Here is a 57,671-nt window from a genome sequence, read left to right as displayed (position 1 = left end):
AGCAAGCGCGGCATCTACCCCGGCAGCGTCGACGTCGAGGGGCACGCGATTCCCGCCTGGCGCGGCGTTCCCGTGCTGCCGTGCAACAAGATCCCGGTCAGCGAGACCGGCATCAGCAAGATCATGGTCATGCGCACCGCCGAGAAGCAGGGCGTCGTCGGCCTGCACCGCACCGGAATTCCCGACGAATATCAGCCCAGCCTCTCCGTCCGCTTCATGGGAATCAACGAAAAGGCACTCATCTCCTATCTCGTCAGCGCCTACTATTCCGTGGCCGTGCTCGTGCCCGACGCCCTGGGAATTCTCGAGGACGTCGAGATCGGCCACTGAGAAGCCGGGGGGACCGGGCGGCATTTCCGGCGCGCGCCGCGGAGCCGCCCGCGCCGCCTCCACCCCTGAAACCTCGCACGCACCGCCCGACGGAAGGCGCGTTTCCCCATGACATCCCCCCTCACGCCGACGGCGCCGGAACGGCCGGAGCAGCCCAGCAGCCTCGGCACCGCCGCCGCCCGGCGGCTGGCGACCACCACCAAGACACCGCCCCAGATGCAGGGCGTCTCCTCGCGCTGGCTGCTCAGGGTGCTGCCCTGGACCCCGGTGACGGCCGGCACCTTCCGCGTCAACCGCCGCCTCACGCACACGCTCGGCGACGGCCGGGTGGAGTTCCTCGTCTCCGGCTCGGAGGTCCGGGTCATCCCCGCCGAGCTGACCGAGCTGCCCGCCCTGCGCGGCTACGAGGACGCCGAGGCCCTCGAGGCGCTCGCCGCCGCCTGCGTGCAGCGCGAGTACCGCCCCGGCGACGTCCTGGCCGAGGCGGGCACGCCCGTCGCCGAGGTGCTGCTCATCGCCCACGGCAAGGCCGAGAAGCGCGGCCCGGGGGCGTACGACGCCGAGGCCCGCCTCGGCACGCTCGCCGACGGCGACTACGCCGGGGACCAGGCGCTGACCGGGCCGCCCGGCGACTGGCCCTACACCCTGCGCGCCGTGACCCGCTGCACCGCGCTGGCGCTGCCGCTCGCCGAGGTGGAGGCCGTCGCCGAACGCGCCCCCGGGCTGCGGGCGTACCTGGACGACGTGGCCTCCCGCCCCGCACCCGCGAGCAACCGCAGGGGCGAGGCGGAGATCGCGCTCGCCTCCGGGCACACGGGCGAGCCGGTGCTGCCGGGCACCTTCGTCGACTACGACCCCGGCCCGCGCGAGTACGAGCTGAGCGTGGCGCAGACGGTGCTGCGCGTCCACACGCGGGTGGCGGACCTGTACAACGAGCCGATGAACCAGGTGGAGGAGCAACTCCGGCTGACCATCGAGGCGTTGCGCGAACGCCAGGAGCACGAGCTGGTGAACAACCCCGAGTTCGGCCTGCTGCACAACGCCGACCCCCGCCAGCGCATCCACACCCGCGGCGGCCCGCCCACCCCCGACGACCTGGACGAGCTCATCTCCCGGCGCCGCAAGACCCAGTTCCTGCTGGCGCACCCGCGCGCCATCGCCGCGATCGGCCGCGAGTGCAGCAGGCGCGGCCTCTATCCCCACGAGACCGAGCTGGAGGGCGCCCGGCTGCGCTCCTGGCGCGGCATCCCGCTGCTGCCCTGCGACAAGATCCCCGTGACCCGCACCAGCACCAGCAGCGTCATCGCCCTGCGCACCGGGATGGAGAACGAGGGCGTCGTCGGCCTCCACCAGCCCGGCATCCCCGAGGAGATCGAGCCCAGCCTGAACGTCCGCTTCATGGGCGTCAGCGAGCAGGCCGTGATCTCCTACCTCGTCAGCCTCTACTTCTCCGCCGCCGTGCTCGTCCCCGACGCACTGGGCGTCCTGGAGGACGTGGAGGTCTGACGTGCCGGTCCGGCGCGCCCGCCCCGACGGGCCGGGCGCGCCCGCGCGCTAGCGGCCGGGACCCTGCTCCGCCCAGTACCCCTGGTTCGGGTACGGGTGCTGCTGCTGGGCGGGGTAGGGGTTCTGGTACCCGGCGGGCGCCGGGCGCGGCGCCGCGGGCCGGGGCGCCGGGGGCCGCATCTGCTGCGGCGCGGGCGCCTGCGGGGCCTGCGGCCCGGGATACGGCCGGGGCCCGCCCTGCTGCGGCAGGTACGCCGGACCCTGCGGCATGGGCGCCCCGGTCGGAGCCTGGGCGGGCACGGCCGCGGTGGGCACCGGGGCGGGGGCGGGCCGCGTCTGGCGGGCCGGGGTCGCCTGGTAGCCGGGATAGCCGCCCGGCTGCGGATGCGGGGCGCCGGCCGAGGGGCCGGAGGGCAGCGCCGGAAGGGCGGGCAGAGCCGGCTGGGCGGGGGCGGGGGCGTACCCGCCCATCGGCTCATAGGCGGACGGCACCCGGATGGGAGCGATCTGCGGGGTTCCCCGCTCGGCCACCAGACTGTCGTAGATGGGCGTGTCGGGGAAGGACGGCGAGGAGTGGTAGGCACCGCCGTAGGGGCGCGGGGAGGTCATGCCCCATAAGTTAAGCCCACCATGTGCTGGTTGGGGAGACCGATTAGAGGGTCATTTCGCGTGGTTGAGCTGACGGGAGCTGCTCAATACGAAGGAATTCCGGAAAAAACGCCGATGAGCCCCCACAAGATGGCGTATCCGGGGCGGCTTCGGAGGGCCCGGGGGGAGGGTGGCATAGTTGAGGTGCCTGCCACTGAACAGGCGGAGTGACGACGGCCGCCCGACGGGGAGGATCCCTTCCATGCCCACGATGCTCAAAGGTTCGAACGTCCCGGTGACGGCACGGTCGGTCCGTGTCGAGATCGGCTGGCAGACGGCCGCGGGCACACCCGATGTCGACGCCTCGGCGCTGCTGCTGGTCGCGAGCGGCAAGGTCCGCTCCGACGACGACTTCGTCTTCTACAACCAGCCCCGGCACACCTCGGGCGCGGTGCGGCACGAGGGCAAGCAGCCGATGGGGGCCGCCGTCACCGACCGCCTCGCCGTCGACCTGGCCGCCGTCGAGCCCGGCATCGACAAGGTGGTCCTCGCGGCCTCGGCCGACGGCGGGACCTTCGGGCAGGTGCCCGGGCTCCACGTCCGGCTGCTGGACGCCGACAGCGGCGCCGAGGTGGCCCGCTTCGACAGCGGCGACGCCACCAGCGAGACGGCGTTCGTGCTGGGGGAGCTGTACCGCAGGCAGGGCGCCTGGAAGTTCCGCGCCGTCGGCCAGGGGTACGACTCGGGCCTGGCGGGGCTGGCCACCGACTTCGGCATCAGCGTCGACGACGCGCCGCCTCCGGCGCCCCCGGCCCCCGCCGCGCCCGCACCCGCCCCGATGCCCACCGCGGCCCCGGCACCGCCGCCCGCCCCCGCACCGGCCCCGGCTCCCGCGCCGATGCCCGCCGCGCCTCCGCCGCCGGCCCCGGCCCCGGCCCCGTCCGGTGGCCCGGTGCGGCTGAGCAAGATCACGCTCACCAAGAGCGCCCCGTCGGTCTCCCTGTCCAAGCAGGGCGGCACCTCCGGCCGGCTGCGGGTCAACCTCAACTGGCAGCAGCGCGCCCCCCAGCAGCAGAAGCTCGGCTGGAAGGAGAAGATCGCCAAGGCGGTCTCCGGCGGCCTCGACCTCGACCTGTGCGCGCTCTTCGAGCTGACCGACGGCCGCAAGGGCGTCGTCCAGGCGCTGGGCAACGCCTTCGGATCGCTGCACCAGCCCCCGTACATCCACCTCGACGGCGACGACCGCACCGGCGCCGTGGCCACCGGCGAGAACCTCACCATCAACCTCGACCACGCGCGGGAGCTGCGCCGTGTGGTGATCTTCGTGACCATCTACTCGGGCGCCAGCAGCTTCAAGGACATCACCAACGCCATGGTGACGCTCACCCCCGAGCGTGGCGCCCCGATCGAGTTCTCGCTCGACGAGTGCACGGTCGCCTCCCCCGTCTGCGCCCTGGTGCTGCTCACCAACGACGGCAGCGGCGACCTGGTCGTCAACCGCGAGGCCCGGTACCTGGTCCCCGACCGGGGCGTCAGCCCGCAGCGCACCGTCGACTACGCCTACGGCTGGGGCATGCAGTGGACGCCCGGCCGCAAGTAGGCCGCGTGCGGGGCCCCCGCGCGCCCGGCCGGTACGCTGCTGCCCCGTGAAGATCGCGCTCATCGACTCGGGGATCGGCCTGCTGGCCGCGGCCGCCGCGGTCCGGCGGCTGCGGCCCGACGCCTCCCTGGTGCTCTCGGGCGACCCCGACGGCATGCCCTACGGGCCGCGCACCCCCCAGGACATCACCGAGCGGGTGCTCGCCTGCGCCCGCGCGGCCGCCGCCGAGCGGCCCGACGCCCTGATCGTCGCCTGCAACACCGCCTCGACGCACGCCCTGCCGGCGCTGCGGGCCGAACTGGAGCCCGCGGTGCCGGTGATCGGCACCGTCCCCGCGATCAAGTCGGCCGCCGCCGCGGGCGCCCCGCTCGCCGTCTGGGCCACCGCCGCGACCACCGGAAGCCCGTACCAGCAGGGCCTGATCCGCCAGTTCGCCGACGGCGTACCGGCGACCGCGGTGCCCTGCCACGGCCTGGCCGAGGCCGTCGAACGCGCCGACGAGGAGGCCATCAGCGCCGCGGTGAAGGCGGCGGCGGAGCTGACCCCGCCCGGCGTCCGGTCCGTCGTCCTGGGCTGCACCCACTACGAGCTGGTCGCCTCCCGCATCCGCGACCAGCTCGCCTCGGCGGGCGGCGCGCCCGTCACCCTCCACGGCTCGGCCCACGCCGTCGCCGCCCAGGCGCTGCGCCGCGCCGGTGCCGCGCCCGATCCCGGCGCCCCCGCCTCCGGCACCCTGCGCGTCTACGCCAGCGGCCGCCCGGCCGCCCTGCCCGAGGCCGCCCGCGCCTACGCCGAGGCGCTGCTGCTGCCCGCCGACCTGGTCTCGTAGTCTCGGCGCCATGACGACACCCGGCTTCATCCGCGAGCTGCGCGAGAACATCGGCCACCAGCTGCTCTTCCTCCCCGGCGTCAGCGCCGTCGTGCTGGACGACGAGGACCGCGTCCTGCTCGCGCGCCGGGCCGACGACGGCCGCTGGTCGATCATCGGCGGTATCCCCGAGCCCGGCGAGCAGCCCGCCGAGGCCGCCGTCCGCGAGGTCCACGAGGAGACCGCCGTGCGCTGCGTCCCCGACCGGGTGCTGCTGGTCCAGACGCTGCAGCCGGTGCGTTACCCCAACGGCGACCAGTGCCAGTACATGGACACCTGCCTGCGCTGCCGCGCCGTCGGCGGCGAGGCCCGGGTCAACGACGACGAGTCCGTGGAGGTGGGCTGGTTCGCGCTGGACGACCTGCCGCCGCTGCGCGAGTTCGCGCTGACCCGGATCAAGCTCGCCACCACCGACGCCCCCACCTGGTTCGAGCCGGCCTGATCGCCGTCGGGCCCGGCGGACCCGGCGGGCCGGCGTCGGGGCGTCACACCTTGCGGTAGGTGTACGCCTCGCTGGCCGCCGCCGCGACCGCCTTCAGGTCCGCGCCCGCCGAGGCGGTGACCAGCGCGGCCACCGCCCCCTCCACGAACGGGGCGTCCACCAGCCGCGTCCCCGGCGGCAGCTCCTCGTCCTCGGCGAGCATCGCCTGCACGGTCAGCACCGCGCTGCCCAGGTCGGCCAGCACGGCGACCCCGGCGCCCCGGTCGGCGCGCCGCGCCGCCCGGGCGATCAGCTCCGAGCTGGTGCCCAGCCCTCCGTCGGGGGTGCCGCCCGCCGGCTCCACCGGCGCCAGCTCGCCGCCGCCCGCCAGCCCGCGCGCCAGGCTCGCCACGGACTCGGCCACCTCCCGGCTGTGCGAGACCAGCACCACGCCCACCGGGCCGCGCCCTGTCTCAGCCATCCCCGGCCACCTCCCCGGCCTCGTACCCGGCGGCCCGCGCCAGCGCCGCGATCAGCAGCGCCGAGGAGGCCGCCCCGGGGTCCTCGTGCCCGACGCTGCGCTCGCCCAGATAGCTGGCCCGCCCCTTGCGGGCCCGCATCGGCACGGTCGCCGCCGCCCCCTTGGCCGCCGCCTGCCGGGCCGCGTCCCACCCGGGCAGCTCCTCGACCGCGGGCAGCAGCGCGTCCAGCATCGTCTTGTCGCCCGCCGCCGCGCCGCCCAGCCGCGCCACCGCCGCCACCCCCGCGCGCAGCGCCTCGGCGAACTCCCCGGCCGGGACCCGCTCGGCGTCGCCCAGGGCCTTCCCGGAGTTCCGCAGCAGCGTGCCGTACAGCGGCCCCGCGGCTCCGCCGACCGTGGAGACCAGCGTCCGCCCGGCCAGCACCAGCACCGCGCCCGGCGTCGCGGGCGCGTCGCGCTCCAGCGCCGGCAGCACGGCCGCGAAGCCGCGCCGCATGTTGCTGCCGTGGTCGGCGTCGCCGATGGCGGAGTCGAGCGCGGTCAGCCGCTCGGCCTCCCGGTCGATCGCCGCCGCCGCCTCGCCCAGCCAGCCCCGGACGAACGCCGCGTCCAGCGGCTCCGCGTCCTCCGCCATCACGCGCTCCTCTCGCCCCGTCGGCCTCAGCGGCCCCAGCGCAGCCCCGGCGTGCTCACCGGCGCGTCCCACAGCCGCAGCATCTCCTCGTCCACCTGGCACAGCGTCACCGAGGCGCCCGCCATGTCGAGCGAGGTCACGTAGTTGCCGACGAGGGTGCGCGCCACCGCCACGCGCCGCTCGGCCAGCACGCGCTGCACCTCGGCGTTGAAGCCGTACAGCTCCAGCAGCGGCGTGCCGCCCATGCCGTTGACCAGCACCAGCAGCGGCAGCTCGGGCTGTAGGTCCTCCAGCAGCGCGTCCACCGCGACGTCGGCGATCTCGCCGGAGGTCATCATGCCGCGCCGCTCCCGGCCGGGCTCCCCGTGGATGCCGATGCCCAGCTCCAGCTCGCCCGCCGGCAGGTCGAAGGTGGGGCTGCCCTTGGCCGGGGTGGTGACGGAGCTGAGCGCCACGCCGAAGCTGCGCGAGCTGTCCGACGCCCGCTGCGCGACGGCGGTCACCTGCTCCAGCGAGGCCCCCTCCTCGGCGGCGGCGCCGGCCAGCTTCTCCACGAACAGCGTGCCGCCGGTGCCCCGGCGCCCCGCCGTGTAGAGGCTGTCGGTGACGGCCACGTCGTCCTGCACCAGCACCTTGGCGACACGCACGCCCTCGTCCTCGGCCAGCTCCGCGGCCATGTCGAAGTTCAGCACGTCCCCGGTGTAGTTCTTCACGATGAACAGCACGCCCTGCCCGCTGTCCACGGCCGCTGCGGCCCGCACCATCTGGTCGGGGACGGGGGAGGTGAACACCTCGCCGGGGCAGGCGGCGTCGAGCATCCCGGGCCCGACGAAGCCGCCGTGCAGCGGCTCGTGCCCGGAGCCGCCTCCGGAGACGAGCCCCACCTTCTCCGCGACGGGCGCGTCCCGGCGCACGATCACCCTGTTGTCGACATCGACGACCAGCTCGGGGTGGGCCAGCGCCACGCCGCGCAGGGCGTCCGCCACCACGCGCTCCGGTACGTTGATCAGCATCTTCACAGGGCTGTCCTCCTCCATCTAGCATCCACCGGGCCGACCGGTCCTTCGCCAGGTCAGACCGGCGATGGCGGTCAGTCGATCTTGGCGGTCCATAGCGCCCCGAAGCGTGGGCCAACAGTTGCGGCTCGGCGAGCCTCCTCAGGTCAACAGCGTACGGCCTCTGATCCGGCATACACCCTGCGTGTCGCGGACGGCGCGGGGGCGACGGCAGGGAGCAGCCTCCCCGCCCCAACATCACCTACGCGGGAGCGGCGGCAGCCTCCGGTTCGGGCGGGCAACCCCTGCGTCCGTCCGAGTGGTGCCTCGCGTTCATCCGGACAGCACGAGGGCCAGTGCGGACCGGGGCGGGAGGGTCAGGTCGCGGATGACGGCCGATCCACTGACGGCGGACACCTCGAGCCGTGCGGGAACCGGGGGTACGCCGTGAGCGGCTCGGGCGTCGGCCGTGTGGACCGCGGCCGACACCGTTCGGTCGGGAGTGGCCAGGTGCACGAACCGGACCTCCACCTGCTGTGCCGCTGGTGATCCGTTGATGAGGATCGCCCCAGGAGTGCCGCTCGCGTTGACGAAACCGGCGGCGTTCGCGAGGCCGTCGTGGCTGGCCGCGCAGACGGCGAACGGTCCGGCGCCCAGTCCCGCGTCCACGCTGAGCAGGCGGAACGCGCGGGTCTGGGGCCAGAGGGTCGCGTGGGAGCCGTGCCAGTCGTAGATGGCTTGTCTGATGACGGCTCCGCCGGCGTTCTGGTCGGGGTGGAGGGGCACGTTGCCCGGCAGGGCCGACATGAACGCGGCGCCGGCGATGGAGGGGTCGCGGGCCAGCCGGAGGAGGGTGTCGGTGACGAACGGCACCGCGGCTTCTCCCATCACCTCGGGGGCCGAGGTGTCCGCGGCGTAGTTGTGGTTCCATTCGTTGACGTAGACGGGCAGCGCCGGGCGTCCGGCGTCGCTCAGCAGGCGTCGCAGTCCGGCCAGCCGGAGCTGTCCCACGGGATCGGCGCCGTAGCTGTGGATGGAGACGAACTGGAGGTCCGTGGGTGACAGCCCGCGGTCGCGCAGAATTGTTCCGATCGCGCCGAAGTCGCCGCCGTGCCGGTCCTCTCCCGGGCCGCCGACGAGCACGCCGGGATCGGCCTCCCGGACGGCGCGGACGGTCTGCGCGTACATCTGGGCCGCCGCGGCCGCCTGTGACGGGAACGGACTGCCGGTGATGTCGATCATGACGTCGGTCATCGGCTCGTTGAGGATGTCGATGGAGTCGATCTTCGCGGCGCAGCGCCGTACCACCGTGGTGACGATGTGCCGCCAGACGTCCCAGTCGACGGGGATGCCGTTCACCGCGCCGGTGTGGGTGAGCCATCCGGGGACCTGAAGAAGGTTGAGCTGGGTGGTGATCCCGTGTGCCTTCGCGTGGTCGAGCCAGGAGAGTGCTCCCCAGTCCCAGGTGCCGGCGTCCCGCACACCCCCGGTGCCGTCGCGGTACTCCTGCAGGGTGAGTGCGGGAAACGGGGTGTCGAAGAGCCGATTGAGGTGCAGCGTGCCGCGCTGAAAGGTCACGCCCGATGCGGCGAGTTGCGGGTAGACCGCCGCCTGGTGGTCGCGGGAGGGCTCGTTGGACAGGCCGAAGAGCAGCGGGGAGGCGGCCGGGTTGAGGACCGCCGCCATGTCCACCGTGACGAGCGCCGGGGCCGCGTCGGGACGCGGCGTGGCGCGCCGGTGGGAGGTCATGGCAGCTCCAGGGAGTGGTCGTCGTGTGGTGGCGGACCGAGGTGTGCCGGGTCGGGGGTGACGCCGGTGAGGGTGAGGGTGTCCGAGAGGAGACAGGCGTCCCGGTGCGTCCCGCTGTCCCCGTCGGCCGGGGTGAGACGGGGATCGTCCTGGGAGCACCGCGGCTGGGCGTAGGGGCAGCGGGTGTGGAAGCGGCATCCAGGGGGCGGGGAGGCAGGATCGGGCAGGTGGTCGGGGACACGGACCCGGTCGGCGTGGCTGTGCCGGGGGTCGGGGTCGGGCACGGCCGAGAGCAGCGCCTCGGTGTACGGGTGCCGGGGGTTGCGGTAGATCTCGTCGACGGTGGCCTGCTCGATGATCCTGCCGAGATACATGACGGCGACGCGGTCGCACAGATGCTCGACGACGGAGAGGTCGTGGGAGATGAACAGGTACGTCAGTCCGAACTCGTCCTGCAGGTCACGGAGCAGGTTGAGGATCTGGGAACGGACGGACAGGTCGAGTGCGGAGACCGCCTCGTCGGCGATGACGAGGCGAGGCCGGGTGATGAGCGCGCGGGCGATGTTGACGCGCTGGCGCTGGCCGCCGGAGAACGCGTGGGGGTAGCGGTGCATGTACTCCGGACGCAGGCCGACGCGGCGCAGCATGTCCGCGACGCGGTCCTCGAGTTCGGAGCCCTTGGCGAGTTTGTTGACCAGGAGGGGCTCGCCGACGAGTTGGAGCAGGGTCATGCGGGGGTTGAGCGAGGAGTAGGGGTCCTGGAAGACGACGCGGATGTCTCGCCGCAGGGGGCGCAGGGCCCTGTTGCCGAGCGCCGCGACGTCGACGTCGGTTCCGTCGGCGCGGGTGTAGGTGACGCTGCCGGTGGTGGGCCGCTGGGCTCCCGCGATGATGCGTCCCAGGGTGGATTTACCGCAGCCGGACTCACCGACAAGACCGAGGGTCTCCCCGGGCCGGATGGCGAGATCGACGCCGTCCACCGCGCGCACCGGCCGCCCGGCCCTCGTGAGCAGGGTACGGCGGGCCGCGTAGTGCATGGTGACCCCACTCACGCGCACCAGCGTCCCCTCGCCGGGCGCGCGTGGCGGCCCGGGAGCCCGCGGCGCCGAGGGGATGAGTGGCGCGGCGGGCGGGTCCGGTACCGGCCGGGGCGTCGCCGGCCGGTCCGGGAGGACGCAGCGGACGTGGTGATCGTCGCGGATGGCGACGACGGGGGGTGCGTCCTGGTCGCAGACGCCGGGGACGGCCAGCTCGCAGCGGGTGTGGAAGGGGCAGCCGGCGGGGCGGTTGGTGGGGGCGGGTACGGCGCCGCTGATCGCGTCCAGGCGGAGTCTGCGCTGCTGGCCGAGCCGTGGGACGGATCTCAGAAGTGCCTGGGTGTAGGGGTGCTGCGGATGGTGGAAGATCCGGTCCACCGGCCCGTGTTCGACGACCGTTCCCAGGTACATCACCGCGACCTCGTCGGCGATCTCGGCGACCACGCCGAGATCGTGGGTGATGAACAGCATCGACATCCCGGTCTGTTCCTGCAGATCGCCCAGCAGGTCCAGGATGTGTGCCTGGGTGGTGACGTCGAGGGCGGTGGTCGGCTCGTCGGCTATGAGGAGCTCGGGGCGGCAGGCCAGGGCGATGGCGATCATGGCGCGTTGGCACAGGCCGCCGGAGAGCTGGAAGGAGTAGGCGTTCATGCGGGATTCCGGCTGCGGCACGCCGACGCGGCGCAGTGCGTCGATGCCGGCCTCCCAGGCTTCGTTCCGGCTCATGTCGGTGTGCAGCGTGATGCTTTCCACCAGGTGGGCGCCGATGGTGTGCATCGGGGAGAGCGAGGCCATCGGTTCCTGGAAGACCATGGATATCTCGCCGCCACGCACCGCACGGAGCTCCTTTCCTGCGGGGTCCAGGCTCATCAGGTCGACCGGAGCCTGGCGCCCGCCGCCGTGCCAGAGCGCCTGACCGTCGACGATCTCTCCGGGCGGGTCGATCAGCCGCAGGACGCTGCGGGCGGTGATGCTCTTGCCGCAGCCCGACTCGCCGACGACCGCCACGGTACGCCCGCGGGGCAGGTCGAGATCGACGCCGTCGACGGCCCTGACGGTGCCTTCGTGGGTGGTGAAGTGGGTCTTGAGGTTCCGCAGGCGCAGCAGGGGTGAGGGGTCTTCGGTCTGGTGCATGGGGTCTCCCGGCGGGACGGCTCGCGTGGTCATGTGCGGTACGGGTCGGCGGCGTCGCGCAACCCGTCGCCGAGGAAGTTCATGGAGAGGACGACGATCACGACGGCGACGCCTGGGAAGAGCAGCCAGGGCGCGGTGGAGACGGCACGGACGTTCTGCGCCTCCTGCAGCAGGACGCCCCAGCTGACCTCGGGAGACTGAATCCCCAGGCCGAGGAAGGACAGCGCGGTCTCCGCGAGGATCATGCCGGGGATGGACAGGGTGAGCGATGCGATCAGGTGGCTGCTGAACGACGGCAGCATGTGCCGGAAGATCACCCGTGGCGCCGAGGAGCCGTCCAGCCGGGCGGCGGTGACGAACTCCTCCTGTCTCAGGGACAGGAAGCGTCCACGGACCACCCGCGCGAGGTCGGTCCAGGCGATGATGGAGACGATGACGGTGATGGCGAAGTAGCGTTGCAGCGCGTCCCAGCTGCCCGGGAGGGCGGCGGCGAGCCCCAGCCACAGGGGCAGGGTGGGGATGGACATGAAGAACTCGACGATGCGCTGGATGACGGTGTCGGTCTTGCCGCCGACGTAGCCGGAGATGCCGCCCAGCGTGACCCCGATGACGAACGCCACGGCCACGCCGAGCAGACCGATGGACAGCGAGATCTGCGCCCCGTGGATGATCAGGGAGAGCACGTCGCGTCCCGTGCTGTCGGAACCGAGCAGGAACATGGGCTGATCAGGGTCTGCGGGGCCGATGAGATGAATGTCCGTCTCGAACAGGCCCAGGAAGCTGTAGGGCTCACCGCGGGCGAACAGGTGCACCGGGATGCGGGTGTCCTCGTCCTCCGTCCACGTGATCTCGAACGTCTCGGGGTCCTGCTCGCTCTCCAGGCCGTTCACGTACAGGCCCAGGTCGATGTCCCCGTCCTCGTCGCGCGAGAAGAAGTGGAGTTGCTGAGGCGGGGCGTAGGTGTAGGGGGCGTTGCGGTAGTCGCTGGAGAAGGGGGCGAGGAAGCCGCCGAAGAGCGCCATGAGGTAGAACAGGCCGGTGACGACGAGCCCGGCCATGGCCAGCCGGTGGCGGCGGAACGCCCGCCACACCAGCGCGCGCTGCGGGACGGCCGCCAGGTGCTCGGCGTCCGGGGCCGGGGTTTCGGTCGGCGTGCGCCGGCGGAGGATTCGTCCGGTGATGGTCATCGAGCCACTCCTCACGCCAGCCCGAGGCGGACGCGCGGGTCCAGCCAGGCGAGGGCGATGTCCGAGATGAGCGTGCCGACCACGGTCAGTGTGCTCACGATGAGAATGATCGAGCCGGCCAGGAACATGTCCTGGCTGGTCAGGGCGCGCACGAGCAGCGGCCCGGTGGTGGGCAGGGCGAGGACCTGGGCCACGATGACCTCGCCGGAGACCAGGCCGGGAAGGACCCACCCGATGGTGGAGAAGAAGGGGTTGAGCGCGACCCGCAGGGGATACTTCAGCAGCAGTTTCCGCTCCGGAACGCCGCGCGCGCGGGCGGCGACGACGTAGGGCCGGTGGAGTTCGTCCAGCAGATTGGCCCGCATGATGCGGATGAGGCCGGCCGTCCCGGCGGCGCCCAGCACGACGACCGGGACCCAGAGGTGCTGCAGCAGGTCCAGCAGCTTGCCGAGGTTCCATCCGGCGTCGGCGAACTCGGCGGAGTACAGTCCGCCGACGGGCTGGTCGAAGAAGGTGGCGCCGAGCCAGATCAGGATCAGGGCCAGCATGAAGCTGGGGATGGCGAGGCCCAGGAAGCCGATGAAGGTGACCAGGTAGTCGCCGATCGAGTACTGCCGGACCGCGGAGTAGACGCCGATGGGCAGTGCGACGATCCAGGTGAACAGCAGGGTCGCGACCGCCAGGATCACCGTGGCCGGCAGCCGCTCGGCCAGGAGCTGGGACACCGGCTGGTTCCACTCGAAGGAGGTGCCGAAGTCTCCGTGGAGCAGGATGTTCCTCATCCACTTCCCGTACTGGACGAAGAAGGGGTCGCCCAGGCCGTAGCGTTCGCTGAGTGCGTCGACCTGGGCCTGGCTGACGGCCTGTCCTGACTGGGTGAGCCCCTGGACGTAGGTGGTCAGGTAGTCGCCCGGTGGCAACTGGATGATCCAGAAGGACACCACGGAGATCCCGAACAGCACGGGGATCATGTACAGGACGCGGCGCAGCAGATATCCGAGCATGCCCTCACGCCTCCTCGTAGTAGAACTGCTCGGGCCGCATCGGGCCGGGCGTGGGGTAGTAGAACGACGCCGGGTAGTTGGCGGGGAAGTTCCGCAGCCGGTCGCTGATGATCGTGTAGGCCGGGGCCGGCAGGGCGATGCCGAAGTTGTAGAAGTCGTCCTTGGCGATGGCCAGGATGTCCCGCATGAGCGCGTGCTGCCGTTCCGGGTCCATCGTGGTCCGGATGCGGTCGTAGATCTCCATCTGGCGGCGCACCGAACGGGGTGGCTCCTCACCCTCCGCACCGCCGGTCAGGTACCACGTGGCCCACAGCGGTGCCCAGTTCGACTCGCCGTTGAAGGGGAAGTACAGCCTCGGGTCGTACAGGGCGTCCAGGAGCCCTCCGCCGCTGGTCCACACCGTGGCCTCCAGCTCGTTGACGCCCTTGCGCTGGTAGAACAGCGAGCGGTCCATGACCCGCACCCGCATGTCGACCCCGATCCGGCGCCAGTAGCCGGCGATGAGGTCCAGCGTGCTGGCCTGGTCGGGCTGCTGGGTGACCACCGCGATCTCGAAGCGGAGGGCCCGGCCCGCGGGGGAGCGCCGGGTCCCGGAACCCGACCGCCGCAGCCCCGCCGCATCCAGCAGTTCCTCGGCCCTGGCAGGGTCGTAGTCGGTGTACTGCTTGGCCATCTCCTCGTCGAAGAAGGGCGATTCCCGCCGGGGAGCGAGCTGCCAGGGCTCCCCCTGGCGCTGGAACACCGCGGTGATGATCTCCTCACGGTCGATGGCGAGCGACAGCGCCACGCGGAAGTCCTTCAGGGCGAAGATCTCCCGCAGGCCGGCGTCCTTGGTGTTCTGGTTGAGCGAGATGGAGATCTGGTTCATCTCCGCGGTGACCGCGTCGACGAAGTGGTAGCCGCCCTTCTCGCGGCCGGCGGCCAGGACCGGCTTGTTGCGGATGGTGAGGATGTCGACCGGCGGGAACTCCACCTCCCCGTTGACGGCCTTGATGAGCATGACCTCCGGGTCGCCGACGACATCGATCGTCACGCGGTCGATGTAGGGCAGCTGGCTGCCCTCCTGATCGACCTTCCAGTAGTACGGGTTGCGCTCCAGTACGACCTGGGCCCCCGTACCGAAGGGGCTCGTCACACACCACGTACTCAGCGTGGGCAGATCCGGGTTCTGCCAGCGCGGCAGGTCCCAGTAGCCCTGGCCCACCTTGGAGAAGAAGTAGTTGGCCCAGCCCCCGAAGCCGGCCTCCTCGGCCTCGGCGACGACATCGGGGTTGTAGTCGGCGTGGTAGCGGGACAGATGGTGCTTGGGGTAAAGGGTGAACACATAGCCTTCGGGCGAGGCCAGAGACGACAGGAGCAGCCCGTTCGGCTGTGCGAAGGTCCACTGGAAGGTGTGGTCGTCCAGCTTCTCCAACGCGGCCGGTTCGCCTTCGCTCAGCATGAACGGCGGAGGAGCACCCACCAGCTCCGCGTGGCCCAGCACATCGTGGTAGGCGAAGAGGATGTCGTCGGCCGTGAAGGGGTGCCCGTCCGACCACCGGGTACCGGGCCGCAGCCGGAAGGTGAACCGTCGTCCGCCGTCGCCGACCTCGACGCTCTGCGCGAGATCCGGCACGGGCCGGGTCCACTCCGGGTCCCACATCATCAGCGCGTCGTACGCGGTGTGGGTGTACGCCTGGAAGATTGAGATGGCGCCGATCATCGCGGACCGGAACGTACCGCCGTAGCGACCGATCCCCTCGACGGGCTCGACAACCATCGGGCGCTCCGGCAGCCGCTCGCCCACCGGAGGCAGGTCGCCGGCGGCCACGCGTTCCGCGAGCATGGGCGCCTCGGGGCCCTTCGGCCCGCGCTGCACAGGCGTCTGCGGCACATCCGGGTCGAGCGAGAGAGCCTCACAACCGCTCAGGCCGCCCGCGGCCAACGTCGCCGCCACGGCGCCGCTCCACCGCAGGACCGTTCGCCGGTCCGTCATGTCAGCCTCCGATTGAAACGATTCACAACACCGAGAGCGAGGTACTTACCGCATCCAGATGCGGTCGATGCCGTGGAAACGTGTTTGAACCGGGAGTGTTACGCCAGGGCAGAGCCACGTCAAGAGCTGCGAATGAAACCCTTGAGTCACTTCGCCTGGCCGATCAATCCGGACATCACCTGTTATGACCCTTCGAGCCAGGCCGCAGGGCCCGCCCTGTTGTTGACAGGATGCTAAAACCGGTTTGAGTATCGTCCTGGCCGCGCGACGAAAGCGGACAGCGCACGAGACCGAGCCCGAAGGACATCTCTCCCATGACAGGCCATGAGCCGACGACCGCGCTCAACGAGCCGGTGCGCATCCCGGTACCCCGCGCCGATCCCGCGCTGCCCCTGGCTCTCCCGGACGCCCGGCGGGAGGAGGGCCTCCGCGTGTTCGACCGGTACGTGGCCCGTGACGGGCGGCCGTGGCTGCCCACCTTCGGCGAGTTCCACTACAGCCGCTGCCGTGCCGACCTGTGGGAGCGCGAGTTGCGGGCCATGGCCGCGGCCGGGCTCACCGGCGTGTCCAGCTACGTGTTCTGGAACCATCACCAGCCGACCGAGCGCCCGCCGCGCTTCCACGACCGCTACGACCTGCGGCGATTCGTGCATCAAGCGGCCGACGCGGGCCTTGTGACCGCCCTGAGGATCGGGCCCTTCGTCCATGCCGAAGCCCGGTACGGCGGGCTCCCCGACTGGATCGTCACCCGGCATGGCACCCGGGCACGGACCAACGCCCCGGCCTACCTGACGGACGTCACGGCCTGGTACCGGGCAATCGCCGACCAGCTCGCCGGCCTCTACTCCGACCAGGGCGGCCCTGTGGTGAGCATCCAGATCGACAACGAACTCCCCGGCGACGCCCCGCACTTGCTGGCCCTGAAACGGATCGCCCAGGACGCCGGCATGACGACGCGGCTATGGACGGTCACCGGGTGGGGCGGAGTCGACCTGCCCGGCGACGAACTCATACCCATGTTCGGCGGCTACCCGGAGGCCGCGTGGGAGGAGGCAGAGGTGGATCTGCCTCCCAGTTGCCGCATGCACTACCACTTCTCGCCCGCCCGCGACGACGACGGGATCGGCGCCGACCTGCGCCCCCGCACCCCCGCCGGCATCGACGACGACGCCGCCCGGTTCCCGTTCCTCACCTGCGAACTGGGCGCCGGCATGTCGCAGTCCTACCACCGGCGGCCGGTCCTGGACCCCCGCGACATCGGGGCACTGGCGACCACGAAGCTCGGCAGCGGTGCCAACTGGCTGGGCTACTACATGTTCCACGGCGGCACGAACCCGGCCGAGGCCGGCACTCCCGGGCTGCAGGAATCGCATGCCACGGGCTACCCCAACGATGTGCCCGTGCTGTGCTACGACTTCCAGGCCCCCTTCGGCGAGACCGGCCATCAGAACCCCAGCCTCGGGGAACTCCGGCTGGTCAACCTCCTCGCCCGGCACTACGGGCACCGGCTGGCGCCCCTGCCCCTGGTGCCGCCGCCCGACACCGATGACCCCTACAGCCATCAGGGGCTGCGCTGGGGGCTGCGTTCCGACGGTGTCCACGGCTTCCTGTTCTTCAACAACCACGAGCCGCGGGCAGGCCTGCCCAGCAGAACGGGCGTCACCTTCACCCTGGCTCTGCCGGACGGCGACGAGGTGTCCTTCCCGGACCGGCCCCTGACCATCCCGCCCCACGCCTACGGGATCTGGCCCGTTCGCCTGCCACTCAGCGACGCGGTCCGGCTCGAATGGGCGACGGTCCAGCCCGTGGCCGACGTGGTGCTGGCGGGGCGCAGGACGCACGTGTTCGCGGCCACTGCCGGCGTCCCCGCGTTGCTGGCCGTCACCGTCGCCGATGCCGCGGCACCGGGCGGGCGAGGGCCCGCGGTCGTCCACGAGGTCGTCCCGGGTCTTGAGCCGGTCACCACCATCCGGTCGCCGGACGGTGCAGAGCTCGATCTGCGGGTGCTCGGCGCCGACCAGGCACGTCACCTGTCCGTCGTCACGCTGCAGGGCCACGACCACCTCATCCTCACCGCCGGCAAAGTACTCACCGGCCCCTCGGCCGTGTGGATCGAGCGCGACGGCAGCCGGACACTGGCCCCGAAGTTCCTTCCCCCCCTGCCCGCGTCCCCGCCCGCATCGCACCTGCCGCCGGCGGCCGGCCCGCAGGGCTGGGACACGCTGCGGCTTCCCGCACAGTGCCCCCCGGTGACACCGGGCGCGACACGCACCCGCGTCTCGCCCGGGCTCCCGCCCGCCCGGCGCGGCGGCCCGCACGGCAGGGCCAGTGCCCCGACCGCCGAGGACATGGAAACCTACGCGGCACGCTACGACGTGGCCCTCGACGCGCCCGACGCACCCGAGGACCTGGAAATCACCATCACCTGGAACGGCGACGTGGGCTGGTTCCTCATCGACGGCGATGTCGTCGCCGACCAGTTCTGGCACGGCCGGCCCTGGCGCGTCCGCATCCCCCATGCCCGGCTGCGGGCCGGCAGCCGCTTCGAGCTGTGGCTGCTCCCACGCCCCGCCGATCCCCAGACCTTCACCGTGCCAGGGCTCGGCCGGCAGCCGCACGACGCCGATCTGCTCACCTCGCTGGCCGCGACACCGCTGGTTCTCACCCGAGTCGGGAGCCCCTCCACTCATGGCCGCTGACCGCCCCTCGCTCCGGGTCTACGCACTTCACGCGGACGGGCGCACCGATCCGGTCGGCGTGGCGAGCCCGCGCCCCGTCCTGAGCTGGAAGTTCCGCGCCACCGATCGCGTGCCCGCCACCATCCAGCTCGAACTCGCCAGCACGCGGGACCTGCTGGTCACGGGGCAGCCCGACGCCGGCCGGTTCTCCTTCCCCTTCACCGGCCTGGCACGGCTGCCCTGGCCGGTCGGCCCCCTGGCCAGCCGGGAGCGCCGCTGGTGGCGGCTGCGGGCCATCGACACCGAGGGCCGGGCCGGCCCCTGGAGCCCTCCCGCGGTGGTGGAGGCTCCGCTGTGGCACGCCGAGGACTGGAGCGCCCGCTGGATCACGCACCCCGCCTGGGCCACGGGGCCCGGCACGCCGCCGCCCGCGGCGCTGCCGGTCCTGCGCCATGAGTTCCGTCTCGACGCGCCGGCCCGCTCGGCACGCCTGTACCTGACCGGAGCCGGTGTCGTCGTGCCGTCCCTGAACGGCACGGACGCCATCGCGGGCCGCCTCGAACCCGGCCACTCCAGCCAGAGCAAACGGCTCCCGGCCAGCGCATGGGACGTCACCCGCGCACTCCGCGCGGGCCTGAACGTCCTGGCCCTCCAGCTCGGTACGGGCACCGGGTTCGTCGAGCCGATCCCGGGCCGGTACACCAAGCTCACCCGGGACGCCCTGCGGCCCCAGGTCCTGGCCCAGCTGGACATCGTGACGGCGGACGGCGACTCGGTGTGCGTGGCCACGGGCCCGCAGTGGCTGGCCGCACTCGGCGGCACCACGGTCGGGCACTGGTACGGCGGCGAGGATCACGACGCCCGCGTCCTCGCACCGGGCTGGGACGAACCCGGATTCGACACCTCCTCCTGGGTCCCGGCGGCGCCGCTTCCGGCCCCGCGCGCCAGCCTCTGGTGGCGGCGAAGCCCCGCGGTGACCGTCACCGACACACTCGCCCCGGCCGCGGTGACACCTCTCCCGGACGGGGAGGCCGTGGTGGACTTCGGCGTCAACGCGGCCGGATGGCCCCTGCTCCGCGTCGACCCGGCCCCGGCGGGGCGCACCATCACCCTCACGCCGTCGGAACTGCTCACCGGCGACGGCCGTGCGGATCAGTCGACGACGGGCGGTCCGACCTGGGACAGCTACACGACCGACGGCAGCGAGGCCCAGTGGCATCCGCGCTTCGTCTACCACGGCTGCCGGTACGTCCAGGCGAAGGGGCTGTCGGCCGACGAGGCGGCCCTGATGCGCTTTCAGGTGCTGCGGGCCGGCAATGAGAGGGTCGGATCGTTCACCACGGACGACCACTTCCTCGCGGCGCTCCACCGCGTCATCGACAGAGCCGTGCAGAGCAACATGTCCAGCGTCTTCACCGACTGCCCCCATCGGGAGAAGCTCGGCTGGCTCGAACAGCTCTACCTCAACTTCGAGGTCCTGGCGCGCAACTACGATGTCCAGGCCCAGCTCACCGACGCGGTGCTGCAGATGATCGACGCGCAGACGGACAGCGGCCTGGTGCCGAGCATCGCCCCCGAGTACGTCGTCTTCGACATCGACGAGGTCGACGGCGACCGGACCGCCTTCCGCGACGACCCCAACTGGGGGCGCGCTCTCGTCGAAGTGCCCTGGCGGCTGTACCGGACCTACGGAGACGAGGAGGTGCTGCGGACGGCCTGGCCGGCGATCCGGCGTTACCTGGGGCATCTCGACAGCCGGGCCAGCGGCCATCTGCTCGACCACGGCCTGGGGGACTGGATCGCCCTGGACCGGTCCACCCCCCGCGCGCTGGTCGCCACATCCGGCTACGCCGACGCCGTCGGCACCGCCGCCCGGATCGCCACCGTCCTCGGAGAAGCCGGCAGAGCCACGGAACTCCTCGCGCACGAGACCGCCGTGCGCCGCGCACTCAAGCGGCGTTTCCACGACGCCGCGACCGGGTCCTGGGGCAGCGGCAGCCAGGGCAGCTTCGCACTGGGCCTGGCCTCGCAGACGCTCACCGCCGACGAGTACGCACACTCCTTCACCGGGCTGCTGGCGTCCGTGGAAGCCGCCCAGGGGCACATCACCGTGGGCGAGAACACGCTGCCCGCCCTGATCCGCGCCCTCACCGACAACGGCCACGCGGACCTGCTCAACGAGATGATCCGGCGCACCGACGGACCGGGGTACGGGCACCAGATCGCCTCGGGGGCGACCGCACTCACCGAGTCCTGGCAAGGCCCGGCCGGCCCTGCCGGCCAGGGCTCACAGAACCACTTCATGCTCGGCATGATCGACGAATGGATACTGGGCGACGTCGTGGGCCTGCGTCAGGCACCCGACTCCATCGGCTGGCGACAGGTCGAGATCCGGCCGCGCTTCCTCGCCGGAGTCGGGGCCGCACGGACCACGTTCGACTCGCCACAGGGTCTGATCACCGTCGCCTGGACCAGGGGGCCGGACGCCGCCGTCAAGGTCGAACTCCCGGCCGGTGTCACCGGCACGCTGCGGCTCCCGGGTAACCTCGTCTCGCCTGGCAACCGTCCGGACGTCGCCCTCAGTGGGGGAAGGGCCCGGATTCCGTTCCAGGATGCGCCGCTCCGCTCAGAAGGATGACCGCGCCACGACCATCTCGGCGCCGACGGACGGGAAACATGGCAGACCCCGAGGGCTACACGAAGCCACGCCCGAGACGACGCGGCACCGCGCCCACCATCGCCGATGTCGCCCGTGCCGCCGGCGTCTCGAAAGGCACCGTTTCCCGTGTGCTCAACGGCCGGGACTGGGTGAGCCCGCAGACCCGTGACCGGGTGCATCAGGCAATGACGGACACCGGCTTCGTCGCCAACGCCACCGCTCGCTCCCTCGCCACCCAGCGCACCGGCAACGTCGCGTTCATCCTCGGCACCGCCCCCACCCGCCTCTTCGAGGACCCCAACTACGCGGTCCTGCTCCAGGTCACCTCCGAGGAACTGGCCAGGCAGGACTACGCACTCATCCTGCTCACCGCGGGGACGGCCGCCGAACGCCACCGCGCCGCCCGCTTCGTGCGCGGCGGCCACGTCGACGGCGTCCTGTTCGTCTCTCCTCGCGAAGAGCGGACGGACGACCTGATCTCTCTGCTGCGGACCCAGCCCGTGCCCGTGATCGCGTGCGGCCGGCCCTTCGTCCACGGCGATCCACTGCCGTTCGTGGCCACGAACGACCGGAGCGGTGCGACGGAACTCGGCCGGCACTTCCGCACCCGCGGCTACCGGCGCGTCGGGATCATCGCGGGCCACCTGCACACCGTCGGCGCGCAGGCTCGTGTCCAGGCATTCACCGAGGCGGCCGACGGGATCACCCGGCCCGAGTGGCTGGTGGACGCCGGCGAGTACTCACGCCAGTCCGGCGCGAACGCCATGCTGCAGCTCCTCGCCCGGGCTCAGGGGCTCGACGCGGTCTTCGCCACGTCCGATCTGCTCGCCGAGGGAGCCATCGATGTGATCAAGCAGGCGAAACTCCGCATTCCCGACGACATCGCCGTGGCCGGGTTCGACGACTCGGCCATCGCCCAGCGCACCTCGCCTCCGCTCACCACGGTGCGCCAGTCCGTCTCAGCCGTGGCCAGGGAAATGGTCAGGCAGCTGGCCGCCGGAGTGCGCGGGGAGCCGCCGCGCACCCTCTGGGTCGACACCGAACTCATCGTCCGCGCCTCCGCGTGACGGTCATCCAGCGGCAGACGGACAACCGCGCCGGTCGGTGTCACAGATGTCGTTATGGAACGCTCGCTCCCGAGCTCGGGCGCGGGTCGATGTGGATCTTCGGGCCGGCGCCGGCGCCGGGTGGGCGCCGGCCGGCGAGGATGGGGCCGACCTGTTCGAGTCCGACGGTCGCGGCGACCAGGGGTCGGGGATCGACGGATGCGTCGGCGTAGGCGCGGATGGTGGCGTCGAGACCGGGTGAGGCGGACAGAACGCCGACCGCGGTCACGTCCTTGAGGGCGAGCGCGCGGGTGTCGATCCGGCTGGGCTCGCCGGCCAGTCCGATGTAGACGACGCGGCCGGCCGGTTCGACGAGGTCGAGGGCCAGCGAGGGCAGGTGGGCGGCGTTCGAGGCGTCGATGACCGCGTCGAAGGGCAGGTCCGGGAGCGTGTCCTCCCGCCAGACGTGGTCGAAGCCCAGAGCGCGGGCGAAGGCGAGGGAGTCGTCCGTCCTGCCCATGAGGTGGACGTCGGCTCCGGCGGCGCGGGCGAACAAGGCGACCAGCAGTCCGATGGTCCCCGGGCCGAGCACCAGCGCCCGGTCTCCGGACCGCAGCTCGGCGGCCTGGGCGGCGCGCAGGGCGTTGCCGCCGGGCTCCACCAGCGCGCCGAGGACGGCGTCGACGGTGTCGGGCAGGACGTGCAGCGAGGAGACCGGTACCGCCAGTTGCTCGGCGAGGGCTCCGGGCCGGCCGTCGCGCACGCCGACCTCCTGTCGTTTCTCGCACACGTGCTGGTGGCCCCGTCGGCAGCGGCGGCAGGCGCCACAGCCGAGCATCGTGTCGCCCATGACCCGCCGACCGGTCCACGCGGCGTCGACGCCGGCGCCGACCGCCGCCACACGGCCGGCCCACTCGTGGCCCGGACGCATCGGGTAGGAGGAGTGTCCTTGGTGGAGGTAGGCCATCTCGCCGGTGAAGAACTCGACATCGGTGCCGCACACGCCGACCCGTTCGACGTCGACCACGACCTCTCCGGCAGCGGGAACCGGTGCGGGAACCTCCTGTACGTCGTAACGTCCGGGGGCCGTCAGCACGAACGCCCGCATGCCCGTGCTCATCGTGGTGCCAGTACGCGCTGGCGTTGCGTGCCGAGTCCATGGATGCCCAGTTCCATCACGTCGCCGGGCCGTAGCCATACCGGCGGGGTGAAACCCATGCCGACGCCGGGCGGTGTTCCGGTGTTGATCAGGTCGCCGGGCTCCAGGACGAGGAACTGGCTGAGGTAGTGCACGATGACGTACGGATCGAAGATCATCGTCTTGGTGGTGCCGTCCTGGCGGCGGACGCCGTTGACGTCCAGCCACATGTCCAGGGCGAGGACGTCGTCGATCTCGTCGGGGGTGGCCAGCCAGGGACCGGCGGGGTTGAAGGTCTCGGCGGACTTGCCCTTGGCCCACTGCCCGCCGCGTTCCATCTGGAAGGCGCGTTCGCTGACGTCGTTGACGACCAGGTAGCCGGCGATGGCCGCGCGCGCCTCCGCCACCGAGTCCAGGTAGCTGGTGCGCCTGCCGATCACGACGCCCAGTTCCACCTCCCAGTCGGGCTTGGTGGAGCCGCGCGGGATGCGCACGTCGTCGTTCGGGCCGACGAGCGTGTTGGGCGACTTGCTGAAAAGGATCGGCTCGTCGGGCACGGGCAGCCCCGTCTCGGCCGCGTGGTCGCGGTAGTTCAGGCCGACGCACAGGATCTGGTGCGGGCGCGCGATGGGGGCGCCTATGCGTTCCCCCGCGAAGCGGGACACCCGGCCCGCGGCGGCGCGTTCGGCGACGACGGGGCGGACGCGGTCGATGCCGCCGGAGCCGAAGAACGCCTCGTCGAAGTCCGTGACGACGTCGGAGAGATCGACGTACGTCTCGTCGTCGATGCGGGCGACGGGCTTCTCGGTGCCGACGGCACCTATGCGCAGGAGAAACACGGACTCACTCTCGGGGTTCGGGGGCCTGGTGTCTGCCGGAGGACGCGATCGCACACGGCGAGCTCATCGGTGTTGCCTGCCCAGAGGCCCGAGCAGCTCACGGATCTCGCCGACGGCATCGACCAGGGCGCGCAGGGGTGTCCGGTAGGCCAGGGCGCTGATGCTCACTGCCCCGCTCGGGGTGCCGGGCAAGGTGGCGTAGACGGGCAGGGCGATGCAGTTGATGCCGGTCTCGTTCTCCTGGTCGTCGACGGCGTAGCCCCGGTCCCGGATCGCCCGCAGGTCACGGTCCAGGTCCTCGGCGGTGCACAGGGTCTGCGGGGTCCGGCGTACGAGTGGCGCGTCGGAGATCCATGCCTCGACCGCCTCCGGGGTGTCCAGATGGTGGGCCAGCAGCACCTTCCCCACGCCGGTGGCGTGGGCCGGGTTACGGCCGCCGACCGTCGACGTCAGCCGGACGGCACCGGTCGGCGGATCGACCTTGGCGCGGTAGACGACCTCCCGGCCGTCGAGGACCGCGTAGTGCGCGGTCTCGCCGAACCGCTGCGCCAGCGCCTCGAGCGCCGGGCGGATGCGCACGTGCTCGGGCCGCGCCTCGTGGTGGGCGAACGCCATCCGCAGGAACTCGTCGCCCAGGACGTACCGGCCGTGGGTGTCCTGGTCGGCCAGCCCTGCCCGGCGCAGCGCGCCGAGGGCCCGGTGCACGGTCGGCTTCGGGCTGCCTATCACCCGGGTCAGCTCCTCCAGCCGTACGCCGTCGGGGTACCGGGCGAGCTCCTTGAGGACCGCCAGGACCCGGTCGGAACCCACGAGGCGGATGCCGTCCGTGCTCTCCGCGTCGTCTCCGCCGGATGAGGCTGTCGATCCGTCGAACGTCTGCGTATGCTTCATCTCGTTCCAAAGATTAGACTACTGTACTGATTATTGAAAAGAGCTGATGGTGAAGCTCCGTAGCGCACAGTGGTACGCCGGTGAGGACCGTAACGCCTACATCCACCGGGCGTGGATGCGTCGCGGTGTCCCGGACGACGCGTTCAGCGGCCGTCCGCAGATCGCCATCGCCAGCACCGCCTCGGAACTGACCCCCTGCAACGCTCACCTGACCGAGGTGGCCGCCTCGGTCCGGGACGGCGTACACGAGGCGGGCGGCATCCCGCTGAACCTGCCCGTCGTCTCGCTGGGGGAGACGCAGATGCGGCCCACCGCGATGCTCTGGCGCAACATGGCGGCGATGGCCACCGAGGAGATGCTCCGCGCCAACCCCATCGACGGCGTGGTCCTGCTCGGTGGCTGCGACAAGACCATTCCGTCGCTGCTCATGGCCGCCGCCTCGGTGGACCTTCCCGCCGTCGTCGTCCCCGGCGGCCCGATGCTGACCGGCACCTTCCGGGGCAAACCACTCGGCTGCGGCACTGACGTGTGGCGCCTGTCGGAGGAGGTGCGGGCCGGCACGCTCTCACAGGAGCAGTTCACCCGGTCCGAGTCGTCGATGATCCGCAGCCGCGGGCACTGCAACACCATGGGCACCGCCTCGACGATGGCGCTGGTGGCCGAGGCGCTGGGCACGGTCGTCCCAGGAATCGCAGGCACCCCGGCCCCCGACAGCCGGCTGCTGGAGGGCGCACACGGCACGGGGCGGCTGGTGGTGGAGATGGTGGCCGCCGGCCGCCGGCCGCGCACCCTCCTGACGAAGGCGTCCTTCCACAACGCGATCGTCGCGCTGGCCGCCATCGGCGGGTCGACCAACGCCGTCGTCCACCTCCTGGCCATCGCCGGCCGCCTGGGCGTCGACCTGCGGCTCGACGACTTCGACCGCATCGGTTCCCGCGTGCCGGTCCTCGTGGACCTCCAGCCGGCCGGCCGTTTCCTCATGGAGGACTTCCACCGTGCGGGCGGTCTGCGCGCCGTGCTGCGGGAGGTACGCGACCTGCTCGACCCCGACGCGCTGACCGTCACCGGCAGGCCGCTGCTGGAGCACCTCGAGGACGCCCCGATCTGGGATCCCGAGGTCATCCGCACCCGCTCGGAGCCGTTGGCCGCCGAGGGCGGCATCGCCGTTCTGCGCGGCAGCCTCGCCCCCGACGGCGCCCTCATCAAGCCCGCGGCGGCCTCCCCGCACCTGCTGCGCCACCGCGGCCGTGCCGTCGTCTTCGACAGCATCGAGGACTTCCACGCGCGCATCGACGACCCCGGCCTCGACGTCGACGCCGACTCCGTCCTCGTCCTGCGCGGCTGCGGCCCCAAGGGCTACCCGGGCATGCCCGAGGTGTCGAACATGCCGCTGCCGAGGAAACTGCTCGCCCAGGGCGTGCGCGACATGGTCCGCGTCTGCGACGGCCGCATGAGCGGCACCGCCTACGGCACCGTCGTCCTGCACGTCGCCCCGGAGGCCGCGGCCGGCGGCCCGCTCGCCCTCGCAACGACCGGCGACCTCATCAGCCTCGACGTCGAAGCCCGGCGCATCGACGTCGAGGTGCCCGCGGACGAACTCGCCCGCCGCACACCGAACGAGGCCACCGTCACCGGATTCGCGAGCCCGGGGCGCGGCTGGGAACGCCTCTATGTCGACCATGTCCTGCAGGCCGACACGGGCGCGGACCTGGACTTCCTGGTCGGCTCGAGCGGTTCGGAGGTGGGCCGTGAGTCGCACTGATCCGCCGGCCGTCGCCCCCACGCCGCTGGCGCGCTTGGCGGAGGCGGCACCGGGCGCGGTCGCCGCCCGGGTCTCCGACCGGCTCGCCTTCGCCCACGACGCCTCGCACTACCTGCTCGTACCCCAGGCCGTGGTCACCCCACGGGACGCGGCCCAGGTGGCGGCGCTGCTGCGGGTCAGCGCCGCCCACGCCCTGCCACTGACCTTCCGCTCCGGCGGCACCAGCCTCTCCGGGCAGGCGACCAACGACGGAGTGCTGGTCGACACCCGCCGCAACTTCCGTGGCGTCGAGATCCTCGACGACGGCGCCCGCGTACGGGTCCAGCCGGGCGCCACCGTACGCGCCGTCAACGCCCGCCTCGCCCGCCACGGCCGCAGGCTCGGCCCGGACCCGGCCAGCGAGTCGGCCTGCACGATCGGCGGCGTGGTCGCCAACAACTCCAGCGGCATGGCCTGCGGCACCGAACTCAACACCTACCGCACGCTCGAATCCGCGGTCCTCGTCCTGCCCAGCGGCACGGTCATCGACACCGGCGCACCGGACGCCGACGACCGGCTGCGCACGCTCGAACCGGGCATCCACGAAGGGCTGGCCCGGCTGTGCGACCGCGTACGCGGCAACCCGGCGTCCGTCGAGGCGATCCGCCGCCTGTACGCCATCAAGAACACCATGGGCTACGGCCTGAACTCCCTCGTCGACCACACCCGCCCGGCCGACGTCCTCACCCGCCTGGTCGTCGGCAGCGAAGGCACGCTCGCCTTCGTCGCCGAGGCGACCTTCCGCACCGTCCCGGCGCACCCGCACGCCGCCACCGGCCTGCTCCTCTTCCCCGACCTCGCCGCGGCGACCGGAGCCCTGCCCGAGCTGGTCCATGCCGGGTTCGCCACCGTCGAACTCCTCGACGCCACCAGCCTGCGCATCGCCCAGCGCGACCCGCGGGCCACCCCGGACCTGCGCGACCTCGGCGTCCGCGACCACGCGGCCCTGCTCGTCGAGCACCAGCAGCCGACCGCCGAGGAACTGCGGCAGAAGGTCGCGGCAGCGGCCGGTCTCCTCCCCACCCTTCCCCTCACCGCACCGGGCCGGCTGAGCGCCGAGGCGCGCACCCGGGCCGCGCTCTGGCACATCCGCAAGGGCCTGTACGCCGCCGTCGCCGGCGCGCGCCCGTCAGGCACGACCGCGCTGCTGGAGGACATCGCGGTCCCCGTCGACCGTCTGCTGCCCACCTGCACCGCCCTGACCGAGCTGTTCGAGCGTCACCACTACACCGGCAGCGTCATCTTCGGTCACGCCAAGGACGGCAACGTCCACTTCCTGCTCAACGAGGACTTCCACCGGCCCGAGCAGATCACCCGCTATCTCGCCTTCACCGACGACATGGTCGACCTCGTCCTCGGCCACGGCGGCACCCTCAAGGCGGAACACGGCACGGGCCGCATCATGGCGCCGTACGTCCGCCGCCAGTACGGCGACGAGCTCTACGACGTGATGCGTGAGATCAAACGGCTGATCGACCCGCGCGGACTGCTCAACCCCGGCGTTCTGCTCAGTGACGACCCCACCGCCCACATCCGCCACCTGCAGTCCACCCCCACCGTCGAAACGGAAGTGGACCGCTGCGTGGAGTGCGGCTACTGCGAGCCGGTCTGCCCCAGCCAGGACCTCACCACCAGCCCGCGCCGGCGCATCGTGCTGCGCCGCGAGATGGCCCGCGCCGAGGCCGCAGGGGACGCCGAGCTGCTGGCCCGGCTCGAGAGCGAGTACCAGTACGACGCCCTCGACACCTGCGCGGTCGACGGCATGTGCAAGGCGGCCTGTCCCGTGCTGATCGACACCGGCGACCTGACCCGGCGGCTGCGCGCCGAACAGCTCGGCCGGACGGCACAGAAGGCGGGGGCCTACGCCGCCCGGCACTGGGACGGCGTCACGAGAGCGGCCTCCACGGCCCTCACCGCCGCCCGTGCCGTGCCCGGAGTCCTGCCGTCCGGGGCCACCGCCGCGGGACGGGCGCTGCTCGGCCGGGGCACGGTGCCCGCCTGGTCCCCGGAACTGCCACGCGGCGGAAGACGGCGCCGGCCGCGGACCGCCGACAGACCCCAGGCGGTCTACTTCCCCGCCTGCGTCTCGACGATGTTCGGACCGGCCGACCCGACGGCCGGGGCCGGCGTCCGTGACGCGCTTCTGACCCTGTGCGAGCGGGCCGACGTCGAGGTCATGGTGCCGGAGCGGATCGCCTCCCTGTGCTGCGGCACACCGTGGAAGTCCAAGGGGCTGACCGACGGTTACGCGGTCATGCGCGACCGGGTCGTCCCCGCCCTGCGCCGGGCCACGGACGACGGGGCCCTTCCCGTGGTGGTCGACGCCGCCTCCTGCACCGAGGGCCTGGCCCGTATGCTCGCCGGAGATCACCTCCAGGTTGTGGACGCGGTCGCCTTCGTCGACGCCACCGTGCTGCCGCGGCTCACCCCGGCCCGCCGTATCCCCTCCCTCGTCATCCACCCCACCTGCTCCTCAACCCAGCTCGGCCTCGACGCGGCACTGACGCGGGTGGCCGACGCGGTGGCCGAGAACGTCGTACAGCCGCAGGACTGGAGCTGCTGCGCCTTCGCCGGCGACCGGGGCCTGCTCCACCCGGAGCTGACCGCCTCCGCCACCGCCGGCGAGGCCCGGGCCGTGCGCGCACAACCGGCAGCGGCCCACGCGTCGGTCAACCGCACCTGCGAACTCGGCATGACCCGGGCCACCGGGCATCCCTACCGGCACCTGCTCGAAGTCCTGGAGGAGGTCACACGGCCTCTTCCCGGCTGAGATCGCCGACAGCCGGGCTCAGCGGACCACGACGCGGACCTGGCCCAGGTTCCGCACCTTCGCGAACGGCGCGTCCGGGTCGCCGTCACGGTGGGCCGCCACGCGCAGGGTCGCCATGTAGGTGCCGGGTGTGGCGTAGGTGTGCGTCGTCGACACCCTCACGCTCTCCCGGGGTGGCCCGAACGGCCGGGGCGTGAACGTGCCGCCGCCGGTGAAGTCCCACTCGGTGGACACCACCTGGCCCGCCCCCGGGGGCGCCTGGATCAGAGCTCTGAACGTGACAGGCTCGCCGGCGGTGACCTCGATCCGGGTACCACCGCCCGCGGTCAGGTCGACGACGGGCTGGATGCCCCGGCGCCGCTCCGCTGTCGCCGGCACCCGGATCTGGGAATCCGCCACGTCGTACCGCGTCGATGCCGAGGGGGCCACGTCCCGCTCGACCCATGCGCTCAGGTCCCGAAGCGCGTGCTGGAGGATGCCGGCGTAGTCGACGAGACCGGGCAGGTGCGCGCCGATGTGGTCGGCATTGTCGTTGAACCAGACACGGAACATGGCGTCGCACCTCGCCCCGAGGGCCTGCTCCACCTGTGTGCCGTACCAGTCGGCGTGCCACGGGTACGCGTCGACGTCCAGCAGGTTCGCGACCATGAGCATCCGGCCGGTGATCCTGCCCGTGAATGTGCCGCCACCACTGACGTTGGCCGAGATCCGGGGGCCGATCTGGATGCCGCGCTGCGGAGGCACCGGCCGCCCGTGGGCGTCGCGGAACTGATCCCAGGCGTAGAAGCCGGGCCGGGTCGGGACCTGGTGCCGGTGGTACGTCACCAGCGCGAGCGACCACCGGTTGTCCATGCGGAGCGTGACGCCCTCGGCGAGCGCGTTCACCGCCTCGGGCGGGTTCCCGGCGCCGAGGGTGAAGACCTTCGCGGCCTCGTCCAGCGTGCCCGTGAGCGTCCCGATCTCCGTCGTCCCGTCCTGCTGGTAGGCCGTGAAGTCGAGTGAGAGGTTGCCCGGGTCCGCCGGCACGGCGTCGAGATCCAGGCTCGCGGGCCGGTTCTGCGCGTCCCGGTTGACCTTCGTGACGGTGGCCCGATGGTCGATCCGGGCGGCCCGGATCAGATCCCCCAACGGTGACGCCTCGGTGCCGAGATACCCCGGCTTCTCCCAGAAGTCGTCCGCGTAGGCCGGGTCCATGGAGCGCACCACGCCCGCGAAACCCAGCAGACCCTGAGGATCGTCCAGGCCGAGCAGGTAGGAGTGGTTCGCCCACCCTCGCAGCGGGACGCCCATCCTCGTCACCTCGAGCAGCACCGACCGCTCCACGTCGGACAGCCCCTGGTACGGGTCACCGGAGCCGCCGGGCCGCATCGCGTCGGCGATCCCTGGCGCCTTGGGCCCCAGGACCAGCCGGGCGAAGGCACGGACGAAGAAGGTGTTCGGAACCGCGGTTGGCGCGCCGGGAATGAAGGGAACCGCGCCGTCCCATATCCCGGTGGTGTTCTCCATGGCGCTGATCGTCTGGAAGGAGCCGCCGCTGCCGCCGTAGATGTAGCCGTGGATCCGACGGGGCGAACCGTAGTAGCGCGCCGCGACCTTCTTGGAGAACGTGGCCGCGGCCGCGTCGACCCGGTATCCGGTCCTGCCGTTGGTCTGCACCCGGTAGGCGCCGCTGTCCACGGCGAAGGCGATGTCGTCGTCGGTCGCGTTCTCGGTCTGCAGCGGGTACACCAGCTGGAAGAACCGGCGCCCCCAGCGGGCCTTCGGCGGGAAGTAGAAGGTGAATCGGGCGTCGGTGCCCTCGAAGTGGCCGGACACCCTGTGATGCGGCACCGGGCTGGTCACGTCCTGCTCGCTGTCGATGACCGGCCGGTTGTAGAGCGGGTCGGCGCAGTCGGGCGTGACCCAGATGGGCCCGCCGGGCTGCGGGGCCGAGCACGTCGACGGTGCGGCCGACGCCTTCGGGCTCCCGACCGAGGACGCGCCGAGCGCGACCGCGGCCACCCCCGCCGCACGCAGGACCGTGCGGCGGCTGGGCCGCGATGGCCGGGGGGATCCGTGCTCGCCGGCAGCAGCGGCGGTACCGGTACTTCTCATGGCGTTCTCCTTGGGAGTGTGCTGAACAGTGCGCCGGTCGGCGGACAGGCGCGCGTCGCGGCAGGTCTCGGTGGACACCAGGTCACGCCTCCGCCACGACGCGGGCCAGCTCGGTCAACGTCGCGTCGACCTCGGGCACGAGCGGCGTCATGCCCAGGTGGCCGTGGACCATCCCCCGCGCGAGGTACACCTCGAGGTCGGCACCGCATGCGCGAGCCCGCGCCGCGAAGGCGTCGCCGGATGCGCGAAGGTCGTCGTACTCGTTGACCACCAGCAGGCAGGGCGGCAGCGAGCCCAGGTCCCGGTGCTCGGCCGAGAGGTACGGCGTTTCGGTCTGGTGTCCGCGGTAGGCGCTGAAGAAGTAGGCCACGGTGCTGCCCAGGATCCGCGCGCCACGGGGCAGGACGCGGGTCTTCGCCAGGACCTCGGGCGACTCGGGGAGGCGGTCGTGCAACGCGGGATAGACGAGCAGCAGCCGCGCCGGCGGTGGGGCGCCTCGGTCGGTCATGTCGAGCGTGGCGGACAGGGCCAGGCTTCCGCCCGCCGACGCGCCGCCGAGCGTGAGGCGTTCCGGGTCGGTGCCCAGGCGGCCACTGTGCGCGCGAGTCCACTCGTATGCGGCGAGAAGGTCCTGGTGAGGGACCGGATACGTGGTCGTCATCCCGTCCGCCAGGTGGTAGTCGACCGACACCACCAGGGTGCCCGCGCGGTGGCAGAGCTCGCGGCACACCAGGTCGCCCTCGTTCATGTCGAGGCTGCCGCCGACGAAACCTCCACCGTGTGCCCAGACCAGTCCCGGTTTTCTCCGCGCTCCCCGGCGCGGCCGGTACAGCCGTACGCGAACCGGGCCGAGAGGGCCGTCCACGTCCTCCTCGGTCACCGTGACCGCTGGGGGCGCGTAGTGGCGGTCGTCCAGCGATCCCTCGAGGACCTGCTGTCGGTGCGCCGGATCCGTGAGCAGCTCCTCGATCGGTACGTCGGGTACGGTCGCGAGGCGGCGCTCCACGTAGGGGTCGAGAGGCATACGGCGATCCCGCCTTTCGGTTGGGCGTCAGTCGGTGAAGGTGTGGGTGCCCGGGGCGGCGGTCGCGTGCCGGCCGCTGGGCAGGACCACCGTCGCCTCCGTCCCCGCGGGCACCACCAGGCGCAGGTGCAGGTGGCCCCCCTCGGACCGCCACCCGGCCTCGATCCGCCCGTAGGGCGACTCGTGGGCGGCCTCCGCCCAGGTCAGGCCCCCGCCGGGGCGTGGCCGCACGCGGAAGCGCCGGTACGCGGGCGCCTCGTCGAGCAGTTCGATGCCGGCCACGTGGCGGTGCAGGAACGACACGACGGCGCCCTTGGAGTAGTGGTTCAGGGACGCGTTGACCGTTCCGTCGGCCGTGACGCCGTTCCAGTTCTCCCACACGGTGGTCGCGCCGCGGTCGATCATGACCAGCCACGAGGGTTCGGTGTCCTGCCGCAACAGGTCGTAGGCGAGGTCGAGGTGACCGGTGTCGGCGAGCACGGGAAGCAGGTACGGGGTGGCGAGGAAGCCGGTGCCGAGGTGCGTGCCCGCCTGCCGCACCAGCTCGGCGAGACGGGCCGCGGCCTTGGGCCGCAGCCGGCCGGGGAGGAGTCCGAAGGCGAGCGCCCGCACGTGGTTGGCCTGGGTGTCCGGGGTCAGCCGTCCGTCGGGCCCGACGTACTCGGCCTGCCACGCCGCGCGGATCTGGTCGCTCAGCGTGCGGTAACGCTCTGCCTCGTCCGCGCGGCCGAGGATGCCGGCGATCCGGGCGGCCAGGCCGGTGCTGTGCGCGTAGTAGGCCGTGGCGATGTCACCGTGGTCGCGCCGTGCGTGGCTGTCGAGGTCGGTGACCTCCTCGCCCGGCGCGAGCCACTCACCCCAGTGGGCGCCCGCGTCCCACAGGTACCGCTCGTGCGGCTCGGGCGTCGGCCGGGTGGCCGCGCGCCGTGGGTGCCGCTCGGTGCGGGCGACGCGTTCGACACGGTTGAGCCAGGCCGTGATCATCGGCCACGATTCGGCCAGGATCCCGGTGTCGCCGTACGCCCGGTACACCTCCCAGGGCACGATCACGGCGGCGTCTCCCCAGCCGGCCGAGCCGCCCAGGTGGCTGACGATGCTGTGTGCCTCGTCCGGGGCGTAGGGGCTGAAGTGGACGACGGTTCCGTCCGGCCGCTGGTCGGCCGCGACGTCGCGCAGCCACTTCGCGGAGAAGCCGGCCACGTCGAACAGGAACGCCGCGGTGGGTACGAACAGCTGCCAGTCGCCGGTCCAGCCGGCCCGTTCCCGGTGCGGGCAGTCGGTCGGGATGTCGCAGGCGTTGCCCCGCAGGCTCCAGACGGCCGCCTCGTGCAGCCGGTTGATCCGGTCGTCGCTGCAGGCGAACCAGCCGGTGCGCCGCAGGTCCGTGTGCACCACGACGCCGGTGACATCATCGGGTGTCAGGTCCTGGGGGTGGCCCTCGATCCGGACGTACTGGAACCCGTGGGTGGTGCGCCGCGGTTCGAAGGCGTCCCCGGTCACTCCCGCCGAGGTCACCTGGTCGACCTGCCCGGCCGGTTTGGGCTCCGGGACGGCGGGGGCGAGGTTGCCGGTCGTGACGTCCCCCGAGGCGTCGAGCCATTCGCCGTGGACGAGACGGACCGTGGTCCCCGCCGGGCCCAGCCTGGACAGCCGCACCCAGCCGTTGATGTTCTGGCCGAGGTCGACGATCTGCCGGTTCCCGTCCAGCCGGCGCACCGACACGGGCGTCAGCTCCTGGACCCGGCGCACGGGCGGCGCGGGGGAGCCGACCAGCTGCTCGAAGCCTCGCGGGTCGGTCGCGACGGGCAGCCACGCCGCGTCGTCGAACCCCGGCCGCGACCAGCCGCGCGGGAGGCGCCGCAGGTCCCAGCGCTCTCCGGCGACCAGGTCCGCGGCCGTGACATGCCCCTGCGTGCCGCGCCACGCCGGGCCGGTGCCCAGCACGGTCACCGTGCCGTCGGCGTGGGTGAGGCGGAGCTGCATCAGCAGTGTCGGCCGGTCGCCCCACTGGTCGGCGAGGCGGAAGTATCCGATGAGGCCGCGGTACCAGCCGTCCGCGAGGATGGCGCCGAGTGCGTTGCGGCCCCGCGTCACCCCGGAAGTGATGTCGTAGGTCTGCACCTGCAGCCGGGTTCGGTACTGCGTGAAACCCGGCGTGACCTCGGCGTCCCCGATCCGTGCGCCGTTGAGGAAGCCCTCGTAGACGCCGTGGGCTGTCGCGTACAGCCGTGCCGAGACGACCGGAGCCGCCACGTCGAACTCGTAGCGCAGCAGGGTCGCCGGCCGGTCGCCCGGCGGCCCCCCGGGATATACGCCCGGGGTGATCCAGTTGGCCTGCCAGTCACCGCCGCCGAGCAGGCCCGTCTCGAAGACCCCGGGTGCCGACCAGCCGCTCTCGCCCCGGTCGGTCCAGACCTTGACCTGCCACGCGACGCGTTCGGCGGAGCGCAGCTCAGGCCCCGCGTACGGGATCAGGAGGCTGTCGGCGGACTCGGTTCGCCCGCTGTCCCAGCCGTTGTCCGTCCGGATCCGGTACGCCGTCTGCCGGGCGGTGTCCGCAGGCAGGAGCCAGGACAGCCGGGGCCGGGCGAGGCAGATGCCGAGCGCTTCGTCGAGGTGCTCGACGCGCAGGTGAGCAGGGGCGGTCGTCGTGGCCACGTCAGTTCCGTTCCGTCATCAGCGGGTTGGGCAACGGGTGGAGAAGGGTCATGCCACACCTCGCCGGGAGATCACGTCGCGGTACCAGGCGAACGACGCCTTCGGAGTGCGCTTGAGGGTGTCCGGGTCGACGTGGACGATGCCGTAGCGCTTGCTGAATCCGGCGTTCCATTCGTAGTTGTCCAGCAGGGACCACAGGTAGTAGCCGCGGACGTTCGCGCCCTCCCGCACCGCGCGCTCGATCCACTCCAGGAAGCCGCGGACGTAGCGGATGCGCTCCTGGTCGTCGATCGGGTCGGCGTCGTCGGCGTCGGCCGTGCCGTTCTCGGTGATGTACACCGGGCCCTGCCAGCCGTATTCGTCCCGCACCAGCCGGATCGCGTCGTAGGCGGCCCTCGGGTAGAACTCCAGGCCGTTGTCGAGGAAGTTCCCGCCGAGGCGGTTGCTGTCGCTCTCCCACCAGATCGGGTTGTCGTTCTCGGCGCTGACGACCACACGGGAGTAGACGTTGAGGCCGAGGAAGTCGACCGGGGAGGCGATCAGTTCGAGGTCGCCGTCGAGGACGTCGGGCATGGTGCCCTCGGGGGTGAGCCGCTCGACGATCCGCTCGCCGTATGCCCCTTTGAGGAGCGGGTTGAAGAAGAAGCGGAAGGAGTCGTCCTCGTCGCGGTCGGCGAGCGCCTGGTCGGCCGGATTGTCGGTGGCGGGATGCCGCTTCCAGATGTCCACCACGATCCCGATCTCGGCTCCGGGAGCGTCCCGCTCCCTGAAGGCGCGCACCGCCTCGCCGTGTGCCAGCAGCGCGTTGTGCATGGCCTGTTTGCCCAGGCGCGGGTCGGCGTGGCCGGGGGCGAACGTGCCCATGCCGTAGCCCACCCACATCGAGATCGGCTCGTTGAGCGTGGCCCACCGCGGCACCAGCCCCGCGAACTCCTCGAACACCAGGGCCGCGTAGTCGCGGAACCAGAGCGCGATGTCACGGTTGGCCCATCCGCCGCGGTCCTCAAGCGCCTGCGGCAGATCCCAGTGATAGAGGGTGGCGAGCGGGGAGATGCCGGCTTCGAGCAGTTCGTCGACGAGTCGGCGGTAGAAGTCCAGCCCGGCCCGGTTGACCCGGCCCGTGCCCTCGGGGAGGATCCGCGGCCAGCTCATCGAGAACCGATAGGAGCCGACGCCGAGCTCCCGCAGCAGTGCGATGTCCTCCCGGTAGCGGTGGTAGTGGTCGGCCGCCACATCAGCGGGGACGTCCCGGTACACCTTGCCGGGCGTGTGCCCGAAGGTGTCCCAGATCGAGGGGCCCTTGCCGTCCTCGTTCCAGGCGCCCTCGATCTGGAACGCGCTGGTGGCGGTGCCGAAGAGGAAGTCAGAGGGGAAGGCCATGTTTCTCCTTGCCGAATGGTCTGTACGCCCGGGGGCGGGTTGCCAAGGCGATCCGGTGGGACCGTCCGCCGGCGAGCACGCGGTCCGTGCCCACCGTCGGAGTCGAAGCCCAGCGACGTGACCCGGCGCTGACGAGACGACCCCGGGCTAGCTCTCGTACGCCTCCTGCATCTCCTCGAGCACGCCGTCGACGGTGTCGTCGCCGAGGAGAAGCGCCTGCACGCCCTGCTGCGCCACGTCGTTGACGCTGGGGTTCGGCCAGCTGGCGAGCTGGGCGGTCCTTCCCTCGGCGACGGCCTCGTTGAACTCCTCCAGCGTCGCGGGCGGGGTGAAGCTGTCGTTGGGAATCGCGGGGACGCTCGCGAAGCCCTCGGCGTACTGGTTGATGTGCTCGGGTTCCGCGAGCAGGTCGAGGAACGCCTCGGCGGCGGTCGGGTTCTTGGCCTCCGCATTGACCGAGAGCGTGTATCCCGGGAGGGCGGTGAAGTAGGTGTCGTCGGGGTTGTCGGTGGCCGGCAGAGCGGCGACGGTGAACTCGCTGTCGGGCGCCGCCTCCTGGATGGGCGCGAGGTTGGCGCCCACACTGACGAGGGCGAGTGCCGCTCCGGCGGCCACCTCGTTGTACGACTGGGCTGCCGACCGGCCGAGGACGCCCTCTCCGAAGCACCCGGCGTCGTTCATCTCCGCGTACTTCTCGAAAGCCACCCTCCACGGCGAGTCGGGGATGGTGGTCTGCCCTTCCTGGAGCTGCGTGGCGAAGTCGGGATTCGGCCCGTAGAGCAGGGTGCCCGTCAGGGCGAAGTAGAGCATCTGCGGCCCGCTGGGGTCATTGAGCGCCTGGGCGTAGGCGTAGGCGCCCGCATCCTTGGCGCTCTCGCACAGCTCCAGTACGTCGGTCCACGTCCTGGGAATCTCGAGCCCCAGCTCTTGCAGCCTGGTCTTGTTGTAGACTCCCCCCAATCCCTGCAGTGTCCCCGGGTAGGCGTACGTCCTCCCCTGGTACTCCATATCCTCCTGCAACGCCTGCGGGATGTCGGCCACCCACGGAGAATCCGACAGGTCGAGCAGGTAACCCTGAGATGCGAGAGACTCGATGGTCATCGTCTCTCCGCTCCCCGGAAAGGTGAGGAACACGTCCGGTGCCGTGCCGGCCTGGATCTGTGTCAACATGAGATTTTCCACGTCACCGCCGATGTAGTTGACGTCGACGGTCGTCCCGGGGTACTTCTGCTCGAACGCCTCGACCACCGGTTCGAGGGCGGTCTTGAATGTCGAGTCGTAGACGACGGTCAGGGTGCCGCCTACGCTGCCGTCCGAGGGGGCATTCGCGTCCGGGCCACTCGAACTCGTGGAACACGCGGTGAGAGTGAGACCGGCGGCCAGGAGGAATCCCACCGCCGTTCTTGCTGGAATCTTCATCGTTTTCTCCGTTGGATGTGCGGGTTTTCTCGAGGCTTTCGCTCGACGATGTCTCAGCCCTTGAGGCCGCCGGCGAATCCCTGGATCACGTAGCGCTGGAAGATGAGGAAGACAAGGAGGACCGGAATCATCGAGATGGTGAGCCCTGCGAAGATCAGCGGCCAGTCGGTCGCGTACAGGCCCACGAACTGGAAGAGTGCGACGGGAGCCGTCATCTGGTCACTGCCGAAGAGGTACAGCAGTGGGGTGAAGAAGTCGTTCCAGATACCCACGGCGTTGAGGATGACCACGGTGCCGAGGACGGGCCGAAGGAGGGGGACGACGACGTGGAGGAATGCGCGGATATCCCCGCAGCCGTCGATGCGAGCGGCCTCTTCGAACTCCTGGGGAACGCTGGACCTCAGGAACGTGGTCACCAGGAAGATCGAGAACGGCATCTGCAGTCCGGTGTAGAAGATGATCAGTGCCCACAGCGACCCGAGCAGTCCCAGATCCCGCATCATCAGGTAGAGCGGGAGGAATGCCACCTGGAAGGGCAGGAGCAGTCCCATGAGAAAGAAGTAGAAGGTGGCGTTCGACAGCCTGGCCATCGACCGCGCCAGCGGATAGGCCGCCATCGTGGAGAGCGCGACGATCGCGAGGCACGAGACCGCCGTGACCATCACGCTGTTGCCGAGGGCGGCGCCGAGATTCGACTCCGTCCATGCCTGGGTGAAGTTATCGGTTGTGGGGCTGGTCGTCGGCGCGAATGCCGACGACAGGTCGTCGACGGGCCGGACGGCGAGATTCACCAGGATGTAGACCGGCAGGGCGAAGAGCAGCCCGCTGCCGTAGGCGAAGACGTGGTTGATGGCACCACCCAGCCGACTGGACTTCATGCGTTGCGCTCCTGCCGGCGGAGAACCACGAACTGGAGGAGGGACAGGACCGCGACGCCGATGGCGAGTGTGACGGCCAGTGCGGCCGACTGGCCGTAGGCCCCGAGCGTCGAGAACTGCTTGTAGATCAACGTGGAGATCGTCTCGGTCTGGCCGGCGGGTCCTCCCTGCGTGGTGGCATAGATCTGGTCGAAGACCTTCAGGCCGCCGATCAGGCTCAGCATCAGGTTGATCGTGATGGCCGGCGCCAGCAGGGGACGGACCACATACCAGAAGCGCCGCATCGCGCCGGCCCCGTCGATGGCCGCGGCCTCCAGGATCTCTGCCGGCACCGACTGGAGTCCCGCGAGGTAGACCACCATCGATATGCCGACGAACTGCCAGCAGATGACGATGATCACGACGGTGAGTGCGGATCCCGGCTCGCCCAGCCAGGCACGCTGGAACCCGTCCAGCCCCACTGCTCCCAGGAAGTCGTTCGCGGCGCCGATCCCGGGCGGGGCGAAGATGTACTTGAACAGGTACCCGCACACCAGCGGTGACACGATGACCGGCGCGAAGATCAGGGTCCGCAGCATGTTCCGCCCGCGGAGCCGCGTGTTCAGAACGAGCGCCAGCAGGAGGCCCGCCATGTTCTGAATGACCATGGTCACGGCCGCGATGACCACCGTGCGCACCAGGGCGTCCCCCGACGTTCCGTCGAGGATGGTCCGGTAGTTGTCCAGCCCCACGAAGTCCCGGGATGTGGAGTACGCGCTCCAGTCGGTGAAGGACATGTAGATGCCCCGGGCGCTGGGAACCACGACCACGTAGAGGTAGAACACCAGGGCGGGAAGGACGAACCACCAAAGGCTCCGGCCGACGCTTCGACGCCTGGCCGGTATGCGGACCTCGGATTCCTGGCGACGCGTCCGGGATTTCAGGGCCGTCGTCGTCATCGGTTTCCTCCGCACGGCATGCGGTGCGTCCTGAATTCGGCGAGCACAGGTGGATGACCTGCATGCCGGTGTCCGGGACCTCGCTCTCGCCGACTCCGGGCCGGGCCCATGGTGAACCGCCTTTCGCGGGGCTTTCTGGGGACGTGTGGTGGTCAGTAGGTGGCACGGCCGCCGCTGATGTCGTAGACGGCGCCGGTGGAGAAGCTGACCTTGTCGGAGGCGAGCCACGCGACCAACTCGGCGACCTCCTCCGGCCGGCCGATCCTGCCCATCGGGATGAGATTCGTGATGTAGGCCAGCGTCTCGGGCTGGGTGGCGGCGTTCATCGGGGTATCGATCACGGCCGGGGCGATGGCGTTCACCAGCACTCCGCTGGTGGCCAGTTCCTTGCCCAGCGACTTGGTCAGCCCAATGACGGCGGCCTTCGCGGCCGAGTACGACGAGATATTCGGGTTTCCGTCCTTGCCGGCCATGCTGGCGATATTCACGACGCGTCCCCAGCCCCGCTCACGCATACCGGGGACGAAGGTGCGGCAGGTGTGAAAGACGCCGTGTACGTTCACGTCAAACGCCTTCCACCAGCCCTCCACGGGGATTTCCCAGAGAGGAGCGTTGGGCCCGACGATCCCGGCCGAGTTGACCAGGATGTCGATGGGGCCGGCCTCGTCGGCGGCCGCCTGGACGCCTGCCGGGTCGCTGACGTCACAGACGATGTCGGCCCCCTCGGCGATGTCGAGGGTGATGGCCCTGACGCCTTCCTGTTCCAGCCGGGCAGCGGTGGCCTTGCCCAGGCCGCTGGCGCCTCCGGTGATGAGCGCGGTGCGCGAAGGGATCATGGTGTCCGTTCCTGGGGGAGTCACTGGAATCTCGCGCGGCTGCTGGTCGCTGCTGGAGCCGACGGTGGGGCCTGCTTGCCGGGATTTCCGCGTCGAGCCGTCGGCCGCGAATCATGTCGCCGGGGGGTGCCTGGGTTCCCGGTCCGTTTCGCAGCGGTTCGGGCGCGACGGGCGCGCCTGAGCCGATGCGGGCATTGGCAGAGTGCCGGGTGTAGCTGGCGTGTCGCACCTCCATGTCACGGCCGAGTGCGAAGCGTCCGCCGTACCGGAGAGCGCTGCGACGCATCGTCACCACCCTCCCTACCCTGCATTCCAATTAATGGAATAGTGATCGATATCTTGGAACTTGTGGCGACACTAGCCAACCCTCGCCCAGACGGGAAGACGTGCGCGGGAACAAATTTCGTCTCTTGAAACGCAGGTCTAACCTTCGGATCGCATCCGGGCCGACCTCATGCCTGTCTGGCGCCGGACGGGGAAGCGCCGCGAGCCCTGGTTGACGGGCCCCGGTCGACGTCTCCAGGCGACGAGAGCCGGGACGAGATGCGGAGGAGACGACGAACCCATGAACACCGACCAGACCGACCTGAAGGTTCGGATGTGGGTCGCGTTCGCGGTAGCCCAACAGCTCACCCTCCCCGGCCGGAAGGTCTTCCGGCCGGGGAGGGTTCTTGGCTGCGCCCCAATCTGTTCACTGCGGCGCTGGTAGTCCCTACCTGTCCGGTAGCCACACAGCGACTCCCGGCAGGGGGTGGGTGGCTCACCACCTCCAGGCGATGTCCTCGCTGCCGGTGTGGTCGACCAGCGGCGCTGCGGGCACGAAGTTCGCCGCGTCGTCGGTACTGCCTGAGCCGTCGTAACGTGCGACCTGCGGATAGGGGAAGGCAGGGCGGGTGCGGACGACCGGCCCACCTTCCTGAGTCCCCTCGGCGCCGTAGCCGATCACGAGCCGGTCGGGCGCCACGCCGTTCTCGGTCCAGTCCACCACCCGTAGCAGGCCCTGTTCGATCAGATCGAGGCCATCGACGGGATAGACGCCGCCACGGCAATGCTGCATGCCGGGTACCAGGAACAGCCGGACGGTGTCGCCGGTCCGCGATCCGATCCGCTCGCGGACCTCGGCGAGGTAGTCGATCTGCTCCAGCGGCGCCACGCCGAGGTCAGCCCAGCCGTGGTAGACGAGCATCTTGCCGCCGGCGCGTCGGAAGTCGCGCAAGTCCGGCTCGGGATCGTAGAGCGGCAGCAGCTCGCGCAGCTCGGCCGGGTCACGGTTGTAGTCGAGGTCACGGAGGTTGAAGTCGCCGGGCGGGTTTTCCTGGAAGGCGGCGTGGCGGAGCCACTCCGCAGAAAACGCCGCCTGTCCACCGAGCCAGGAGGCGTCGGCGAGCTGCATCTCCGAGCCGGGCTCGACCCGCCCGGGGTAGAGGATCCGGCCTTTGCTGTTTCGCGGGAAGTCGTACAACTTCTCCACCGCGGCGAGTTCCTCGCCGGTGAGGCAACCGGCCGGATCCTCGCCGCTCGCGCAGGCCAGGCGGGCGAAATCGAAAGCGCAGTTGCGTGGGTCCTCGATCAGGCCGTCGGTCAGGTTGTCGGCACCATCACACGCCGCGAGAACCTGCCCATGCAGCCAGGCCGCCTTGGCCTGGCTGAAGATCAGCGAGCCGTCCGGGCGCAGGGCGTGCCGCGCGACCCAGTTGTTGAAAATGCTACCCAGGCGCTGGGGGTACGCCGGGTCACCGGAGACGATCCCGTCGAAGTCGTCGGGGTAGCGCGACGCCTCCATCTGGCCCTCACGGCCACCGGTGGAGCAGCCGCCGAAGTACGAGCGGTCGGCGCGCTGGCCGTAGTACAGCTCGATCAGTCGCTTGGCGACCACCGCGGTGACGTGGGTCGAGCGATACGCGAAGTCTTCGCGCAGCCCTGGGTCGCGCGCCCACAGGGCGCTCCAGCCCAGCCCCGTGAGGTCATGGCCCATGTTCTGCGCCGCCGTCGCGAAGTTGAGTCGCTGGGCGTCAGCGCAGCCATGGACCGGGACCTGGCCACAGAAGCCGCCGCAGCCGGTCTGGAAGTAGCGGCCATTCCATGTGCTCGTTGGCAGGTTGACCTCGAATCGAATGGCAGGCTCGATGTAGCCCACGACCCGGCAGTGCTCGGCGATGCTGTCCGAGGCCGCGACAACCTGGGCACTGCCCACCCACGCAGGGGCATCGTCGTCAAGTGCCAGGTTCTCCCTGGCGAGCTGGCCGCAGCTGCGAACGGGGGCGACGCCGATGGGCTCCGCGACCTGGGAGGCCAGCGTGGCGAGGTCGTCGGAACCGGTGACGCCGGCTGCATCGAGCACGGCCGGCGCTGTCTGCGCTGCACCGACCGACGACGCGGGCGTGCTGGGCAAGATGGCTGCCAGCACCGCCAGGGCGGCAGTGGCGCCGCGCAGGAACCGCATGGAGCGGCGACGAGTGCCGATGGTCTGGCCGGCTGTGGGATCGGAGGGGAGCGGCGCGGGCCGCCGCGACGACACAGTAGACAAGGAAGCCACCTCTCACGGGGCATCGGTGACGGCTGAATACTGTATTCAGTCGGCAGGCGTGTCAATAGTCTCGCTCTCCCGGCACGAAGGTCGATGTCGGTTCCCGCGGCGTCACGCGACGGCCCGTCCCTCAACGGCAAAGGGCATTACGGGCGAATCATCGCACCGATCAGCGACCGACACCGCTGACGAATCGAGGTTAAGCAGCAGATCAGCGACGCGGGACGCTAGATCAACGTTCGCACGCAAGAGAGAAATCTTGTCGGCAGCGATTGTCAGGCACTGGTCACATCGCTAGCCTCTGCAACGTTGCAATCCGGCTTCCTCTCACACCCTGCCCGCTCCGAGGCGGGCCCAACGAGCCGTATTCCCGTCAAAAGGAGACAACGATGACTTCTGACACGCCTGCACGAGAACGAAGACGGTATGCAGGAGGCCCCCGCACCGGCCGCGGGCGGCTGTCCTTGGCCGGGGCCGCGATGGCGGCCCTGACCATGCTCCTGAGTCTGGTCGGTGCCGCGCCGGCCAGCGCCGCTCCGGCTACGCTCGTCAGCGCGGCTTCCGGCCGCTGTCTGGACGTCGTCGGCAACAGCCAGACGCCCGGCACCGAGGTCGGCATCCACGACTGCAACGGCCAGGCCAACCAGCAGTGGGAGTTCGTGAGCGGCTCACTGCGCACGTTCGGCGGCACCCGCTGCCTGGACGCGGAGAACGGCGGCACCGCGGCCGGCACGCGGCTGGTCATCTGGAACTGCAACGGCCAGGCCAACCAGCGCTTCACCCTTCGCGGCGACGGAAGCATCCTGGGCGAACAGTCCGGCCTGTGTGTGGACGTGGCCGGCGGGGCAACCGCCAACGGCACCCGCGTCGCCCTGTGGAACTGCAACCTGCAGGCCAACCAACGGTGGACGGTCGGCGGTGGCGGCACGCCGGGCGACTGCACCGTATCGCCCGTCAATCCCGACGCCAGTCCTCAAGCCCGTGCGGTGCTGTGCTTCATCCGCAGCCAGTACGGCAACCACATCCTCTCCGGCCAGCAGGAATCCACGTGGATCGGCGGCCCGGAGTACGAGATGAACCACATCTACAACAACACCGGCAGATACCCCGCGATCCGCAGCCTGGACCGCGGCGACTCCCCGGACTTCGCCTCGCGGGCCATCGCCTGGTGGAACGCGGGCGGGATACCCATGGTCGGCTACCACATGGGCGCTCCCACCTTCCCCGACGGCTACGACGGCTCCCGCCAGCGGGTCGACATCAACCGGGTACTCACCCCCGGCACGGCCGAGTACCAGTCGTTCATCGGCCGTCTGGATGGCGTCTCGGCCCAGCTCCAGCAGTTGGAGAACGCCGGTGCGGCCGTGATCTGGCGGCCCTATCACGAGGCCGGTGGCACCTGGTTCTGGTGGAGCATGGAGGGCGGCAGCCAGTACAACCGGCTGTGGCGCTTCACCTACGACTACATGACCAACGTCAAGGGCCTGGACAACCTCATCTGGCTGCACGGCTTCAACGGCGAGCCCAACAGCGCCTTCTACCCCGGCAGCCAGTACGTGGACATCGGCGGCGCCGACACCTACGCCGGTGACGGCAACTACGACCCCCTGAAGGCGATGTTCGACCGGACGTACGCCATCGTCGGACCCTCCCGGCCGATCGCCCTGCACGAGAACGGCCCCATCCCCGATCCGGCTCGGCTGCAGTCCTCCGGGGCCAGGTGGGTGCTGTTCAACACCTGGCACGGCAACCACCTGACGGTGAGCAACTCCACCAGCCACCTGCGGTACGTCTACAACCATAGTTACGTCATCACCCGCGACGAGCTGCCCGACTTCGGCTGACATCCGGCCCGCCCGGGCCCGGCCACCGCTGAGGTGGCCGGGCCTTGGGCGCGGTTCAACACCGGCCTGGTCGGTCAGTCACGTCTGCTTGCGGCGGAGGATCGAGCGCTTCTCCTCTGACCTGGTAGCCGGGAGACAAGGAGCCGCCCTCTCCGCCCTCTCCGTCCGCCTGTGCCAGGAGCACCCAGTCCCGTCCGTCCGGCTTGCCGGGGAGCGCCAGTCTTCCGTCGACCGGCCGCGCCCGCTCGTGAGCGGTCGCATACGCTCCCGTCCGCGGGTCGAACCACCGCAGGGTGTAGGACGTGCTCCTGAGCAGCGACAGCATGGCCCGTCCCTCGCCGTTCCGGTATGTCTCTCCGAAGAACATCACCACCGTCTCCATCTCCGGGTCGGCCGTGACCTGCGGCGCGTACATGGTGTTGTTGAAGACATACGGCGAGCTGAAGCACTCGGGGAAGGGACGCAGCCGGTACCAGCCGACGTCCTCGTAGAAGCGGCGCAGGTGGCTCAGCTGGTCCGCTCCGGGGAGGTCGATCCCCTCGTACCACGGGAGATCGCCCCACATGCTCCTGCCCTCGTCGCGCTCCCATGCGGCGTTCCAGCAGCCCTGGGCACCGTAGGTGTAGCCGCAGCATCCCGACTGCATCGCCCGGTAGGCGACGTGCCGCACCATCGTGTCGGTGACGGGGCGGCGGCCGGCGAACTCCACGCTGAGAAGCCCTTCGTACATGCTCTCGCCCTCCACCAGTGGCGTCCCGGGGTGAGCGGCCAGATGGTCGCGGTAGTGGACGGCGCTCAGGTCGAAGTCGCCGTGTCCGTGCTGATGGAGCGTCAGCGTCAGCCAGTCCTCGCCCTGGTAGTAGGGCGCGATGGGTCGTTCGGCGGTGGCGTGGGCGGTGCGCGGCTGGTCGTAGCCGTCGGCGTCCCTGATCGCCAGCGCCACCTCCCGCCAGGCGTCGATCCGCTGCTCCCGGCGGTCGGGCTCATAGCCCGCCACCTCACCCCCGAGGGTCCACACCATGGGGTAGGAGCCGTAGCGGGCCACGATGTACCGCGCGAAACGCTTCACACCCGCCAGGTCGGCGTCCACGACGGCGTACCAGCCAAGACCCATGGCGTTGACCAGCCCGTGACCGGCGATATAGGCGATCCGTGGGTCGACGTTGGCCTGGAAGTAGCCGACGTCGATCTCCTCGAACGTCTCTCCTCCCAGCCAGTAGGGACTGGCGCCGGAGGACCAGTCGAACATCATCAGATTCGTCTGGTAGACGGTGAACCCCTGCCCGACGCGCCGGTCCACCATCCCCCGGAACTGGGAATCCCAGCGTGGCTTGTTGGCCTCGTCCCAGCGTTCCCGCGTGAAACGCCAGTGCGTGTCGCCGAGCCAGAAGAACGGGGTGTCGTCGGCATGGGACAGATACCTGCCGCCCGGCCCCCGCCGCAGGAAGCCACGGCGGTAGATCGAGTGGCCGTCCTCCGGGTCGTCAACGCATCGCAGCTCGCCGGCTGGGCTGTTGAGGCCGCCGTCGGACGCGTCGTCGGACGACAGCGCGTAGCGCCAGGTGCCCGGACGAGTCGGGGCGAAGCGCACCTTCCACGTGCGCCCGCCGTCCCAGAAGGCGGGCCGCCGTATCTGGATGCCGCCCGGACCCGTGAAGACGGCCTGGGCCTGGACATCGGTGTAGGGATTCGCATGGTCTGTGAGGCTCTCGAAGGAGAACTCAGCGGTTCTCCATGTCGCGACGGTTCGCATGCTCCCCGCCTCAGGCGCGCTCATCGTCCGGGTTTGTTTCGCGTTCATCGCGGCTCGTACGCCACGGACAGCACGCGGGCCTTCGCGGCCGTTGCACAGAGGGCGAGCATGCGGCCCGTGAAGCCGGAGGCGACTTCGGTGGAGAGGTATCTCCCGTCCAGGCGCGCGAGCTCAACGGGCCCGTCACCGTCGTCGACGGACAGGACCAGTTCGTCAGGCCCGGCATCGCCCAGCGGCATGCGTGCCGATCGGGGTGGCAGGCAGGCGATCCGGAGCGCCACCGTGGTCCCGACGACGGCGACCGCGTCGAGGTCCTGCTGGACGGCGCCGACCCGCACCGTCGCGCGGACCTGGCCGTCTTCCAACGTCAGCCCGCACCAGTGACGGTCGTCGAGCCGCAGGAGGAACCGCCCCGAGCCCTCGAAGGTCGCGTCGGCGGTCCAGGCGAGGTCACGGACGCGCGTGCACAGCAGACCGGGCCCGGTGGGGCCGTCGGGCAGGTGCCGCAGCTCCAGTCCACCCGCCGGATGCCGCGCACCGACGTTTTCGGGTTCGCCGCCCGGGACGACCCACCGGGCGTCGAGCCGGGCCGCCGAGAAGTCGTCGGTGAAGGCGGTGGCCGGTGGCGGCGGGTCGAAGCGCCCCTCGTCGAAGACCGGCCATCCGTCGGCCCAGTCCACGCCCGCGAGGAACGTCTCCCGGCCCAGGACGTGGAAGCCCGGGGTCGATCCGCGCGGGCGGGTACCGAGGTAGACGGCCGCCCACTCACTGTCCACGGTCCGCACGAGGTCGGCGTGGCCGACGTTCTGGACCGGGTGAATGGTGCTGCGGCGGGTGAAGACGGGGTTGAGGGGAAACGGTTCGAACGGCCCCCACGGAGCGCGGCCGCGTGCCACGGTGACGCAGTGGCCCCGCTCCGTCCCGCCCTCGGCCAGGAAGAGGTACCAGTAGTCGTCGATGTGGTAGAGGTGCGGCGCCTCCGCCGCGGGCAGGCCGCTTCCCTGCCACAGCGGGTAGGGCGAACCGAGCAGCTCGCCGGACGCGAGGTCGAGACGGGCCTGTTGTATCTCTCCCTCTTCGAAGGAGGCGCTCATCGCCTTCCAGGTCAGGTAGCACTGTCCGTCGTCGTCCCAGCAGAGGTCCGGGTCGATGCCTCGCGCGGCCCGGACGAACACCGGCTCGCTCCATGGCCCGGCCGGGTCGTCGGCGTGGACGAGGACCAGGCCGGAGGAGAAGTCGCTGACGTTCGTCGTCACGAACCAGAAGCGCCCGGCATGATGACGCAGCGTCGAGCCGTATATCCCGGACGAGGGCCGCGCCTCACCGCGGCGGAACTGGGTGCGCCGGTCGAGGATGTTGCCGATCTGGGACCAGGCCAGGAGATCGTGGCTGTGGAAGATCGGCGCGCCGGGGAAGTATTCGAAGCTGGAGTGCGCGAGGTAGTAGTCCGCTCCGACCCGGCAGATCGTCGGGTCGGGGTGGAACCCGGGCACGATGGGGTTCTCGGCGGCGCCGCCGCGCGACCGCCGCCGGGGGCGCGGCCCTCCCTCGTCAGCCGTCCCGGACGTCTCAGCCATGCTCGACCACCGCCTGGGACAGGAAGCTCCGCTCCGCGCTCGTGAGCACCCGGATCCGGCCCACCAGCTCGAACGATCCCGCCAGGCGGCGGTCGTCCGCGTCGAATCCCAGGAAGAACTCGACGTTCGCGGGCTCGACGGCGAAGTCGCGGGCGGCGTTGGTGTACCCGAGCTGTGCGGCCGCGAGATGGAAGGTGACCCCGCGGGACTCCCCGGGAGCGAGCTCGACGCGGCAGAACCCGGCGAGCTGCTGGGCCGGCCGGGTGACACCGGAGGTGTTGACGCGGACGTAGAGCTGGACGACGGTCGCGCCGTCGACGGCACCCGTGTTGCTGACCGTTGCCCCGATCCGGGCGACCCCGCCGGTGTCGATCTCCGCGTCACACGCCAGATCGGCGAGCGCGAAGTCCGCGTAGCTCAGGCCGTGCCCGAACGGGTACAGCGGCGTGGCCGCCATGTCGAGGTAATGCTGGGGAACGCCGGGCGGCAGCGGATTCCGGTACCCGGTGCCGGCCTTCTGGTGGTGATACACCGGGATCTGCCCGGAGTGGCGCGGGATGCTGTACGGCAGCTTCCCGCTCGGATTGACCCGGCCGAAGAGAACCTCCGCCACGGCCGCCGGGCCGAACGGGCCTCCGTAGGACGCCACCACGATCGCCGAGGCGTTCAGGACCACCTCGGGCAAGGCGTAGGCGCGGCCCTGGAAGAGCACGGCGATGACGGGTTTGCCGGTGGCGGCCACCGCCTCGGCCAGCCGGGTCTGCGCGGCCGGCAGCGAGATGTCCGCCGAGTCGCTGCCCTCACCCTCGGTGCGCTCTCCCTGGAAGAGCAGGCTCGCCCCGCCGAGGGCGAGCACGACGACGTCGGATCGCCGCGCCGCGTCCACCGCCCGCTCCACGGCGTCCGGCCCCATCGGCCGCGTCAGCGAGCTTCCCTGTTCGGCGAGGACGCCACGCGCGAACGCGGCGATCCCCTCCGCGAGCGTGCGGGCTCCGTACTGGGCGTGGACGTACTCCTCCTGGTCCACCTCGGGAATCAGCTCGGCGTTCCACGTGGCCATGCGGGGGTCGACCCCGACCATGTTGCCGAGCTCCCCCCGGGACATGGCGATGGTCATCTCCCGCCACCCCGGATAGCTGTAGGCGGGGAACTGGTGCCTGGCCGCCTCGGCGTGCGGCCCGACCACCGCGACGGTGAGCGCTCCGGGGGACAGGGGGAGGACTCCGTCGTTCGTGACCAGCACGACGGATCGCCGGGCCAGCCGCTGTGAGAGGTCCCTGCCTTCGGCCGCGACGGCGGTCACGTCGATGTGCTCCCGCGGATACGGGTTCTCGAAGAGACCGAGCTCGAACTTGGCCCGCAGCACGCGCCGGGCGCTCGTGTCGACGTGACGTTCGTCCACGGCACCTCGCTCGACCTCGCCGGCGAGCACCGCGCCGTAGCCGTACTCGCTGGGCAGCTCGACGTCCAGACCGGCGGCGATCGCCAGCCGCCCGGCCTCCCCAGGCGTGGCCGCCACGCGCTGACGGCCGGTCATGTGCTCGAGGGTCGTGTAGTCCGAGGCCACGAAGCCGTCGAACCCGAGGGTGTCGCGCAGCAGATCGGTGAGAACCTCCCTGGACGCGCCCACCGGTATGCCGTCGACGTCGCCGTAGGAGTTCATGACCGACCTGAGTCCGGCGATCTGGATCGCGGCCTCGAAGGGGTAGGCGACCATGTCCCGCGTCTGCCGCGCGGCCCCTTCGTACGCCGACAGGTTGATGCCGCCGGTGCTCAGGGCGTACCCGAGGAAGTGCTTGGCGGTGGCGATGACGCCCGCGGACAGGTCCGTGCCCTGAAGGCCGCGGGTGAAGGCGACGCTCAACGCCGCCGACAGGTACGGGTCCTCGCCGTAGGTCTCGTGGGTGCGGCCCCACCTCGGATCGAGGGCGACGTCCATCACCGGCGACAGCGCCTGCAGGAAGCCCACGCGGCGCATCTGGCGGCGGACGAGGTCCGTCATCTCCTCGACGAGCTCGGGGCTGAAGGTCGCGGCGAGCCCCGTACCGGTCGGAAACACCATGTGGCCGCCGACGACGAAGCCGTTGAGCGCCTCGGCGTGGACCAGCGCCGGAACGCCGAGCCTGGTGCGCGTCACCATCTGCCGCTGGATGCGGCCCACGAGGTCCGCGAGCTGCCGCGGGGAGTCCAGGTAGAGCCCGGCGACGTGACCGGGTGGGTGCTTGAGCGGCTCCTCGACGTCATCCGCGTCGGAGCCGTCTCCGTTGACCAGCGACCAGGGCAGGACGGAGGTGAGCTGGCCGCATTTCTCCTCAAGCGTCATCTCCTTCAGCAGGAGATCCGCCCGAACGTCGGCGGGCAGCCCGGAGTTGCGGTAGTCGTCATGGGACAGCGTCACGGTGCGTCTTCCTTATCGGTGTGTGATGACGCCGGACCGCATGAGTCGAGGCGGCCGGACTTGCGGGGTGTGGAGGGCGCGGAGGGCCGGATCTCAACGTCGTGTCTCGACCGGCTCCCCTCTGGCGCCGGGGGCGGAGGGCTGTTCCTCGCGCGCGAGCTCCAGGCGACGTGCTCGCCGCAGCCGCTGCTTCGCCGGGTCCGCCACCGGGGCGGCCATCTGGAGCCTGCGCGTATACGGGTGTCGCGGGTCCGCCGCGACGCCGTGCGCCTCACCGATCTCGACGACGCGCCCGTGGTAGAGGACGGCGATCCGGTCGCTCACGCTGTGGACCACGCCGAGGTCGTGACTGATGAACAGGTACGCGACGCCCGTCTCGCGCTGGATCTCCTCGAGAAGCGTGAGCACGCGGGCCTGGGTGGTCACGTCCAGGGAGCTTGTGGGTTCGTCGCAGATGATCACCGACGGGTCGAGCGCGAGCGCCCGCGCGATCGCGATCCGCTGTCGTTGCCCGCCCGAGAACTCCCTGGCGTAGCGCGCGCCGGCGTCGGCCGGCAGGCCGACGGCGTCCAGCAGCTCCCGCACCCGCGCCCGCCCGCCGGAAGACCTGGCCGCGGCCAGGGGCTCGACCAGGATGTCCTCGATCCTCATCGAGGGGTTCAGCGAGGAGTACGGGTCCTGGAACACCACCTGGATGTCGCGTGCGACCTTGCGTCGCCTGGCGCGTGGGATGTTGCTGATGATCTCCCCGCGGAAGGTGATCGAGCCCGCCGTCACGGGCGCGAGCCCAAGGATCGCGCGGCCGATGGTGGTCTTTCCCGACCCGGACTCGCCGACGAGGCTGAGGGTCTCGCCGGGGGCGAGGTCGAAGGAGACGTCATCGATCACCGTGACGGGGTCGCGGCGGCCGCCGTAGCGGACGACGAGGTTCTCGACGCGCAGCACTGGTTCCGCCACCTCTCACACCTCCGCGAGTTCGACACGGCGGGATGCCGACAGCAGCTCGCGCGTGTAGTCGTGGGCCGGCGAGGCGAAGAGCGCGTCCACGTCGCTCCGCTCGACGATGTGCCCGTCCTTCATCACGCTCACCGCGTCACAGATGTCCGCGACAACGCCGAGGTTGTGCGTGACCAGGATCATCGCGAGCCCGCGCTCGTCGCGGAGCTCCCGGAGCAGTTCGAGCACCTCGGCCTGGACGGTGACATCCAGGGCGGTGGTCGGCTCGTCCGCGACGATGAGGCCGGGGTTGGAGGCCACGGCGCCGCAGATGAGTACGCGCTGTGCCATCCCGCCGGAGATCTGGTGCGGGTAGAGCCGGAACACGCGCTCGGGATCGTCGATGCCCACGCGCGCCAGCAGACCCAGCAGCTCGCGTTCGGCATCGGATCTGTTCATCTTCCGGGCGGCGCGAAGGCCATACACGAGCTGTGCCCCGACGGTGAACGCCGGGTCGAGGTTCGACATGGGCTCCTGCGGGACGTACGCGATCCGCCGGCCGCGAGCGTGCCGCAGGGCATCGTCGTCGCCCAGCAATTCCGTGCCGTCCAGGCGGATGCTCCCGCCCAGGACGACCGCCTGACGCGGCAGGATCCCGAGCGTCGAGAAGGCCATCTGCGACTTCCCGGAGCCCGATTCGCCGACCAGCCCGTGGATCTCCCCGCGGCGCACGTCGAGGTCGACTCCGTGCACGACCTCGCGCACGCGCTGCTCGTTCCCCGGATAGCCGACACGAAGGCCGCGGATCGACAGGATCACGTCCGGCGCGACCTTCGCCGCGACCTCCGGCGCGGCGTCGGCGCGCGCCTTCCGGGCCTCGCGGAGGAGTTCCCGGCGCCGCGCGGGCTTGAGGTCCCTGCTCTGTGCCGCCGACTGAAGCACGTCCCGCAGGACGTTGCCGAGCAGGACGAGAGCCATGATGGTGAGGCTGATGAGGAGCGCCGGCCAGATCATGCCGGGGCGGTTGTTGTAGAGGTTGTCGAAGGAGTTCTGCAGGACCGTTCCCCACGAGGGCTGGGCCGGGTCGCCCAGCCCGAGGAACTCCACCCCGGCCTGGATGCCGATGCCGGCGGCCAGGATGAAGGACGTCTGGATGATGACCGGCGCCCGCACCGCCCACAGCACGTGCTTGGCGATGATGCGCGCGTCGGACAGTCCGACAACCTTGGCCGCGTCGACGTACAGCTCATTGCGAACGCCGACCACGATGGACCGGACGAGACGGAAGTACGTGGGTGCGATCAGCAGCCCGAACACGGCCATCGCCGCGATGATGTTCGGTCCGGTGAGGGCGTAGAGCGAGATGAGCAGGACGATGCCGGGCAGCGACATGACGGCGTCCGACAGGAAATTGACGACCGCGTCGATCCTGCCTCGGTAGAAGCCGGCGACGAGGCCGCTGGTCAGGCCGACCGAGAGCGATACGGCCAGGACGATCAGGCACCCGAGCAGCGTCGGGCGGGTTCCCCACATCAGCCGCGAGAGGATGTCTCTTCCGGTCGCGTCCGCCCCGAGAAGGTGCCCTTCGCTGAAGGGGCCCGCGTTCACCGCGGCCAGGTCCGTGGCGTTCGGATCGACGGGAGCCAGCCAGGGGCTGGAAAGCCCGAAGGCCGCCACGAGTACGAGGAAGCCCAGGCAGATCGCCCCGGTCGGATGTCTGAGGAGCCGCCGGAGGCTGGAGCGCCGCACCGGGAGCGCGTCCGGAATCGAGAGCGTTGTCATCTGACCCTCGCCTTCGGATCGATGAGAGCGTTGGCCAGATCGGCCAGGAGATTGACGCAGAGGACGACGATGATCGCCACGATGACGGCGCCCATCACCATGGGGACGTCACCCTGCTGTGCCGACAGGTTGGCCAGCTGGCCCATGCCGGGCAGGGCGAAGACCTGCTCCACGAAGATCGCCCCGCCGAAGAGGGCCAGCGTCTGAAGGCTGAGAACGGTGAGGCCCGGGCCGGCGGCGTTGCGCAGCACGTGCCGGAACACGACGCGGGACTCGGGGATGCCGCGGGCGCGGAGCGTGCGCACGAAGTCCTGCGAGAGAGTGTCCAGCACGGCCCCCCGGAACTGCGTCGCCGCCTTCGCCACCGAACCGATGAGAAGGGCCAGCAGGGGGAGTGTCACGGAGGTCAGCCAGTCGCTCACGCCGTCCTCCGGCGGCACGTAGCCGGTCGCCGGGAAGATCCGGTAGGAGACGGCGAACAGGGACACGAGACCGATCGACACGATGAACGCCGGGACGCTCTCGCCGACCACGGCGACGAACTGGGCGACCCGGTCGAGCCATCCGCCGTAGACCGCGGCCGCCACTCCGAGCAGCACACTGATCACCAGAGTGAGCGAGAGGGTCAGAACCACCAGCGTGAGGGTCACCGGCACCCGCGTCGACAGGGCCTCCGTCACGGGCTGCCCCGTGAAGAAGGACCTCCCGAGGTCACCGGTGACCGCATGCCCGAGCCAGTCGCCGTACTGGACGAGCAGTGGCCGGTCGAGTCCCAGCCGGGCGACCTCACGCCGGACGTCGGCCTCGGTGGCGGACTCGCCCAGGATCGCCCGTGCGATCCCGGGTCCGTTTCCGAACATCAGGCAGAAGGTGGCGAAGCTGACCACGAGCAGCACGCCCAGCGCTCGCAGAAGCTTCAAGAGCAGGGACCACACCATCGCGGGCAACTCCTCCTCGACCGGCCGCGGCTACTTGAAGTCCCGCAGCAGTGGGTGCAGTCCCGCGTAGTCCGACATCGTGGGGATCTCGAGGTCCGGGCTGTGGGCGTAGAAGCCGTCGGGGTACGCCATCGGCACGAACCACGCCTGGTCGATGACGTGCCGGTTGATGTCCTGCTGAGCCGCCACACGCTCCTCGTCCGTGCCGTTGAGAATGCTCTGCCACAGGTCCTCGATCGTGGGGTCCGGCTGGTGCATGACGTTCCAGATGCCGTCCTGAAGCACGTAGTCCTGGATGTCCTGCAGGGATTCGCCGTAGTTCCCCAGCTGCCACAAGGGCACGGGGTAGTCGCCGCTCAGCAGCTCCTGGATGGCGCTGGGGCCGCTGAGTGTCTCCTGCTTCACGTTGATGTTGAGAAGGCCGAGCTGATCGGTCACATAGGGGATGAGGAGGTCGAGGTTCTGCCCCTCCATGAACGGGATCTTCAGCGTGAACCCGTCGGCGTAGCCCGCCTCGGCCATCAGCTCCCGGGCCGCTTCCACGTCGTACGGGTACGGGTCGTCGAGGCCGTCGATGTAGGCGTCGCTGTCAGGGCGGAAGATCTGGTAGGCGGGATCGGCGTAGCCCCGGTAGAGCTGCTCGGCGATGGCGTCCCGGTCGAAGACCATGTTCATCGCCCGGCGAACCCTCACATCGCCGAGCGCGGGGATGGCCTCTCCGAGGTGGTCCGTCAGCAGAAGGCGCGTGGTGACGCCGCGCAGCGTCTTGACCTCGAGCCCGGACCCCTGGGCCTCGTCGACGGTGGCCTGGGACACGATGGTCCCGTCGATCTGTCCCGTCTTCAGGGCGTTCAGTGCCGCGGTCTCGCTCTCCAGGACCCTCATGACCAGCCGCTCGTACGGGAAGTTCTCGGCGTCCCAGTAGTCCTCGTTCTTGATGAACGTGTACACCGAGCCGCGCGTGGTCGCGGATGCGTCGAGGGTGTACGGGCCGGACCCGATGGGCTTGTCGTCCAGCTCCCCCGCGGCAATCTGCTCCGACGGGGAGATGCGGGGCTCACACAGCTTCAGGGAGAGCGCGGGCTGCGGTGCCGGCCAGGTGATCGTCACCGTCAGGTCGTCCGGTGTCTCGATCTCGATGCCGGCGAACCGCCCGTTCTTCGATGCCGCGTGTTCGAAGCTCGCCTTGACGTCCCCGGAGTCGACGGCCGAGCCGTCCGAGAAGGTCACGCCTGGCCGGAGGTGGGCCGTCACGGAGCTGGTGTCTTCGCTGAACGTCCACTCCCTGGCCAGCCCCGGCTGAGGGGCGCCGGTCTCATCGCACCTGAGGAGTGTGTCCTTGACCGCTTCGACCGCCCACCCCTGATAGGCGGGCTGGTCGTCCCAGCCGACGATGTCGGCGGTCATCCCGAGCGTGAGAACCGACGTGCCGGAACTGCCGGAACCTGTGCTCGAAGCGCCGCCGCAGCCGGCGGTGGCGAGCGTCAGCAGGGCGATCGGGACTGCCAGTCCTCGCAGGACACGTCGTTGTGTGCCGAACATTCTTGCTCCTTTGGGATGTATGCGGCGCTTCTCCGGGCGCTTCCCCGGCCGCCCGGCTCCTCGCCGCAAAGTCGTCTTCCCTGGGCCGCCACATGGGCCGTCCCCTGCGCGGTGCAGCGACAGTAGGCCTGTTAGTGAATCGTGTCAACGGTGTAAGACACGTGTCACTAATGAATCGAGTGACCTGCATCTCGACGCGGCTGCGACGCTGGCAGAATCGGCGCCTGGCGTGACAGAGTCGTCCGCATGACCACGGACCGTTCAACCGCGGCGCCCCGTCAGGACCGGGCCCGCAGGGTGACCAGCGTCGACGTCGCGCGCGAAGCCGGCGTGTCACGGACGACCGTCAGCTACGTCCTGAACAACAAGGAGGGGCTCTCGATCCCGGAGGCGACACGGGATCGGGTGCGCGCGGCCGCGGCCCGGCTCGGTTACGCGCCCTCCGCCGCGGCGCGCGCACTGCGCACCGGCCGCAGCGACGTCGTCCTCGTACTGCTGCCCCATCGCGTCGTCAGCGCGGTCACCGAGTCATTCCTCGACACCCTGACCCAACTGCTCACCGCCAACGGCCTCACCCTCCTCGTGTACCACGGCCAGGGTCACGAACGGCCAGGCGACGTCTGGCGGGCTGTCAACCCACGCGCCGTCATCAGCGACACCCCGTACTCCCCCGGCGAAGAGCGCGAACTCCGCCAGTGGGGCATCCAGGCGCTGACGACCCTCCGCAGCCATGAGGCGTCGTCGACGAATGACCAGGCATCGACGCAGGAGTCCATCGGACGCCTTCAAGTGCACTACCTGACAGACGTCGGACACACGTCGATCGCCTACGCCACCACCGGCGACATGGAGCAACTGAGCGAGTACGCCAACCCGCGACTGGCCGGCGCCCGCCGGGAATGCGCCGCCAGAGGCATCGCCGAGCCCGTCGTCGCGGCCGTGGACCTCGACGTCGACGCCGCCCGATCCACACTCGCCACCTGGCGCTCCCTCGCTCCACCCGTCACCGCCATCGCCGCCTACAACGACGAAGTCGCCATCGCGCTGCTCACCGCGGCACACCTCGAAGGCATCCGCGTTCCGCGGGATCTCGCCATCATCGGAGTGGACAACATCCGCGTCGGACGCCTCGTCCACCCACCACTGACCACCATCCAACTGGCCGAACAAGATGAAGCTCGCTACCTCGCCGACCGCATCCTCAACCCCACCGCCACCCACGACCGCCCCACCGAAATCCTGAGCGTCCTGCCACGAGGAACAACCTGACACCGTCCCGCAACGACGGTAACGGTCCTCCGGACGGCATGCCGGCCGGTCGGCTGTTCGGATGTGGTGCTGGATGGGGTCATCGTCCTCGCTCCTGCGACGCGTGATCAGGTGCCCTTGGATCAGGGCGTCTGCTTGTCCCGGTTGCGCATGCGCTGCTCGGACTCCACGACCCGCGTCAGCTCTGCGACGACGTTCTGCGCCTTTGTGAGGGGCACGGCCGCGATGCCGTCCGAGTCGGCCACGACGATGTCACCCGGGTTGACGACGACACCGCCGATGGCGACCGGCAGACCCACAGCCCCGGGCCCGTTCTTCCACGGCCCCGCAGGCGTGACCGAGCGCGACCATACGGGGAAGCCCTGCTGGCGGATCTCGTCCTGGTCCCTCACCGCCCCGTCGACGATCGCGCCGACGGCCCCCCGGGACGAGAAGTACTGGGCGAGGATGTCGCCCATGACGGCTCGACCCGCGTACCCGAAGGCGTTGATGACGAGGAGGTCGCCGGGCCGGATGTGCGGGACGGCATCGATCACGGCCAGGTCGT

The 57,671-nt window shown here is 70.9% G+C and carries 41 protein-coding genes (2 of these 41 only partly in view); 12 read left to right on the top strand and 29 right to left on the bottom strand.

The features are described from left to right. Both ACTWQH_RS11865 and ACTWQH_RS11860 read left to right on the top strand, forming a co-directional pair. Nucleotides 1-330 carry the final stretch of a family 2B encapsulin nanocompartment shell protein gene (locus ACTWQH_RS11865; RefSeq protein WP_443286414.1) on the top strand. 1,080 nt of this gene lie to the left of the window's left edge, so only the last 330 of its 1,410 coding nucleotides appear in the window; its start codon lies off the left edge, out of view; the stop codon is at nucleotides 328-330. 108 nt (nucleotides 331-438) lie between these two features. After that, nucleotides 439-1,836 carry a family 2B encapsulin nanocompartment shell protein gene (locus ACTWQH_RS11860; RefSeq protein WP_443286413.1) on the top strand — a complete coding sequence of 466 codons (1,398 nt, stop codon included), beginning with the start codon at nucleotides 439-441 and terminating at the stop codon, nucleotides 1,834-1,836. A gap of 48 nt (nucleotides 1,837-1,884) precedes the next feature. On the opposite strand, the gene ACTWQH_RS11855 is transcribed toward ACTWQH_RS11860, so the two are convergent. Then, nucleotides 1,885-2,445: a DUF6643 family protein gene (locus ACTWQH_RS11855; RefSeq protein WP_443286412.1), complete on the bottom strand. Its 561-nt coding sequence runs from the start codon at nucleotides 2,443-2,445 to the stop codon at nucleotides 1,885-1,887. 250 nt (nucleotides 2,446-2,695) lie between these two features. Between ACTWQH_RS11855 and ACTWQH_RS11850 the strand changes: the two genes are divergently transcribed. Genes ACTWQH_RS11850 through ACTWQH_RS11840 form a run of 3 tightly spaced genes read left to right on the top strand, consistent with a single transcriptional unit; the run spans nucleotide 2,696 to nucleotide 5,334 of the window. Further along, nucleotides 2,696-4,024 (top strand): TerD family protein, encoded by a 1,329-nt coding sequence (locus ACTWQH_RS11850; RefSeq protein WP_443286421.1) that lies wholly within the window; start codon nucleotides 2,696-2,698, stop codon nucleotides 4,022-4,024. A 46-nt stretch (nucleotides 4,025-4,070) separates the two neighbouring features. After that, the gene (locus ACTWQH_RS11845; protein ID WP_443286411.1) at nucleotides 4,071-4,853 is read left to right on the top strand and encodes a glutamate racemase; all 783 of its coding nucleotides are present in this window, start codon (nucleotides 4,071-4,073) and stop codon (nucleotides 4,851-4,853) included. A gap of 10 nt (nucleotides 4,854-4,863) precedes the next feature. Further along, nucleotides 4,864-5,334 carry an NUDIX hydrolase gene (locus ACTWQH_RS11840; RefSeq protein WP_443286410.1) on the top strand — a complete coding sequence of 157 codons (471 nt, stop codon included), beginning with the start codon at nucleotides 4,864-4,866 and terminating at the stop codon, nucleotides 5,332-5,334. A gap of 43 nt (nucleotides 5,335-5,377) precedes the next feature. Here the strand turns inward: ACTWQH_RS11840 and ACTWQH_RS11835 are convergent, their stop codons facing one another. The 8 genes from ACTWQH_RS11835 to ACTWQH_RS11800 all read right to left on the bottom strand — a co-directional run bounded on the left by ACTWQH_RS11835 (nucleotide 5,378) and on the right by ACTWQH_RS11800 (nucleotide 15,509). After that, on the bottom strand, nucleotides 5,378-5,794 hold the full coding sequence (locus ACTWQH_RS11835) for a PTS-dependent dihydroxyacetone kinase phosphotransferase subunit DhaM (RefSeq protein ID WP_443286409.1): 417 nt from the start codon (nucleotides 5,792-5,794) through the stop codon (nucleotides 5,378-5,380). Further along, complete coding sequence (gene dhaL, locus ACTWQH_RS11830; protein ID WP_443286408.1) at nucleotides 5,787-6,428, bottom strand: dihydroxyacetone kinase subunit DhaL; 642 nt, start codon at nucleotides 6,426-6,428, stop codon at nucleotides 5,787-5,789. The genes ACTWQH_RS11835 and dhaL overlap by 8 nt, the downstream gene beginning before the upstream one ends. A 26-nt stretch (nucleotides 6,429-6,454) precedes the next feature. Further along, complete coding sequence (gene dhaK / locus ACTWQH_RS11825; RefSeq protein WP_443286407.1) at nucleotides 6,455-7,447, bottom strand: dihydroxyacetone kinase subunit DhaK; 993 nt, start codon at nucleotides 7,445-7,447, stop codon at nucleotides 6,455-6,457. A gap of 309 nt (nucleotides 7,448-7,756) precedes the next feature. Then, nucleotides 7,757-9,172, bottom strand: a complete 1,416-nt coding sequence (locus ACTWQH_RS11820; RefSeq protein WP_443286406.1) for a hypothetical protein — start codon at nucleotides 9,170-9,172, stop codon at nucleotides 7,757-7,759. Next, a complete protein-coding gene (locus ACTWQH_RS11815) occupies nucleotides 9,169-11,343 on the bottom strand; it encodes an ABC transporter ATP-binding protein (RefSeq protein ID WP_443286405.1) in 2,175 nt (724 codons plus the stop codon). Before ACTWQH_RS11815 ends, ACTWQH_RS11820 begins: the two co-directional genes overlap by 4 nt. Nucleotides 11,344-11,372: 29 nt before the next feature. After that, complete coding sequence (locus ACTWQH_RS11810) at nucleotides 11,373-12,530, bottom strand: ABC transporter permease (protein WP_443286404.1); 1,158 nt, start codon at nucleotides 12,528-12,530, stop codon at nucleotides 11,373-11,375. An 11-nt stretch (nucleotides 12,531-12,541) separates the two neighbouring features. Next, nucleotides 12,542-13,534, bottom strand: coding sequence for an ABC transporter permease (locus ACTWQH_RS11805; RefSeq protein ID WP_443286403.1), 993 nt, complete (start codon nucleotides 13,532-13,534; stop codon nucleotides 12,542-12,544). A gap of 4 nt (nucleotides 13,535-13,538) precedes the next feature. Further along, on the bottom strand, nucleotides 13,539-15,509 hold the full coding sequence (locus ACTWQH_RS11800) for an ABC transporter substrate-binding protein (RefSeq protein WP_443286402.1): 1,971 nt from the start codon (nucleotides 15,507-15,509) through the stop codon (nucleotides 13,539-13,541). A 314-nt stretch (nucleotides 15,510-15,823) separates the two neighbouring features. On the opposite strand from ACTWQH_RS11800, the gene ACTWQH_RS11795 reads away from it, so the two are divergent. The 3 genes from ACTWQH_RS11795 to ACTWQH_RS11785 are packed head-to-tail and all read left to right on the top strand — an operon-like array spanning nucleotide 15,824 to nucleotide 21,913. Continuing rightward, nucleotides 15,824-18,208: a beta-galactosidase gene (locus ACTWQH_RS11795; protein ID WP_443286401.1), complete on the top strand. Its 2,385-nt coding sequence runs from the start codon at nucleotides 15,824-15,826 to the stop codon at nucleotides 18,206-18,208. Further along, nucleotides 18,198-20,825 carry a family 78 glycoside hydrolase catalytic domain gene (locus ACTWQH_RS11790; RefSeq protein WP_443286400.1) on the top strand — a complete coding sequence of 876 codons (2,628 nt, stop codon included), beginning with the start codon at nucleotides 18,198-18,200 and terminating at the stop codon, nucleotides 20,823-20,825. Before ACTWQH_RS11795 ends, ACTWQH_RS11790 begins: the two co-directional genes overlap by 11 nt. Before the next feature lie 38 nt (nucleotides 20,826-20,863). Beyond that, a complete protein-coding gene (locus ACTWQH_RS11785) occupies nucleotides 20,864-21,913 on the top strand; it encodes a LacI family DNA-binding transcriptional regulator (protein WP_443286399.1) in 1,050 nt (349 codons plus the stop codon). Nucleotides 21,914-21,965: 52 nt separating this feature from the next. Here the strand turns inward: ACTWQH_RS11785 and ACTWQH_RS11780 are convergent, their stop codons facing one another. From ACTWQH_RS11780 to ACTWQH_RS11770, 3 genes are all read right to left on the bottom strand, one after another. Then, nucleotides 21,966-23,012: a zinc-dependent alcohol dehydrogenase gene (locus ACTWQH_RS11780; protein WP_443286398.1), complete on the bottom strand. Its 1,047-nt coding sequence runs from the start codon at nucleotides 23,010-23,012 to the stop codon at nucleotides 21,966-21,968. Then, nucleotides 23,009-23,869, bottom strand: coding sequence for a fumarylacetoacetate hydrolase family protein (locus ACTWQH_RS11775; protein WP_443286397.1), 861 nt, complete (start codon nucleotides 23,867-23,869; stop codon nucleotides 23,009-23,011). The genes ACTWQH_RS11780 and ACTWQH_RS11775 overlap by 4 nt, the downstream gene beginning before the upstream one ends. A 63-nt stretch (nucleotides 23,870-23,932) precedes the next feature. Beyond that, nucleotides 23,933-24,760 (bottom strand): IclR family transcriptional regulator, encoded by an 828-nt coding sequence (locus tag ACTWQH_RS11770; RefSeq protein WP_443286396.1) that lies wholly within the window; start codon nucleotides 24,758-24,760, stop codon nucleotides 23,933-23,935. A gap of 46 nt (nucleotides 24,761-24,806) precedes the next feature. Here ACTWQH_RS11770 and ACTWQH_RS11765 point away from each other — a divergent pair, with 46 nt between their 5' ends. Together ACTWQH_RS11765 and ACTWQH_RS11760 are read left to right on the top strand one after the other, a co-directional pair. Further along, the gene (locus tag ACTWQH_RS11765) at nucleotides 24,807-26,522 is read left to right on the top strand and encodes an IlvD/Edd family dehydratase (protein ID WP_443286395.1); all 1,716 of its coding nucleotides are present in this window, start codon (nucleotides 24,807-24,809) and stop codon (nucleotides 26,520-26,522) included. Beyond that, entirely contained in the window at nucleotides 26,509-29,331 is a 2,823-nt protein-coding gene (locus tag ACTWQH_RS11760; RefSeq protein ID WP_443286394.1) for an FAD-binding and (Fe-S)-binding domain-containing protein, read from the top strand. The genes ACTWQH_RS11765 and ACTWQH_RS11760 overlap by 14 nt, the downstream gene beginning before the upstream one ends. Before the next feature lie 18 nt (nucleotides 29,332-29,349). Here ACTWQH_RS11760 and ACTWQH_RS11755 read toward each other — a convergent pair whose 3' ends face one another. From ACTWQH_RS11755 to ACTWQH_RS11715, 9 genes are all read right to left on the bottom strand, one after another. After that, nucleotides 29,350-31,425, bottom strand: a complete 2,076-nt coding sequence (locus tag ACTWQH_RS11755) for a PKD domain-containing protein (protein WP_443286393.1) — start codon at nucleotides 31,423-31,425, stop codon at nucleotides 29,350-29,352. 82 nt (nucleotides 31,426-31,507) lie between these two features. Then, on the bottom strand, nucleotides 31,508-32,449 hold the full coding sequence (locus ACTWQH_RS11750) for an alpha/beta hydrolase (RefSeq protein WP_443286392.1): 942 nt from the start codon (nucleotides 32,447-32,449) through the stop codon (nucleotides 31,508-31,510). A gap of 27 nt (nucleotides 32,450-32,476) precedes the next feature. Beyond that, nucleotides 32,477-35,107, bottom strand: coding sequence for a family 78 glycoside hydrolase catalytic domain (locus ACTWQH_RS11745; RefSeq protein ID WP_443286391.1), 2,631 nt, complete (start codon nucleotides 35,105-35,107; stop codon nucleotides 32,477-32,479). Nucleotides 35,108-35,155: 48 nt separating this feature from the next. Beyond that, on the bottom strand, nucleotides 35,156-36,487 hold the full coding sequence (locus ACTWQH_RS11740) for a GH1 family beta-glucosidase (protein WP_443286390.1): 1,332 nt from the start codon (nucleotides 36,485-36,487) through the stop codon (nucleotides 35,156-35,158). Nucleotides 36,488-36,634: 147 nt separating this feature from the next. Further along, entirely contained in the window at nucleotides 36,635-37,906 is a 1,272-nt protein-coding gene (locus tag ACTWQH_RS11735) for an ABC transporter substrate-binding protein (protein WP_443286389.1), read from the bottom strand. A 53-nt stretch (nucleotides 37,907-37,959) separates the two neighbouring features. Beyond that, the gene (locus tag ACTWQH_RS11730; RefSeq protein ID WP_443286388.1) at nucleotides 37,960-38,784 is read right to left on the bottom strand and encodes a carbohydrate ABC transporter permease; all 825 of its coding nucleotides are present in this window, start codon (nucleotides 38,782-38,784) and stop codon (nucleotides 37,960-37,962) included. Continuing rightward, on the bottom strand, nucleotides 38,781-39,608 hold the full coding sequence (locus tag ACTWQH_RS11725) for a carbohydrate ABC transporter permease (protein WP_443286387.1): 828 nt from the start codon (nucleotides 39,606-39,608) through the stop codon (nucleotides 38,781-38,783). Before ACTWQH_RS11725 ends, ACTWQH_RS11730 begins: the two co-directional genes overlap by 4 nt. Nucleotides 39,609-39,874: 266 nt before the next feature. After that, complete coding sequence (locus tag ACTWQH_RS11720; protein ID WP_443286386.1) at nucleotides 39,875-40,558, bottom strand: SDR family NAD(P)-dependent oxidoreductase; 684 nt, start codon at nucleotides 40,556-40,558, stop codon at nucleotides 39,875-39,877. A 760-nt stretch (nucleotides 40,559-41,318) separates the two neighbouring features. After that, entirely contained in the window at nucleotides 41,319-43,076 is a 1,758-nt protein-coding gene (locus ACTWQH_RS11715; protein WP_443286420.1) for a tannase/feruloyl esterase family alpha/beta hydrolase, read from the bottom strand. 503 nt (nucleotides 43,077-43,579) lie between these two features. On the opposite strand from ACTWQH_RS11715, the gene ACTWQH_RS11710 reads away from it, so the two are divergent. Beyond that, nucleotides 43,580-44,929 carry a glycosyl hydrolase gene (locus tag ACTWQH_RS11710; RefSeq protein ID WP_443286385.1) on the top strand — a complete coding sequence of 450 codons (1,350 nt, stop codon included), beginning with the start codon at nucleotides 43,580-43,582 and terminating at the stop codon, nucleotides 44,927-44,929. A gap of 55 nt (nucleotides 44,930-44,984) precedes the next feature. On the opposite strand, the gene ACTWQH_RS11705 is transcribed toward ACTWQH_RS11710, so the two are convergent. From ACTWQH_RS11705 to ACTWQH_RS11675, 7 genes are all read right to left on the bottom strand, one after another. Further along, nucleotides 44,985-46,682, bottom strand: a complete 1,698-nt coding sequence (locus tag ACTWQH_RS11705) for an apiosidase-like domain-containing protein (protein ID WP_443286384.1) — start codon at nucleotides 46,680-46,682, stop codon at nucleotides 44,985-44,987. Between the two features lie 44 nt (nucleotides 46,683-46,726). Then, nucleotides 46,727-48,259: a family 43 glycosylhydrolase gene (locus ACTWQH_RS11700; RefSeq protein ID WP_443286383.1), complete on the bottom strand. Its 1,533-nt coding sequence runs from the start codon at nucleotides 48,257-48,259 to the stop codon at nucleotides 46,727-46,729. Beyond that, nucleotides 48,252-50,657 carry a glycoside hydrolase family 3 N-terminal domain-containing protein gene (locus ACTWQH_RS11695; RefSeq protein ID WP_443286382.1) on the bottom strand — a complete coding sequence of 802 codons (2,406 nt, stop codon included), beginning with the start codon at nucleotides 50,655-50,657 and terminating at the stop codon, nucleotides 48,252-48,254. Before ACTWQH_RS11695 ends, ACTWQH_RS11700 begins: the two co-directional genes overlap by 8 nt. Before the next feature lie 93 nt (nucleotides 50,658-50,750). Then, complete coding sequence (locus ACTWQH_RS11690; protein ID WP_443286381.1) at nucleotides 50,751-51,614, bottom strand: ATP-binding cassette domain-containing protein; 864 nt, start codon at nucleotides 51,612-51,614, stop codon at nucleotides 50,751-50,753. Nucleotides 51,615-51,617: 3 nt separating this feature from the next. Beyond that, a complete protein-coding gene (locus ACTWQH_RS11685) occupies nucleotides 51,618-53,375 on the bottom strand; it encodes a dipeptide/oligopeptide/nickel ABC transporter permease/ATP-binding protein (protein WP_443286380.1) in 1,758 nt (585 codons plus the stop codon). Beyond that, nucleotides 53,372-54,295 carry an ABC transporter permease gene (locus tag ACTWQH_RS11680; protein WP_443286379.1) on the bottom strand — a complete coding sequence of 308 codons (924 nt, stop codon included), beginning with the start codon at nucleotides 54,293-54,295 and terminating at the stop codon, nucleotides 53,372-53,374. The genes ACTWQH_RS11685 and ACTWQH_RS11680 overlap by 4 nt, the downstream gene beginning before the upstream one ends. A gap of 48 nt (nucleotides 54,296-54,343) precedes the next feature. After that, a complete protein-coding gene (locus ACTWQH_RS11675) occupies nucleotides 54,344-55,855 on the bottom strand; it encodes an ABC transporter substrate-binding protein (protein ID WP_443286378.1) in 1,512 nt (503 codons plus the stop codon). A gap of 297 nt (nucleotides 55,856-56,152) precedes the next feature. Between ACTWQH_RS11675 and ACTWQH_RS11670 the strand changes: the two genes are divergently transcribed. Beyond that, a complete protein-coding gene (locus ACTWQH_RS11670; RefSeq protein ID WP_443286377.1) occupies nucleotides 56,153-57,124 on the top strand; it encodes a LacI family DNA-binding transcriptional regulator in 972 nt (323 codons plus the stop codon). Nucleotides 57,125-57,246: 122 nt separating this feature from the next. On the opposite strand, the gene ACTWQH_RS11665 is transcribed toward ACTWQH_RS11670, so the two are convergent. After that, on the bottom strand, nucleotides 57,247-57,671 hold the 3' portion of the coding sequence (locus ACTWQH_RS11665; RefSeq protein WP_443286376.1) for an RraA family protein. Its footprint extends 241 nt past the window's final position; the window shows 425 of its 666 coding nt (coding positions 242-666); its start codon lies beyond the right edge, outside the window; its stop codon occupies nucleotides 57,247-57,249.

The organism is Streptomyces sp. 6N223 (assembly GCF_052246635.1).
GTDB lineage: Bacteria > Actinomycetota > Actinomycetes > Streptomycetales > Streptomycetaceae > Streptomyces.
Note: the sequence above shows the minus strand (reverse complement) of the source record. Positions and strands in the feature narration are given on the sequence as shown.

Bases quoted from the DNA above. Each gene is read 5' to 3' on its own strand.
- ACTWQH_RS11740 (WP_443286390.1), bottom strand. From the start codon at position 36,487: ATGGCCTTCCCCTCTGACTTCCTCTTCGGCACCGCCACCAGCGCGTTC.
- ACTWQH_RS11730 (WP_443286388.1), bottom strand. From the start codon at position 38,784: ATGAAGTCCAGTCGGCTGGGTGGTGCCATCAACCACGTCTTCGCCTAC.
- ACTWQH_RS11835 (WP_443286409.1), bottom strand. From the start codon at position 5,794: ATGGCTGAGACAGGGCGCGGCCCGGTGGGCGTGGTGCTGGTCTCGCAC.
- ACTWQH_RS11755 (WP_443286393.1), bottom strand. From the start codon at position 31,425: ATGAGAAGTACCGGTACCGCCGCTGCTGCCGGCGAGCACGGATCCCCC.
- ACTWQH_RS11860 (WP_443286413.1), top strand. From the start codon at position 439: ATGACATCCCCCCTCACGCCGACGGCGCCGGAACGGCCGGAGCAGCCC.
- ACTWQH_RS11685 (WP_443286380.1), bottom strand. From the start codon at position 53,375: ATGACAACGCTCTCGATTCCGGACGCGCTCCCGGTGCGGCGCTCCAGC.
- ACTWQH_RS11700 (WP_443286383.1), bottom strand. From the start codon at position 48,259: ATGGCTGAGACGTCCGGGACGGCTGACGAGGGAGGGCCGCGCCCCCGG.
- ACTWQH_RS11800 (WP_443286402.1), bottom strand. From the start codon at position 15,509: ATGACGGACCGGCGAACGGTCCTGCGGTGGAGCGGCGCCGTGGCGGCG.
- ACTWQH_RS11855 (WP_443286412.1), bottom strand. From the start codon at position 2,445: ATGACCTCCCCGCGCCCCTACGGCGGTGCCTACCACTCCTCGCCGTCC.
- ACTWQH_RS11785 (WP_443286399.1), top strand. From the start codon at position 20,864: ATGGCAGACCCCGAGGGCTACACGAAGCCACGCCCGAGACGACGCGGC.
- ACTWQH_RS11815 (WP_443286405.1), bottom strand. From the start codon at position 11,343: ATGCACCAGACCGAAGACCCCTCACCCCTGCTGCGCCTGCGGAACCTC.
- ACTWQH_RS11840 (WP_443286410.1), top strand. From the start codon at position 4,864: ATGACGACACCCGGCTTCATCCGCGAGCTGCGCGAGAACATCGGCCAC.
- ACTWQH_RS11805 (WP_443286403.1), bottom strand. From the start codon at position 13,534: ATGCTCGGATATCTGCTGCGCCGCGTCCTGTACATGATCCCCGTGCTG.
- ACTWQH_RS11790 (WP_443286400.1), top strand. From the start codon at position 18,198: ATGGCCGCTGACCGCCCCTCGCTCCGGGTCTACGCACTTCACGCGGAC.
- ACTWQH_RS11765 (WP_443286395.1), top strand. From the start codon at position 24,807: ATGGTGAAGCTCCGTAGCGCACAGTGGTACGCCGGTGAGGACCGTAAC.
- ACTWQH_RS11675 (WP_443286378.1), bottom strand. From the start codon at position 55,855: ATGTTCGGCACACAACGACGTGTCCTGCGAGGACTGGCAGTCCCGATC.
- ACTWQH_RS11720 (WP_443286386.1), bottom strand. From the start codon at position 40,558: ATGATCCCTTCGCGCACCGCGCTCATCACCGGAGGCGCCAGCGGCCTG.
- ACTWQH_RS11750 (WP_443286392.1), bottom strand. From the start codon at position 32,449: ATGCCTCTCGACCCCTACGTGGAGCGCCGCCTCGCGACCGTACCCGAC.
- ACTWQH_RS11710 (WP_443286385.1), top strand. From the start codon at position 43,580: ATGCTCCTGAGTCTGGTCGGTGCCGCGCCGGCCAGCGCCGCTCCGGCT.
- ACTWQH_RS11810 (WP_443286404.1), bottom strand. From the start codon at position 12,530: ATGACCATCACCGGACGAATCCTCCGCCGGCGCACGCCGACCGAAACC.
- ACTWQH_RS11770 (WP_443286396.1), bottom strand. From the start codon at position 24,760: ATGAAGCATACGCAGACGTTCGACGGATCGACAGCCTCATCCGGCGGA.
- ACTWQH_RS11705 (WP_443286384.1), bottom strand. From the start codon at position 46,682: ATGCGAACCGTCGCGACATGGAGAACCGCTGAGTTCTCCTTCGAGAGC.
- ACTWQH_RS11735 (WP_443286389.1), bottom strand. From the start codon at position 37,906: ATGAAGATTCCAGCAAGAACGGCGGTGGGATTCCTCCTGGCCGCCGGT.
- ACTWQH_RS11820 (WP_443286406.1), bottom strand. From the start codon at position 9,172: ATGACCTCCCACCGGCGCGCCACGCCGCGTCCCGACGCGGCCCCGGCG.
- ACTWQH_RS11850 (WP_443286421.1), top strand. From the start codon at position 2,696: ATGCTCAAAGGTTCGAACGTCCCGGTGACGGCACGGTCGGTCCGTGTC.
- dhaL (WP_443286408.1), bottom strand. From the start codon at position 6,428: ATGGCGGAGGACGCGGAGCCGCTGGACGCGGCGTTCGTCCGGGGCTGG.
- ACTWQH_RS11780 (WP_443286398.1), bottom strand. From the start codon at position 23,012: ATGAGCACGGGCATGCGGGCGTTCGTGCTGACGGCCCCCGGACGTTAC.
- ACTWQH_RS11795 (WP_443286401.1), top strand. From the start codon at position 15,824: ATGACAGGCCATGAGCCGACGACCGCGCTCAACGAGCCGGTGCGCATC.